The organism is Shewanella sp. MTB7 (assembly GCF_027571385.1).
GTDB lineage: Bacteria > Pseudomonadota > Gammaproteobacteria > Enterobacterales > Shewanellaceae > Shewanella.
Window position 1 is genome coordinate 2,537,119 of sequence record NZ_CP085636.1, and the last position, 57,671, is coordinate 2,594,789.

The 57,671-nt window shown below is 40.1% G+C and carries 50 protein-coding genes and 2 pseudogenes (1 of these 52 running past the window's edge); 31 read left to right on the top strand and 21 right to left on the bottom strand.

Translation table 11 applies throughout. The features are described 5' to 3' along the window. Positions 1–36 precede the first annotated feature (36 nt). Positions 37–717 (top strand): TetR/AcrR family transcriptional regulator, encoded by a 681-nt coding sequence (locus tag HWQ47_RS10735; RefSeq protein WP_269971109.1) that lies wholly within the window; start codon positions 37–39, stop codon positions 715–717. A gap of 61 nt (positions 718–778) precedes the next feature. Here HWQ47_RS10735 and cysK read toward each other — a convergent pair whose 3' ends face one another. After that, a complete protein-coding gene (gene cysK / locus HWQ47_RS10740; RefSeq protein WP_269971110.1) occupies positions 779–1,747 on the bottom strand; it encodes a cysteine synthase A in 969 nt (322 codons plus the stop codon). A 291-nt stretch (positions 1,748–2,038) separates the two neighbouring features. Here cysK and HWQ47_RS10745 point away from each other — a divergent pair, with 291 nt between their 5' ends. Together HWQ47_RS10745 and HWQ47_RS10750 are read left to right on the top strand one after the other, a co-directional pair. After that, positions 2,039–3,178, top strand: a complete 1,140-nt coding sequence (locus HWQ47_RS10745) for an RDD family protein (protein WP_269971111.1) — start codon at positions 2,039–2,041, stop codon at positions 3,176–3,178. Positions 3,179–3,325: 147 nt separating this feature from the next. After that, positions 3,326–4,571, top strand: a pseudogene (locus HWQ47_RS10750) (diguanylate cyclase). A 49-nt stretch (positions 4,572–4,620) separates the two neighbouring features. Here HWQ47_RS10750 and HWQ47_RS10755 read toward each other — a convergent pair. After that, positions 4,621–5,229, bottom strand: a complete 609-nt coding sequence (locus HWQ47_RS10755; RefSeq protein WP_269971112.1) for a DUF938 domain-containing protein — start codon at positions 5,227–5,229, stop codon at positions 4,621–4,623. Positions 5,230–5,373: 144 nt separating this feature from the next. Between HWQ47_RS10755 and HWQ47_RS28070 the strand changes: the two are divergent. Next, positions 5,374–5,491 (top strand): annotated as a pseudogene (locus HWQ47_RS28070) (OsmC family protein); the annotation flags it as partial. A 131-nt stretch (positions 5,492–5,622) separates the two neighbouring features. On the opposite strand, the gene HWQ47_RS10760 reads toward HWQ47_RS28070, so the two are convergent. From HWQ47_RS10760 to HWQ47_RS10775, 4 genes are all read right to left on the bottom strand, one after another. Next, positions 5,623–5,895 carry a hypothetical protein gene (locus HWQ47_RS10760; RefSeq protein WP_269971113.1) on the bottom strand — a complete coding sequence of 91 codons (273 nt, stop codon included), beginning with the start codon at positions 5,893–5,895 and terminating at the stop codon, positions 5,623–5,625. Between the two features lie 244 nt (positions 5,896–6,139). After that, a complete protein-coding gene (locus HWQ47_RS10765; protein WP_269971114.1) occupies positions 6,140–7,333 on the bottom strand; it encodes a YibE/F family protein in 1,194 nt (397 codons plus the stop codon). A gap of 192 nt (positions 7,334–7,525) precedes the next feature. Then, positions 7,526–9,688: a bifunctional metallophosphatase/5'-nucleotidase gene (locus HWQ47_RS10770; RefSeq protein ID WP_269971115.1), complete on the bottom strand. Its 2,163-nt coding sequence runs from the start codon at positions 9,686–9,688 to the stop codon at positions 7,526–7,528. A 314-nt stretch (positions 9,689–10,002) separates the two neighbouring features. Continuing rightward, the gene (locus HWQ47_RS10775) at positions 10,003–12,180 is read right to left on the bottom strand and encodes a M3 family metallopeptidase (protein WP_269971116.1); all 2,178 of its coding nucleotides are present in this window, start codon (positions 12,178–12,180) and stop codon (positions 10,003–10,005) included. Between the two features lie 204 nt (positions 12,181–12,384). On the opposite strand from HWQ47_RS10775, the gene HWQ47_RS10780 reads away from it, so the two are divergent. Beyond that, entirely contained in the window at positions 12,385–13,911 is a 1,527-nt protein-coding gene (locus tag HWQ47_RS10780; RefSeq protein WP_269971117.1) for a dipeptidase, read from the top strand. 99 nt (positions 13,912–14,010) lie between these two features. Here the strand turns inward: HWQ47_RS10780 and ggt are convergent, their stop codons facing one another. Continuing rightward, complete coding sequence (gene ggt, locus HWQ47_RS10785) at positions 14,011–15,726, bottom strand: gamma-glutamyltransferase (RefSeq protein WP_442802046.1); 1,716 nt, start codon at positions 15,724–15,726, stop codon at positions 14,011–14,013. A 217-nt stretch (positions 15,727–15,943) separates the two neighbouring features. Between ggt and HWQ47_RS10790 the strand changes: the two genes are divergently transcribed. Next, positions 15,944–17,152, top strand: a complete 1,209-nt coding sequence (locus HWQ47_RS10790; protein WP_269971119.1) for a GNAT family N-acetyltransferase — start codon at positions 15,944–15,946, stop codon at positions 17,150–17,152. On the opposite strand, the gene HWQ47_RS10795 is transcribed toward HWQ47_RS10790, so the two are convergent. Together HWQ47_RS10795 and hppD are read right to left on the bottom strand one after the other, a co-directional pair. Continuing rightward, the gene (locus HWQ47_RS10795; protein ID WP_269971120.1) at positions 17,149–17,766 is read right to left on the bottom strand and encodes a LysE family translocator; all 618 of its coding nucleotides are present in this window, start codon (positions 17,764–17,766) and stop codon (positions 17,149–17,151) included. The genes HWQ47_RS10790 and HWQ47_RS10795 overlap by 4 nt on opposite strands. 160 nt (positions 17,767–17,926) lie before the next feature. Further along, positions 17,927–18,967: a 4-hydroxyphenylpyruvate dioxygenase gene (gene hppD, locus HWQ47_RS10800; RefSeq protein ID WP_269971121.1), complete on the bottom strand. Its 1,041-nt coding sequence runs from the start codon at positions 18,965–18,967 to the stop codon at positions 17,927–17,929. Between the two features lie 190 nt (positions 18,968–19,157). Between hppD and HWQ47_RS10805 the strand changes: the two genes are divergently transcribed. Further along, positions 19,158–20,054, top strand: a complete 897-nt coding sequence (locus HWQ47_RS10805; RefSeq protein ID WP_269971122.1) for a LysR family transcriptional regulator — start codon at positions 19,158–19,160, stop codon at positions 20,052–20,054. A 337-nt stretch (positions 20,055–20,391) separates the two neighbouring features. Beyond that, positions 20,392–20,748, top strand: a complete 357-nt coding sequence (locus HWQ47_RS10810) for a DUF6508 domain-containing protein (protein WP_269971123.1) — start codon at positions 20,392–20,394, stop codon at positions 20,746–20,748. 48 nt (positions 20,749–20,796) lie between these two features. Here HWQ47_RS10810 and HWQ47_RS10815 read toward each other — a convergent pair whose 3' ends face one another. Beyond that, a complete protein-coding gene (locus HWQ47_RS10815; RefSeq protein ID WP_442802047.1) occupies positions 20,797–21,729 on the bottom strand; it encodes a cytochrome-c peroxidase in 933 nt (310 codons plus the stop codon). A 299-nt stretch (positions 21,730–22,028) separates the two neighbouring features. Continuing rightward, positions 22,029–22,256, bottom strand: coding sequence for a PGPGW domain-containing protein (locus HWQ47_RS10820; protein ID WP_269971125.1), 228 nt, complete (start codon positions 22,254–22,256; stop codon positions 22,029–22,031). A 220-nt stretch (positions 22,257–22,476) separates the two neighbouring features. Here HWQ47_RS10820 and HWQ47_RS10825 point away from each other — a divergent pair, with 220 nt between their 5' ends. Then, the gene (locus tag HWQ47_RS10825) at positions 22,477–23,220 is read left to right on the top strand and encodes a substrate-binding periplasmic protein (RefSeq protein ID WP_269971126.1); all 744 of its coding nucleotides are present in this window, start codon (positions 22,477–22,479) and stop codon (positions 23,218–23,220) included. Between the two features lie 139 nt (positions 23,221–23,359). Here the strand turns inward: HWQ47_RS10825 and HWQ47_RS10830 are convergent, their stop codons facing one another. Beyond that, positions 23,360–23,767, bottom strand: coding sequence for a YccF domain-containing protein (locus HWQ47_RS10830; protein ID WP_269971127.1), 408 nt, complete (start codon positions 23,765–23,767; stop codon positions 23,360–23,362). Positions 23,768–24,007: 240 nt separating this feature from the next. Here HWQ47_RS10830 and HWQ47_RS10835 point away from each other — a divergent pair, with 240 nt between their 5' ends. Then, entirely contained in the window at positions 24,008–24,925 is a 918-nt protein-coding gene (locus HWQ47_RS10835) for a 1-aminocyclopropane-1-carboxylate deaminase/D-cysteine desulfhydrase (RefSeq protein ID WP_269971128.1), read from the top strand. Between the two features lie 228 nt (positions 24,926–25,153). Here HWQ47_RS10835 and HWQ47_RS10840 read toward each other — a convergent pair whose 3' ends face one another. Further along, positions 25,154–25,327, bottom strand: coding sequence for a hypothetical protein (locus tag HWQ47_RS10840; RefSeq protein ID WP_012324572.1), 174 nt, complete (start codon positions 25,325–25,327; stop codon positions 25,154–25,156). Positions 25,328–26,177: 850 nt separating this feature from the next. Between HWQ47_RS10840 and HWQ47_RS10845 the strand changes: the two genes are divergently transcribed. After that, complete coding sequence (locus tag HWQ47_RS10845) at positions 26,178–27,116, top strand: chemotaxis protein CheV (RefSeq protein ID WP_269971129.1); 939 nt, start codon at positions 26,178–26,180, stop codon at positions 27,114–27,116. Positions 27,117–27,176: 60 nt separating this feature from the next. Here HWQ47_RS10845 and HWQ47_RS10850 read toward each other — a convergent pair whose 3' ends face one another. Further along, a complete protein-coding gene (locus HWQ47_RS10850; RefSeq protein WP_269971130.1) occupies positions 27,177–27,845 on the bottom strand; it encodes a hypothetical protein in 669 nt (222 codons plus the stop codon). A gap of 73 nt (positions 27,846–27,918) precedes the next feature. Next, a complete protein-coding gene (locus HWQ47_RS10855; RefSeq protein ID WP_269971131.1) occupies positions 27,919–28,275 on the bottom strand; it encodes a DUF2750 domain-containing protein in 357 nt (118 codons plus the stop codon). Between the two features lie 280 nt (positions 28,276–28,555). On the opposite strand from HWQ47_RS10855, the gene HWQ47_RS10860 reads away from it, so the two are divergent. The 6 genes from HWQ47_RS10860 (at position 28,556) to ushA (HWQ47_RS10885) (ending at position 35,811) form a co-directional block, all read left to right on the top strand. Beyond that, a complete protein-coding gene (locus HWQ47_RS10860; protein ID WP_269971132.1) occupies positions 28,556–29,743 on the top strand; it encodes a lytic murein transglycosylase in 1,188 nt (395 codons plus the stop codon). A gap of 122 nt (positions 29,744–29,865) precedes the next feature. After that, complete coding sequence (locus tag HWQ47_RS10865; RefSeq protein WP_269971133.1) at positions 29,866–30,348, top strand: FKBP-type peptidyl-prolyl cis-trans isomerase; 483 nt, start codon at positions 29,866–29,868, stop codon at positions 30,346–30,348. A gap of 98 nt (positions 30,349–30,446) precedes the next feature. Then, positions 30,447–30,668 carry a DUF3389 family protein gene (locus HWQ47_RS10870; RefSeq protein ID WP_269971134.1) on the top strand — a complete coding sequence of 74 codons (222 nt, stop codon included), beginning with the start codon at positions 30,447–30,449 and terminating at the stop codon, positions 30,666–30,668. A gap of 131 nt (positions 30,669–30,799) precedes the next feature. Next, a complete protein-coding gene (locus tag HWQ47_RS10875; protein ID WP_269971135.1) occupies positions 30,800–31,471 on the top strand; it encodes an alpha/beta hydrolase in 672 nt (223 codons plus the stop codon). Positions 31,472–31,823: 352 nt separating this feature from the next. Next, entirely contained in the window at positions 31,824–33,590 is a 1,767-nt protein-coding gene (gene ushA, locus HWQ47_RS10880) for a bifunctional UDP-sugar hydrolase/5'-nucleotidase UshA (protein ID WP_269971136.1), read from the top strand. A gap of 514 nt (positions 33,591–34,104) precedes the next feature. Further along, the gene (ushA, locus tag HWQ47_RS10885; protein ID WP_269971137.1) at positions 34,105–35,811 is read left to right on the top strand and encodes a bifunctional UDP-sugar hydrolase/5'-nucleotidase UshA; all 1,707 of its coding nucleotides are present in this window, start codon (positions 34,105–34,107) and stop codon (positions 35,809–35,811) included. Positions 35,812–36,013: 202 nt separating this feature from the next. Here ushA (HWQ47_RS10885) and ilvN read toward each other — a convergent pair whose 3' ends face one another. From ilvN to HWQ47_RS10900, 3 genes are all read right to left on the bottom strand, one after another. Next, positions 36,014–36,508, bottom strand: coding sequence for an acetolactate synthase small subunit (gene ilvN / locus HWQ47_RS10890; protein ID WP_269971138.1), 495 nt, complete (start codon positions 36,506–36,508; stop codon positions 36,014–36,016). Next, positions 36,508–38,229: an acetolactate synthase 3 large subunit gene (locus HWQ47_RS10895; protein WP_269971139.1), complete on the bottom strand. Its 1,722-nt coding sequence runs from the start codon at positions 38,227–38,229 to the stop codon at positions 36,508–36,510. The genes ilvN and HWQ47_RS10895 overlap by 1 nt, the downstream gene beginning before the upstream one ends. Before the next feature lie 298 nt (positions 38,230–38,527). After that, positions 38,528–39,754 carry a multidrug effflux MFS transporter gene (locus HWQ47_RS10900; RefSeq protein ID WP_269971140.1) on the bottom strand — a complete coding sequence of 409 codons (1,227 nt, stop codon included), beginning with the start codon at positions 39,752–39,754 and terminating at the stop codon, positions 38,528–38,530. Between the two features lie 280 nt (positions 39,755–40,034). On the opposite strand from HWQ47_RS10900, the gene HWQ47_RS10905 reads away from it, so the two are divergent. Then, the gene (locus HWQ47_RS10905) at positions 40,035–40,520 is read left to right on the top strand and encodes a DM13 domain-containing protein (RefSeq protein WP_269971141.1); all 486 of its coding nucleotides are present in this window, start codon (positions 40,035–40,037) and stop codon (positions 40,518–40,520) included. Positions 40,521–40,569: 49 nt separating this feature from the next. Here the strand turns inward: HWQ47_RS10905 and HWQ47_RS10910 are convergent, their stop codons facing one another. Next, the gene (locus HWQ47_RS10910; RefSeq protein WP_269971142.1) at positions 40,570–41,409 is read right to left on the bottom strand and encodes a mechanosensitive ion channel family protein; all 840 of its coding nucleotides are present in this window, start codon (positions 41,407–41,409) and stop codon (positions 40,570–40,572) included. Between the two features lie 272 nt (positions 41,410–41,681). Between HWQ47_RS10910 and HWQ47_RS10915 the strand changes: the two genes are divergently transcribed. The 7 genes from HWQ47_RS10915 to HWQ47_RS10945 all read left to right on the top strand — a co-directional run bounded on the left by HWQ47_RS10915 (position 41,682) and on the right by HWQ47_RS10945 (position 49,174). Beyond that, positions 41,682–42,719, top strand: a complete 1,038-nt coding sequence (locus HWQ47_RS10915; RefSeq protein ID WP_269971143.1) for a CHASE3 domain-containing protein — start codon at positions 41,682–41,684, stop codon at positions 42,717–42,719. A 202-nt stretch (positions 42,720–42,921) separates the two neighbouring features. Next, the gene (locus HWQ47_RS10920; RefSeq protein WP_269971144.1) at positions 42,922–43,734 is read left to right on the top strand and encodes a PAS domain-containing protein; all 813 of its coding nucleotides are present in this window, start codon (positions 42,922–42,924) and stop codon (positions 43,732–43,734) included. Further along, positions 43,734–45,923 (top strand): response regulator, encoded by a 2,190-nt coding sequence (locus tag HWQ47_RS10925; RefSeq protein ID WP_269971145.1) that lies wholly within the window; start codon positions 43,734–43,736, stop codon positions 45,921–45,923. The genes HWQ47_RS10920 and HWQ47_RS10925 overlap by 1 nt, the downstream gene beginning before the upstream one ends. Positions 45,924–45,939: 16 nt before the next feature. Next, positions 45,940–46,779, top strand: a complete 840-nt coding sequence (locus HWQ47_RS10930; protein WP_269971146.1) for a CheR family methyltransferase — start codon at positions 45,940–45,942, stop codon at positions 46,777–46,779. After that, on the top strand, positions 46,772–47,368 hold the full coding sequence (locus HWQ47_RS10935; RefSeq protein WP_269971147.1) for a chemotaxis protein CheB: 597 nt from the start codon (positions 46,772–46,774) through the stop codon (positions 47,366–47,368). The genes HWQ47_RS10930 and HWQ47_RS10935 overlap by 8 nt, the downstream gene beginning before the upstream one ends. Next, entirely contained in the window at positions 47,365–48,648 is a 1,284-nt protein-coding gene (locus HWQ47_RS10940) for a hybrid sensor histidine kinase/response regulator (RefSeq protein ID WP_269971148.1), read from the top strand. The genes HWQ47_RS10935 and HWQ47_RS10940 overlap by 4 nt, the downstream gene beginning before the upstream one ends. 178 nt (positions 48,649–48,826) lie before the next feature. Then, a complete protein-coding gene (locus HWQ47_RS10945; protein ID WP_269971149.1) occupies positions 48,827–49,174 on the top strand; it encodes a hypothetical protein in 348 nt (115 codons plus the stop codon). Positions 49,175–49,395: 221 nt separating this feature from the next. Here the strand turns inward: HWQ47_RS10945 and HWQ47_RS10950 are convergent, their stop codons facing one another. Both HWQ47_RS10950 and HWQ47_RS10955 read right to left on the bottom strand, forming a co-directional pair. Beyond that, on the bottom strand, positions 49,396–50,334 hold the full coding sequence (locus HWQ47_RS10950; RefSeq protein WP_269971150.1) for an alpha/beta fold hydrolase: 939 nt from the start codon (positions 50,332–50,334) through the stop codon (positions 49,396–49,398). Positions 50,335–50,514: 180 nt separating this feature from the next. After that, complete coding sequence (locus HWQ47_RS10955; RefSeq protein ID WP_269971151.1) at positions 50,515–51,264, bottom strand: LuxR family transcriptional regulator; 750 nt, start codon at positions 51,262–51,264, stop codon at positions 50,515–50,517. 233 nt (positions 51,265–51,497) lie between these two features. Here HWQ47_RS10955 and HWQ47_RS10960 point away from each other — a divergent pair, with 233 nt between their 5' ends. The 6 genes from HWQ47_RS10960 to luxE form a co-directional block, all read left to right on the top strand. Next, positions 51,498–52,079: an acyl-homoserine-lactone synthase gene (locus HWQ47_RS10960; protein WP_269971152.1), complete on the top strand. Its 582-nt coding sequence runs from the start codon at positions 51,498–51,500 to the stop codon at positions 52,077–52,079. Positions 52,080–52,204: 125 nt separating this feature from the next. Continuing rightward, positions 52,205–53,644 (top strand): long-chain-fatty-acyl-CoA reductase LuxC, encoded by a 1,440-nt coding sequence (gene luxC, locus HWQ47_RS10965; protein ID WP_269971153.1) that lies wholly within the window; start codon positions 52,205–52,207, stop codon positions 53,642–53,644. Between the two features lie 16 nt (positions 53,645–53,660). Then, entirely contained in the window at positions 53,661–54,587 is a 927-nt protein-coding gene (locus tag HWQ47_RS10970) for an acyl transferase (RefSeq protein WP_269971154.1), read from the top strand. Positions 54,588–54,624: 37 nt separating this feature from the next. Next, positions 54,625–55,689: a luciferase subunit alpha gene (gene luxA / locus HWQ47_RS10975; protein WP_269971155.1), complete on the top strand. Its 1,065-nt coding sequence runs from the start codon at positions 54,625–54,627 to the stop codon at positions 55,687–55,689. A gap of 39 nt (positions 55,690–55,728) precedes the next feature. Continuing rightward, positions 55,729–56,712, top strand: a complete 984-nt coding sequence (gene luxB / locus HWQ47_RS10980; protein WP_269971156.1) for a luciferase subunit beta — start codon at positions 55,729–55,731, stop codon at positions 56,710–56,712. Between the two features lie 88 nt (positions 56,713–56,800). Beyond that, on the top strand, positions 56,801–57,671 hold the 5' portion of the coding sequence (gene luxE / locus HWQ47_RS10985) for a long-chain-fatty-acid--protein ligase LuxE (protein ID WP_269971157.1). Its footprint extends 260 nt past the window's final position; the window shows 871 of its 1,131 coding nt (coding positions 1–871); the start codon lies at positions 56,801–56,803; its stop codon lies off the right edge, out of view.

Consider the following 57,671-nt stretch of genomic DNA (forward strand, 5'->3'; position numbering starts at 1 on the left):
AATAAAAATAAAATTTACACTGGCTGAAGGAGCACAATGACTCACCTATTAACCTATGTTGGACGTCAGACGAGCAGAAGTGATGGAGAGGCGCGAAGGGTTATTATTCTCGAAGCCACACTCAGGTTAATCGTTAAAGAGGGGATCCGTGGCGTTCGTCATCGAGCTGTGGCAAAAGAGGCCAATGTCCCTTTAGCCTCTACTACGTATTACTTCAAAAATATTAAAGTCTTGATTAGTGATTCATTAACCTATTTTGCTGAAAAGACACTTTGGATGAATCGGGAGCTGGAAAATAGCAGTTTTGAATTAATCAATTATTTGAGTGAGCAGGAAGGTACCAGAGATGAGGAACATTTGCTGACCTACTTAACCCAGTTTATTTGTGAGCACATTCGTGAGCAAGTTAGGCACAGTGATGACAGAATTTTAGAGATGGCTTTCCACGAGGAAGCATTGAGAAACAGTCAGCTTGCAGATGCGATCAGCACTCTAGATGACTCTTTTTTAGCGACAATTAAACAGTTTTTTGAACAGTTGGGCTCAAGCACCTCGCTCGCGGATGCGTATCAGGTATTAGGGCTTATTAAGTTGCTTGAATATCAGTATGTGATGAGAGGCAATATTATTGAAGATAAAATTCAGTTCGAGCATATTGTAAACGCTAGCGTAAGCAAGATTATCGGAATCAGCGATCTCACTTGCATGGAGAGTTAAGCGTCATGAATAAAAAAACCAGATTAACTCTGGTTTTTTTATTCAATGTTAACTGCAGTTATTATTGTACGTTTTCAGCATCACCAAACTCGCCCTGGAATAGAACTGATGATAGGTAACGTTCTGCGGCAGAGGGTAAGATAACGACGATAGTCTTATCTTTAAATTCTGGTAGTGCGGCAATGCGATTCGCGGCTACAACTGCTGCGCCTGAAGAGATCCCGACTAGAATACCCTCTTCTTTCATTAGACGTTGAGCCATCTCTATGGATTCTTCATTGGTTACGGCTTCGACACGGTCGATCATCTCCAAATCTAAGTTACCCGGAATAAAGCCTGCGCCTATACCCTGTATTTTATGAGGACCTGGTTTTAGCTCTAATCCTGAAATAGTTTGTTGGATAACAGGAGAGTCTGCTGGTTCTACAGCCACAGAAGTGATTGCTTTACCTTTTGCATTTTTGATATAGCGGCTAATACCTGTGATAGTACCACCAGTACCAACACCCGCAACAACAACATCCACTTCACCGTCAGTATCATTCCAGATCTCAGGACCTGTGGTTTTTTCGTGGATCTCTGGGTTTGCTGGGTTATCAAACTGCTGTAATAGCACATATTTTTCAGGTGCCGATTGACGTATCTCTTCTGCTTTATCAATCGCGCCTTTCATGCCTTTGGCACCTTCGGTTAATACGAGGTTAGCACCTAATGCCTTTAGGAGTTTACGACGCTCAAGGCTCATGGTATTTGGCATAGTAAGCGTCAATTTGTAACCCCGAGCTGCTGCAACATATGCCAGTGCGATACCTGTATTACCTGAAGTGGGCTCAATCAGTTCTTTGTCTTGGGTTAGCATCCCCTTCTTCTCCGCATCCCAGATCATATTGGCACCGATACGACACTTAACACTAAAGCTAGGATTTCTGGCTTCGATTTTAGCTAAGACATTACCCGGACTAACGCGCTTAAGACGAACAAGAGGGGTATTACCAATAGTATGTGAGTTATCTTCGAAAATTTTGCTCATGGGTGCTTGCTCCTAACAATTTAGTACTTGAATCATAATCGCCTTTGACAGCATTTGAAGTGATTGTTTGTTCTTCTTTATTCTATTTAGTTATTAATAGCTGAATTCTTATTAGTAAAGCTATTGGTTGATTGGCGGGTAAAAGTGTTAATCTTCTGTTTGGGTGAGCAGAATAAGCACAATCTATAGTGTTTATGTTCAGAACGAATATAGATTATTTTCGATTCAGGGGTAAGTGTTTATCTCTTAAAATGATAAATTCCAATAAAAATAATAAGAAAGTGACTTTATATGACTAGGGAAAATCAAGAAAGCGATCCAAAATCCATGGTGACACCCTTCGCTTTTGAGATTGCTCCAAAACTTTTATACACCCCACTTGCCAGCCCTTTAAAACGAGGTTTAGCCATGATTATCGATGGTCTACTCGTCGCCGTATTGGCAGAGCAAGCGGGCTGGGTATTTATACTTCTTGTGGGGTTAACCCTATTGATACAGAAAAAAAACCGTCAGTTAGGCAAACTTTTTAAGTGGGGTCTCTACTTGCTTATGCTGGTCATGATGATCTTGGTGGCTGTGGATTATGTCACCCCATCGGAAAGATCGAGCACAGAGAAAAATGCTGCTGACGGGGTTGAGCTTAGTTCACTTGAAGTGATAGGTGAGCTGATAGATTTTGGTCCCAAAATTATTAAATTTAGTCAGTGTACCCATATTAGTTGTGCTGAAAATGAGCTTTCACATCTGCTTCCTGCCATTAAAGAGTCAAATTTAAGCTTAGATGAAAAAAAGTCGATAGTGATCAATTTAATTGATGATTTTCCCTTCCCTTTAGATGAGAAGAGACGCTTGTTAGACATTGTTAATACTGAGTTTACTCAGCCTTTAACTGTGGATTTCGAGTCTAAATTGGCCGAGGGTGAGTTACTGCAGCCTCTGGGGAGTGACCACAATGTTAAGACAGCAGAGATTACGGCCAAAACTTCAGCTAATGATAAGGTGACTTCTCAGTATGTTGATGACAATCAGTTCAAATATCTCGAAGAACTTGGCGAAGAAAAACAAGAGCTGAAGGATGAATACAGCTTACTTGCTTGGGCGAAAGGGATGTTAAACGATTTGGGGTTAGGTTTTGGTTGGTCTGCCTTTTATTTTACCGTCTTTACTGCTTGGTTTGATGGTCAAACTTTGGGTAAAAAGTTATTTAGGATCAGAGTTGTTCAACTCGATGGTACAAGGTTGTCACTCTGGGACTCTTTTGGCCGTTACGGTGGCTATGGTGCAGGATTTGCGACAGGGTTGCTGGGTTTTTTACAGATCTACTGGGATGCAAATAGGCAAGCGATTCAAGATAAAATCTCGGCAACAGTGGTTATTGATTTAAATCGATTAACGCAAGAGCAGGCGAGTTCTTACGAAACAAAGCTATAGTAGTATAAGAGCGTCAGAGACATTAAGGCTTTTAAATTTATTCTTAAAATTTCAATCAAAGATTAGGGAACTAATGTCTAAACGACGAATTTTGGGAGAGGGAATGTGGGATTAATGACTCTGCAGTTGAAGTTTGAGGAGAGCAGGTTGCGAATATTAGTCGTTGAGGACAGCAGAGTTGTGTCCCGTATTTTACAACTCCTTATCGCGCAAGAACTGGGCTGCGAAGTCGATTTTGCTGAAGATATGGTCAGCGCAGAGCTGTTATTAAATCAACACAAATACTTTGTAGCCATAACGGATCTTAATTTGCCAGATGCTCAGGATGGAGAGATAGTTCAATTGGTACAGTCTCACCAAACTCCTTGCATCGTCTTAACGGGAGTTTGGATAGCCAGCAGAGAAAACGACTTCTTCAGTTTGGCATCGTTGATTATATCTTAAAGGAAAACCGTTTCAGTTATGAGTATGTCGTCAGGCTGGTAAAACGGCTTAAACGCAATGAAAATGTTAAAGTGCTGGTGGCCGATGATTCACTGGTTAGCCGTAAGTTTGTCAGAAATTTATTAGAGCAACAGTTATTTCAAATTATTGAAGCTGATGATGGTTTATCGGCATTAGCGATACTGCAAACTCAGTCGGATATCACCTTGCTTATCACAGATTATAATATGCCGGGTCTGGATGGCTTCGGTTTGATCCTCAAAGTGAGGGAGATTTTAGCCGTGAGGAGTTGGCTATTATTGGGCTTTCCAGTGATGCTGATGAGAGCCTATCTGCTCGCTTTATCAAAAATGGAGCTAACGATTTTCTGCAAAAACCCTTCGTTCATGAAGAGTTCCACTGTCGGGTACTCAATACGTTAGATTCGTTAGATATGATCCGTAAACTGTGGGAACAAGCCAATTTGGACTACCTAACTGGCGTTTATAATCGTCGTTACTTTTTTGGCCTATATGAAGAGCAACTTGAACAGATTAAACAGAAAAAAAGTAGCTTAACGGTCGCTCTGCTTGATATAGACTTTTTCAAGAAAGTGAATGATAGCTATGGTCACGACGTGGGAGATGAGGTGTTAGTGGAGTTCGCTTCTCGTTTAAATGGCTTCTTCGGCCAACATTTTAATGTATCCCGATTTGGTGGTGAAGAGTTTATCGTTGCTTTTAGAGGCTTAAACGAAGATAAGGCATTTTCCTTAATGGACAGGTTTCGTGCTCAGCTAGAGGCTGAGCCTATCTTAACGTCTCAAGGACCGCTGACGATAACGGTCAGTACCGGAATTGCAGGTTTTACTGGTGGCAATTTAGACAGCCTGATTAATAGAGCCGATAAAGCCCTTTATGATGCGAAAGCGTTGGGCAGAAATTTAGTCTGCATCGAAAGGACTCAGTAATAGCGGTTATTTGGCTATTGAAACGGCTAATAAGCTACTAATCTTGGCTTTATTCTTTTACAAAGTGCAGTAAACGGTTGTTAGCAGGCATTGCATGATCATCAATTAATTTCAGTCCCTCGTTCTCAGCAAGTTGACTAATCCATTCGATATCTCGAATGGCACTGTTTGGATTTTGTTGAGCTAACCAGATATCAAATCTAGCATTACTCTCACTGGAATAATTCCCCCCATAATTAAAGGGTCCGTAAATACAGAGTTGGCCTTGGATCTGTAAGTGCTCTCCTACTCCTTTAAAAAAGGCTTCCACCATATCTTTCGCCATTATATGCAAGGTGTTGGCTGTAAAAATAGCATCGATATTGGCTTGTTTGTTCAGTGGCCAAGTTGTCGTCACGTCCAGTGTTAAAGGCATCTGCAAATTAGCGATCTGGGATTGAGCGAGTCTCATCTCAATTCCCTGAAGATAGATAGATTGATCGCTGGTTTGCCAGATAAGATGGGGTAGGTGCTTGGCAAAATGAACTGCATGCTGGCCTGTTCCTGTGCCTATTTCAAGTAGATGGGTGGCGGTTGAAAAAATGGGATTAATGATATTCAGAATCGAGTCTTTATTATTTTCACAGGCTTGAGAAAAGGGCAGTTGGCTCGTGGTCATTGTTCGATACTCGATTAGTGTGACTGAGGTCGATACCGTTATGGCATGTTAGTTTTACACTGTATCGTGATTTATCTATTCAAAGAAGAGGGAAGAGGATTTTTGGAACTGTGTTAAATCATTATCTAGCCGTGCTTTGCTGATGAGGCCTTTGTCGAAAATCAATATAGTCGAGGTCATTTTTGGTTGTTTGATGGTAGTGCCCGCCTCCTCTTATCCCCACATAGTTCCCTTGCCCTTTTCTGTTGAGGCTGATGTGGAGCAGAGATAGTGTTGTAACGATTAAATGGTGTTTTATACTAAACGCTATTACTTGCCTCGCGAGATAATGCGAGGCAAGAGTTCATGTTATTTTTATTTATTCAGTGAAAAGGTATGACGAGTAAATATGAACTAGCTGGTTTCAGCTTTTCCTGCTTCTTTTGCTTTTTTAATGTCGAAATTGTCCAGCAAAAGTAGGGTATCTGCCAGAGCTGATTTTAGCTTTGTTGCGGGGGGAATTTTTTTCGCATGACTTAATGATTCCCTTCTGGTAACTGATTCTAATATTGCATCCAGTCTTTCGGGGGATTCGAGCTCGAGCTCAGGCAGTTTGTTAGTCGTAGAATCATTGTAAAGCTTATACTCATTCTTTAGATGCTCTTGTGCTTCCTTAATTCTATTCATTTACGCTTCTCCATTTTAAAATGCTTAGTAATTAAGCTAGTTCATAAGTCAACTTTTCGCAAGTAGTTGAATTATATTAAAATGAAAGCTAATACTGAGAATAGAAAGCTAAAAGGCTCTGGTAGTTGAATAGACGAGTCGAACTGGGGATAAAATAAAATCATGTGAGAATAAAGATCCGTTTGCAAAAACGGACCTTTATTTTTGATTAATACCGATTAGTTCTAATTGGAATTATATCAATTTATCTTTTTATTGCTGTCATGTCAGTTTTGAGAATAGCAGTATCAATCTTTGACTTTGAATGGACTGTTGCAGTATCTCGTGGGTCATTTAAGAAATACATAGCAAGCCATGCAGTGATAGGAATTGTTAGCACAATACCCACGCTACCAGCCAGTGCATGTATGATGCTTAATGCAATAACAGGCGTATTTATAAACTGAGTTAATGGCATATCCAACCCCCACACCATCATAATCGTAGTGAGCGAGCTACCTGCAAAGGCCATAATCAGTGTGTTGGTCATGGTACCCATAATGTCACGTCCAATGTTCATGCTGGCTTGCATAAGCTGTTTTGGCGTGAGTTTAGGATCGGTAATTTTAAGCTCGTTATAAGCTGATGCAATAGAGATCGCTACGTCCATCACAGCGCCTAATGCTGAGATCATGATGGCGACAAACATTAACCAGCGGATCTGTATTGGTTGAGTAGCAAGATAGATAACATCCTCACCCTTATCGAGATAAATTCCTGATAAATGTGCAAACTCACCGAAGAGTTGCGCCATTACCCCTGCAGCGATAACACCCAGAAGTGTGCCCGCCATGGCACAATAGCTTTTGCGATTATTTCCAGTCACCAACAAGAAGTTGACCACAATTTTTAAGCCCATCAAGATGATAGTAATAAGCACGGGATCCCAACCAGCAAAAATAGCGGGTATTAATATTCCTATGACTAGGGCTGCGGTAAAATAGAGCGAGACTACTGAATTTATTCCCTGTCTTTTACCAAATGACATAAGTAACAATAAAAAGGCAAAGCTCATCCAATAAATGGCCGTAGAACGTTTATGATTATAGGCCCAGTAAACGGTCCCATTGGCTGTTTCACGGATCATCATGATGAAGGTGTCGCCCTCAGAAACCAACACGTTATGTTGCCTGCTGAGTGGATTTTTAACCTCGACAACTTTTCCTGATAACTCTCCATCTAAAATTTCGGCCGTGAAGACCTGCTTGCCTGTCAAAATGGAGGGTACTCTGGGATCCGGTGCCAAGTCATTTGAGATGACGCTAATTACTCTTGCGTCTACAAATACCTGCTCAACTGAAGATTGAGGCTTTAAATGCTCGCTCAAACCAGGAGACATATAGAAAATCAGGGTCGACAATAGGGTGATAAACAGAGTAAAGCGATAGGTTTTTAGCATAAGGAAGCTACTGTTTGTTGATTGAGCACAATGATTGCAAAGGTTAACTGATATCGTTATTTCGCATGATTGATAATATACAAAGGGTGTAAATCGACATAAAAAGAAGATAGCCCGAGTCAGTTTGAACGGGTTATCTCTTTTATGTCGTGTTATAAAATAGCTTATGGCCAGAGTTAGACCGCTAAATTATCACTTACCAGCAGGAACACAGCCTTGGTAAACCATATCTGGATCTAGGTTGCCCGCATTAGGGTTGACAAAATATGTGCTGTCATCATTAGCATTCAATGAATGTAAGATACCAGGATATTTAGGGTTATCAAGGTCAATACTCACACAGATCTCTTGCTTGATCAGTCTATTCCAAAGTGCTTGACCTTCAGCGCCATCGTTACGTTCTTTAGTGATTGCGCCATCTTTCTGATACTGTTTAAACTCCCAGTTTGGATTGAAAAAATCATCTGCGATGACGCCTTTATTGATCTCAACGTACTCAGTTAACATGTCACGAATAGCGTATACAGATTCGTTTACTGAGTCATACTTAACATCTGCATCGGTGGCCCAGCCATACTTCTTAACGTTAGAGCCCCAACGGTAGCTGTTCATTGCCACTTTATATGTAGCAGCTGCATCAAATTCTTTTCCAGCAATCTCGATGATCTCGATACGGCTACCTTCGGTGGTGACCTTGTAATCTTCGTCCATCGCAAAAGCTTCACCGGTTAGATCGACAACAAACTCAATCTCGCCATCGAATTGATCGTACATGTACGCTTTACTGCCCTTCATAAAGGAGACGGTTAAGTCACCCTCTTTATAGGTGTTGAAGTAAGTGTAAGACCACTCCATATAACGTTTCAGATTTGCACCCGTCATCTCAATAGCCACTAAGGTGTTATCGTACTCATACAGATTGGTTGAATCTTTCTTAGCGTACTCTTGACCATCGAGTAGGTTAGAGCTATCGGAGAACAGAGAGGCCGCTGAAACTACAGCACCGGATTTTCTAATCTGGATCTGATTAACAAAGTCCATTAACGGCGTGTCGACAACCTTAGCAGTATGAATCGTTGTGTATAAACGGCCTATGTTATCATTGTAATCTTCATGAATAGCTTCATCAGCGCCACCACCTGGTGTGAAGTCGCCAGTGACCATTCCTAATAGCGTCTGAGCATCCTCTTTAGAGATATCATCAACATATTGGAATTGAGCACTGATATCCTCTTCCTCTTTCACATCTTTAGTGGTGATGTTGCTTAGTGTGGTGTCCACCATCTCCCACTTGCCGCTGGTGTTCTTCTTCAGCTGAATTTCAGCTTTGGCAAGGGCCCAACCCCATTTGCCCGGCTCGATGATCTTAACGCTTTCAGCGCGGTTAGCTTCGTTATATGTGCCTGAAATAGCTTTATCTTCCATAGTGTCTGAGCCACCAACGGAGATATCTGTTGATGTGATCTCATCACCTGATGATTTTGCAATGCTTTCAATGTAGGTCGCGTGTTCATGACCGGCTAAAATAACATCAAATTTGTCAGCCATCTCAGCAGCTATTTTATGCACGCCCGCACCGGCGTCTGAGTCACGGCCGATATGGAAGGCGCCCACGATAACATCTGGTGCGTACTTTTTGATAAGTTCATCAACTGCTGCACGTGTCGATGCTAACTCTTCATCAAATTTAAGACCGGCGAAGTGACTCGGCGCCGATGCTTCCCAGTTTGGTACATTGGAAGGTGTTACACCGACAATTGCAATTTTGGCACCATCGACTTCAAAGATCTGGAACGCGCGGATATAATTCGCGCTATTGTCTTCCCACTTAATGTTGCTCGAGATCACTGCGCCGTTGAAGTGGTTTAGGTTACGATCGATAAAGCTACGTTCGAAGTTAAATTCATGGTTACCTGGCACCCACACGTCGAATTCGAGGGCATTTAGGGTTGCGACAACCGGATGAGTCGGATCGTCGTTAAAGAGTTGAGCAGAGTTACCCTGAACCGTATCACCGATATCGATCAAGATCATGTTGGGATTGTTGGCTTTTTCTGCCTTTAATAATGTGGCGATACGGGTGAGGCCCGCATCAGCATCTTCGCCATCGATAGCGTAATCATAACCAAAAATGCGACCATGAAGATCCGCTGTTGCGCCGATTGTAATGGTTAGCTCATCAACCTCTTCTTGGCTTTTAACTATGATATCTGGCGTATTTGTGAGGGTTCTTCCCTCTGTGACAACGACTGAAAAACCGTTATCAACTTCAACTTCAACAATCTTGTCGTCGGAACAACCTGCAATACTGGCAAGGATCGCCAAGCACAAGACACTATATTTTGTATTTTTCATTATCAACCCCATTTATTATTGGAATAATGGCCTATCGCGTAAATCAATACCTGATCTAGCTGGCAATTATCTATCTGTTAGTTAACTATTTTTTATTAGCTTTTAACCAACAGAAACGGATTCTAATGATATGAAAAGTAATGATATTGATCTTTATCACATCCAGTTAATTGTATGATGACCGAGTGGATACACTTGTGTTTAAGCTGTTGCTTTTTTACGGTGGTTTGGTTGGGGAAAGTGAATTTGTTGTATTTATAAAAAAGCACGGTAAACACCGTGCTTTAATATAAATCATATGCCAGTTTGTTAAATTAGTCCGATAGCAACCCGCGACTGCGAAGTAGTGGGTCGATCCCCGCTTCTTTACCGCGGAACTCTTTATAAAGTTTCATCGGATCTTCACTTCCACCCTGTGATAGCACGGTGTTTCTGAATGCATCTGCAGTGGCTTTATCGAAAATACCATTCTCTTTAAAGGCTTCAAAAGCATCGGCGCCTAAAATATCAGACCAAAGGTAGCTATAGTAGCCCGCAGAATACCCACCTGAGAAGATATGTGCGAAGTAAGTACTACGATAACGAGGTGCTATCTCACCAATTAAACCCATTTTATTGAGTGAGGCCGCTTCAAATACTGTCGCATCTTTTGGCGTGAAGTCTGTCAGCGTGTGCCAGTCTAAATCAAGTTTAGTTGCCGCCATATACTCAACCGTTGCGAATCCCTGGTTAAATTTACTTGCCGCTTGAATTTTCTGAACCAGTTCCTGAGGGATCACTTCACCGGTTTTATAATGTTTAGCGAACTGAGCAAGGACTTCAGGCTGGGTCATCCAGTTTTCCATCACTTGTGATGGAAACTCTACATAGTCACGCGGTACAGATGTTCCTGCCTGTGAGCGATAATTTACATCGGATAACATACCGTGTAGCGCATGGCCAAACTCATGGAAGAGTGTGCTTGCTTCATCGAAAGTGAGCAGAGATGGCTCGTCGCCAACTGGGCGAGGGTAGTTAAGTACGTTGACGATAATAGGCATAGAATCGACACCATTCATATCATATTGCTGACGATACGAGTTCATCCAAGCACCACCACGTTTACTGTCACGCACGTAATAGTCACCCATAAAGATAGCCATTAACGAGCCATCTTTGTCATACACTTCCCATGTACGCACGTCATCATTATATTTTGGTAGATCGGTACGCTCTTTTACTGTGATGCCAAATAGACGATTAGCCGTATAGAACACGCCTTTTAAGGTGTTTTCCAGTGAAAAGTAAGGTCGAGTTTGTTGCTCATTAAAGCTGTATTTCGCGACGCGAATTTTGTCGGCATAATAATCCCAATCCCAAGCAGAAAGTTTGAAGTCGCCACCTTGCTCATCGATAAGCTCTTGCATCACTGCAACTTCAGCTTTAGCTTGACCTAATGCCGCGGGCCATACCTTGTCCAGCAAGTCATAGACGTTTTCGGGGGTTTGTGCAGTGCGTTCTTCGAGTACTAAATGGGCGTGTGTTTTGTAACCTAACAGTTGAGCACGCTCTGCACGAAGCGCCGCCATTTTGGCTAAGATTTTCTTGTTATCATTGGCGTTGTTATTGTTACCACGCTCAACATAGCCCTTGTAGATTTTTTCGCGAAGTTCACGATTATCAGCGTAGGTCAAAAATGGTGTGATAGAGGGGCGAGATGTGGTGAATACCCACTTGCCTTCATGACCACGCTTCGTTGCTGTTTGGGCGGCAGTGCTGATCACATCGCTTGGTAAACCCGCTAGATCGGCTTCATTGTCGATCACTAGTTCAAATGCATTGGTTTCGGCCAATAAGTTGTCACCAAACTCTAGGCTTAATTTACCTATCTGATCATTCAATGCTCGTAGTGTTGTTTTATCTGCTTCGTTTAGGTTGGCGCCACCGCGAGTGAAAGACTTATAAGTGTCTTCCAATAGCTTTGCTTGGGCTGTGTTGAGGTTTAACGTTTTACGTTGCTCATACACGGTTTTTACTTTCTGGAACAGTTTGTCATTCAATAAGATGTCATCGCTGGCTGCTGAAAGCATAGGTGACACCTCTTTAGAGATGACTTGAAGTTCATCATTGGTATCAGCACCAGTAAGGTTATAGAAGACACTGGCGACTTTTGAGGTTAGGTTACCTGAAAACTCCATCGCTTCGATCGTATTAGCGAAGGTGGGTGCTTGTGGGTTGTCGATGATGGTTTTGATCTCAGCATTAGTTTGTGCAATACCTGCTTTAAAAGCGGGTAGGTAATGCTCGGATTTGATCTTATCAAAATCAGGTATACCTAAATAGGTGTCATATGGCTTAAAGAACGGATTAGCAACTGTTTTTTCAACGGGCTGCTCTACAACGACTTCAGCTGCAACCTTAGTTTCTGCAGTAGATGGCGCTTCACCACATGCACTAAGAGCTAACGTGAGTGCAATGGCTGCTGCGAGTGGTTTGAGGGTTAATCCCTTCATAGTTTTATATCCCCGATTTTTTGTTGAGTTGTTTTTATTCTTTTAGGTTAATCGTTTTAAGTATCATGATTGAAGGTGTTAAATCCATTGAAATTATGTTTAGTTTGTAACAAATGTTTTGAGTGCTGTGTTTTTATACATTATTAGGCTGGTTTTATGGCAAACTAACAGAGTTTCCTGATAATTATAATAATTGGATAGCCCATGAAATACTTAACTAAATTGATGATTTTAGCCCTTGGCTGTGTGATGGCTTTTTCTGTACTGGCGCTAAGTCCACAATCCCAGTCTGTTGCGGATTACGCTGTTAAAACTTACGAACAAGCGATGGTAGATTCCCTGACCAAATTAGTCAGTTTTAAGACGGTTGCTACGGAGGGACTGACACCGGATAACGATCCAGAATTCATCGGTTTTAAGGCGGAGCTCAAACAATTGACGCTAGAGCTGGGTTTAAGCTATTCAGATCATGGCTACGTGCTCTTAATTGGCTTAGGTGAACATGATGATAAATTAGGGATTATTACTCATGGTGATGTCCAACCTGCTAACCCGCTATTGTGGGCACAAAACCCATATATTCTTGATACTCATTCACAACCTGGGCAATTAATCGGCCGCGGTACAGAGGATGATAAAGGTGCAATTGTCACTGCTATGTACGCGATGAAATCGATAAAAGATAAGCAACTTAAGTTGAGTAAACGTATTGAGTTGATGGTCTACCTCGCTGAAGAATCCGATTGGGATCCCCTTAAAGCATTTTTGAAAACCTATACTCCAGCTGAAATTAATATCACCATAGATGCAGAGTATCCGGTGGTGACTGCCGAAAAAGGTTGGAGTCAAATAGCGTTTACGGTACCGAACATCGATAAGGGAATAATTAACAAAGATCCAGTCGAAAATCGCGCTGAGTTACTGTCATTCTCCGGTGGTTATTTCTCTAGTCAGATCCCTCAACAAGCCAGAGCAACGTTATCCAATGTGTCATCCTCATTACTCTCTAAGTTAAAAGCTGATGTGCTAAAGCAGAAAAGAATGTTGTATCGCTTCGAGCGCCAAGGCAATGAATTGACAATTTATGCCGATGGTAAAGCCGCACACTCCTCTTCACCGGAAGATGGGGTGAATGCAGTGACACATTTAGCTGAGCTATTATCCAGTCATCCCTGGCCCAAATCTCAAGCTTCACTGACACTTGCATTTATTCATGAGCTTGTTGGGCTGGGCATTGAGGCAGAGAAGTTTGGGAATATCGCATATCGGGATGATTTTATGGGGCCGATGACGTTAGCGCCAACAGTGGTTGAGCAAACTGATGGGGGAACTAAAGTGACGTTGAACTTGCGTCGACCAGTGGGCAAAACACCTGAGTTACTCGATGTTCAAACCACTAGGGAACTTAAGGCGTGGCAGAACAAACATGGGGTTAGCTTACTCGGTGTGGAAACCTATTGGGGTAAGCCTATGATCATGGAGGATGCACCTCATTTGAATACGTTATTGGCTGTATTTTCACATTTTACCGGTGTTAACGATCCACAACCAGTTGCAATCGGTGGCTCAACTAACAGTAAATTGTTTCCTAATGCCTTAAGTTTTGGACCTACAATGCCAGGGAAAGAGTACACGGGACATACTGAAAATGAGTTTATGACGCAAGAGCAGTTTATGCTGAACTTGAAGATGTATACCGCTGCATTTATCGAACTTACGGTGGAGCAATAAAGCTTAATCAATACAGGTAAATTGGCTGAATAGAAAAAGCCAGTGCTTATATTCTCACTGACTTTTTTGAATAAGGTAACTGATCAGACTACGAGATAGTTAATAACCTAAGGTTTCGCTACCTGCACGTCTTGGATCAGATGCACCAAATATGCCTTGCTCTGTCACCATAATAGATTGGGTTGAGCCCATGGCATTATTGACTTTAACGTCATGGCCCTTAGCTCTTAACAGCTCTATGGTGTCGCTATTTAAACTATGTTCAACGCGTAATATATCGGGTAACCACTGATGGTGAATACGCGGCGCAGCGGTGGCTTCGGCGATATTAAGATCGTGATCGATGACATTCATGATGATCTGCATAGTGGTATTGATAATACGCGAGCCGCCAGGGCTGCCTGTGACGATAAAAGGTTTACCGTCCTTCATCACTATGGTTGGACTCATTGAGCTGAGAGGGCGCTTATTACCTTCAACTGCGTTAGCATCACCACCCACTAAGCCATAACCGTTAGGCGTACCAGGCTTAGCTGAGAAATCGTCCATCTCGTTATTGAGCAATATGCCTGTTCCTTTTGCCACCATGCCTGAGCCGTAACTGAAGTTAAGGGTGTAAGTATTAGATACAGCATTGCCCCATTTATCGACAACTGAGTAATGGGTGGTCTGGTTACTTTCATAAGGCGCTAAGTTGCCAGGCTTTACCTCACTGCTGGGCGTTGCTTTATTAACGGCTATTTGACTGGCGAGTTTTTTGGCGTAATCTTTGTTGATTAGCGCTTGTACGGGGACCTTGTAAAAGTCAGGATCACCTAAGTATTCACTACGATCAGCATAGGCTCTTCGCATGGATTCAGTCATTAAGTGCAAGGTGGCTGCAGTATTATGGCCAAGCTTATCGATAGGGAATTGCTCAAGTATGTTGAGCATCTCTATGATATGAACACCACCAGATGATGGCGGGGGCATAGAGATGACCTGATAGCCTCGATAATTTCCCTCAACAGGTTCGCGTTCAATGACCTTATAATGTTTCAGATCATCTAAGGTCATGATCCCGCCAGCTTGTTGAATTGCAGATATTAATTTGTCGGCAGTTTCACCTTCATAGAATCCTTTACTGCCTTGCTGCGCAATAAGTGTCAGAGAGTGGGCTAGCTCAGGCTGTTTAAACAGATCGTCTACCTGATAATCACTGCCATCGTTTTTATAGAAGATTTCCGCCGAACTTGGCCACTGTGCAATGCGACGTTTTAAGCCCGTCAGAGAGGTGGAGAGATCTGGAGTGACATAAATGCCATCTTTTGCCATTTTTATTGCCGCTTGAGTGAGCTGTTTCATGGTCATAGTGCCATATTTTTCCAGTGCCAACTCCATGCCCATCACTGTGCCGGGGACGCCAACGGCTAAACCGTGCTCTCGGCTCAGAGCGGCAACAGGATCACCTTGCTCATTAAGGAAAATGTCTTTGTGGGCTTTTGATGGAGCCATTTCACGATAATCGATGGCGATGGTTTTGTTTTGATCTGCAATATGAACCATCATAAAGCCGCCGCCGCCAATATTTCCTGCTCTAGGGAGGGTGACTGCCAGACTAAAACCGACCGCTACAGCGGCATCTACCGCGTTACCACCTTGTCTTAATATCTCAACGCCAGCTTGTGTGGCTAAGGCTTCTTGACTGGACACCATGCCATGTTTAGCCCATATAGGTTGGGTTGTTGCCATGTGGCTGTAGACTGATGTTTCAGCTGCTTTTACTGGTGAAACGAATGCTGTAGACAGATTTATGATAGGTATAGCTATCGACATGGCAACAAATAAGGACTTGAACGCGCGCATAGGTTTCCTTGTTATTAGTTATAATTAATTATCACTGCAATGTGACGTTAAAGAAAACAAATTGCAAGTGCTAGCGAAGTTATGACTATCTTTGAGCAAATAAAATCCTAGCTAGCTCTGATCGGAGTAACTAATTATACTGATTTGAATAGCGGTGTTCTTTAATTTTTAGTGAGTCAAAATATTCATGTCAGAGCTACGTATTGAGTTCCTCCAGCAAATCTCATTAATCCCTGCTGATGAGTGGAATGCCTTGATGCGGGGCAAGTCTATGAGTGTGAACCCCTTTATTCGCCATGAATATTTAGCTGCTCTGGAGTCGAGCCATTGCGTTTGCACTAAAACGGGTTGGACACCTATGCATCTTACGATCTTCAAAGGTGAACTGCGTGTGGTGGTTATGCCGCTTTATGCTAAGACCCACTCCTATGGTGAATATGTATTTGATTGGGCATGGGCTGAAGCCTATGAACGTAATCAAATTGAGTATTACCCTAAGCTGGTTAATGCCATTCCCTTCACGCCGGTAACAGGTTCAAGAGTTGGGGTCAGTAAAGAGTTAAATGAAGAGGAGGTTGAGCAAGTGTGGTCAGCAATCATCAACAGTTTATCAGAACTGATTAAACTCGGTGGATATTCAAGCTGGCATGCTTTGTTTCTTGACTCTGATGAGTGTGAACAATATTCAAAGAGAGGTTTACTGACTCGGCTAGGTACTCAATTTCATTGGCAAAATTATGGATATCAGAATTTCGATGATTTTTTGGCAAGAATGCATTCCCGTAAACGTAAAGCTATTCGTAAAGAGCGAAGTCGAGTCGCTCAGCTTGGCCTCAACATGCGTTTTATTGATGCCAATGAAGTGACGGAAGTGCAGTGGCAAGCCTTTAACCACTGTTATCAAATGACCTATGCCAAGCGTTCGGGTCATTACGGTTATCTTAATTTGGCTTTTTTTAAAGCGTTAGCATTAAGTATGCCTGAGCAGATTAAACTGTTGGTGGTGGAGGCTACTGGTGCAGAAAGCCATGATGGGCTCCAAGTGCAACAAGAGGTAAGAGTTATCGCTTCAGCTCTATTTTTTTGCAGCGATACGCATCTTTATGGGCGTTATTGGGGAACTCTAGAGACAGTGGAGGGATTACATTTTGAGGCTTGCTACTACCAGGGTATCGAATATTGCATTAAACATGGCTTACGAACATTCGATGCCGGAGCTCAGGGGGAACATAAGGTTTCTCGTGGATTTGAGCCGATAGACATCCACTCAAATCACGAGATTGCTCACCCTGCATTTCGTGATGCAATTGAGCATTTTATTCATCAAGAAAAGGCTCAGACAACTTGCTATATAGAAGAAATGACTAAGATTTTACCTTTTAAATCTAACCGCTAACCAAGAGCAAGCCAAACACCAACGCCAATCATTAAACTACCAGCGATCCGATTCAGCCATTTGATGTTGTCACCGCGACTTAAAAAAATCTTCAAACTTTTTCCGCCGGTAGCATAGGCGATCATACTGATAAATTCGGTGAAAAGTATAATGCTTAATAGGGCGATAAACTGTGGAGCTAACTCTCTATCGACATTAATGAAAGGCGGGAGTAGGGAGATCATAAAGGCCCAACTCTTAGGATTCGCGATGGCAGTAATAAACCCTTGTGAAATTAGAGTACCATTACTGATCCTAGAGGATTGCTCATCGAGTTTTGCCATTTTGCCTTTAGCGCGCCACATCTGAACACCTATGTAGGCTAAATAGATCCCACCAATCCATTTTAAGAGTTCAAATATTTGGGGGTAATTAAGCATAATGCTGGCTACGCCCATGACTGCGGCTATAGCAACTAAAGCAACGCCGGCAAGTTCACCTACCATCATCCATAGTGTACGACGAATACCGATGCTCATGCCTAACGTCATGGCTAAAGTCATGCACATTCCAGGTGTAATGGAAACGAAGAAGAACGTCGGTAAAAATACCGCAAGTAGAGCGAGATCTGGCATTTTAAGATTACAGTTAAGTGATAAGGGAAGGGATTTTATACCTATACTGGGTTAGTGAAAACAAAAAACCAGCCACTTGGGCTGGTTTAATACCAATTGGTATCGTGTTAATGCTAAATGTGCAAACAATTAGCTCAGGTTATGATGAAAACTAACTCTTTTATAGAACACCACGACGTTGCTGGTCACGTTCGATTGACTGGAATAGCGCGGTAAAGTTACCTTCACCAAATCCAAGGTTATTTTTACGCTGTATAATTTCGATAAAAATCGGACCAAATAGGTTTTTAGTGAAAATCTGCAGTAGATACCCATCTTCATCACCATCGATTAAAATCTGATGATGTTTGATGCGCTCTCTGTCTTCAGTTACTTGCGGTAATTTTTCAAAAATAGTTTCGTAGTACTCAGGGATAATATCTAAAGTTTGGATTGACGAACCTTCCATCGCATCGAGTGATGCGACGATATCTCGGCTTCTAAAAGCTAAGTGCTGTACACCTGGACCATCGTACTCTCTTAGGTATTCATCTATCTGATTTTTCTCGCTGCCTTTACCTTCATTGATTGGAATACAGAAGCTTCCATCTGGTGAACGCAAAGCGTATGAGACCAAAGCAGTTTGAGAACCTTTAATATCAAAGTAACGAACTTCGGTGAAGCCAAATATATCCTTATAGAAATTTGACCAGTATTCCATTGTACCTTGGTAGACATTATTGGTGAGGTGGTCGACTTCGGTGAAGCCTTTTTCTTGAGTAATAATTGGATCTTCAAGGTCAACAAAATCATTTTGATAGATGTTGTTCTCTTCACCAAAGATATCGATAAAATAGATCAAACTATCACCAATGCCGTAAATGGCAGGGTATGGATGATCTTTACTGGCTTCCTCTGCAGGTTTTGCACCACGAGCGACAGCACCTTCGAAAGCAAATTTGGCATCTTCCACACGCCAGCCCATAGAACAAATAGCTGGCCCATGACTTTTAGCAAACTCAGAAGAAAACCCACTTCGCTCACTATTAAGCAAGAAATTGATATCATTCTGTTTATAGTAGGCAATCTCTTTTGTCTTACTCTTTTTTAATTTAGAGAAGCCAAAATCGATAAATACCTGATGCATGAAATCAAGCTCAGGTGTGGCAAACTCAGTAAATTCGATGCCTAGTAATCCCAGTGGATTTTTTTCGCTTGCCATTTTCTTATCCTTATTCATTATCTTCACTCTGTTCATGACAATTTCTTTGTTGAGGCATGAACTAAGCAAAGCATTCAGTGTGATCTAAGTATCAATCTAGTAGGTGACATGAACAAAGAAAAGAATAATAATTAGCTTGTTTCAATCTAAATATCTGATGGTATTTTTAAGTTTACATCTTGGAGGTCATATGCGGATCGATGTCGATGCTTTTAAAGTTCTAGAGGTTTTAGTTCAAGAGGGGAGCTTTGCTAAGGCTGCAGAGCGTTTACATAAGGCACAGTCAGCGGTGAGTTACCAAGTAAAAAAGCTTGAGCAACACTTAGGTGTAAACCTTTTTTGTCGTGATCAGTATCGTGCTGAATTAACGCCAGAAGGCAAAGTTATTCTTGCTGAAGGTCAAAAGCTGTTGCAGTACCTTGCCAACATTGAACATTTAGCCAGCAAGTTCAGTGATGGTTGGGAGCCTAAGCTTGAACTCATCGTCGATGGTGCTTTGCCTATGGACCCCATCATGAAGGCATTAAAGCGTATGGCATCGGAACAAATCCCCACAAAAATCCAGTTGAATGTTGAGTTTTTAGGTGGTGTGCAGGCTCGATTTGAGCGAGATCATGCTGATTTGATGTTAGTGAAAGACTACCGAACTGGGCCAAACTATCGTCCACAATCACTTCCTGATATCAGCAGTATTCTTGTCGTGTGTGCAACACATCCCCTCGCGTCAGAAAAACGTATCTCTTTACTTGAATTGCAAAGGCATGTGGAGTTAACGATTGAAGACTCCTCCCCCGATATTAATTATCAAGACGAGTTGCAGTTTGGTGGTGATAAGGTTTTTTATCTTTCAGATTTTATCATGAAGAAAAATGCACTTAAGATTGGGCTTGGTTTCGGCTGGATGCCTGATTTTCTTATACATAAGGAACTTGAGAGCGGTGAGATGGTTGAAGTTGATTTTAATGGTGGCAGTCGATATAGCTTTAGTCCAAAGTTGGTATCCACGATGGAAAGACCATTAGGAAAGGCTGGTCTATTATTTACCCAGTTTATACTGGATGAGTTTGCGAAAACGCAGTTTGGCTAACTAAATTGCATTGCAATATGAAATTTAGCGTTTTATTTTGTTGAATATGTCAAAAATTTGATTTCTCATTCAAATAAAAACTCAAATTTCTCTCGACATTTTGATAATCGATTTTAGTTCCAATTTAAACTGACTATAAAGTTAAGCTCATGTATGTGATGGAAATAAAGAGTGATCTTGCTTCATCAATTATTCGTATTGTTAAGCTTAGGTTCAGATGTCCAGCTTTAAGATAACTCTATAGATGGTACGGCATATGCAGCTTCTCTTAATAATTGAAGAGAAAAGCTCTTTTATTAACAAGAATATTGCTTTATCAGTTTGAAGGAGGCATCAGATGAATCAGATACTACTCAGTCATATCTCAGAACATTATACTAAATATGTGAGTGATTTAGCTTGTGGAGAGTACGTAAACTCTGGACGTAAACTGCATGAGTTTATAGAAGAGTTATCAGAATATCGTTTGTTATTAACTAATTTTGATTGGGATGATTGGTATCACAATAGCCATTTAGTCGACAGGCCGGAATACATTGCCGATGCTAGTTTATATGAATGTCAGCTATTACTTACAGCCATGACCCGTTTAGAACAATTTAGTCCAGGAGTGATGGACAATATGCGTCGTAGAGGGGTATTACTTGCGATCTTGGAGAGGTTTAACTGTATTTCATTAAAGTTAAATGCATAGAGATGCCAACTTTTGCTAGTATCTCTATTTTAGTTTTATTTGCGTAAATTACTCAGCAAATGGAACTGGTCTTGGTGTATTCGCATTCGACGGCGGTAAAATAGGCAAGACTATTTGAGGTTGATCGCCAGTTAATGATTTAAGAAACGCGATCATCTCTATATTTTCCTGCTTTGACAACTTTTGTCCTAACTGAATTTCGGCCATAACATTAATGGCTTCTTCTAAGCTCCAAATTGCACCGTCATGGAAGTATGGGTAGGTTAACTCAATATTTCGTAATGTCGGCACTTTAAATACGTTCATATCTGCCGCATTACCAGTTACCGCAATTCGACCTTCTGCCGGGTTTTTAGTATGGAATGGTTTGATTAATCCCATCTTCATGTACATGGTTCCCCCAACAGCTGGGCCGTTGTGACAGCTCACGCAACCTTTGTTTTTAAATAGTTGATATCCGGCGGTGGCTTCATCAGAAATCGCAGATTTGTTACCCAATAAGTACTGATCAAAAGGACTGTTTGGGGTCACCAGTGTTTTTTCAAAGGCGGCTATAGCATCGGTAATGTTGTCAATTGATATCTTACTATCACCATATACATTTTCAAATCTTGCTTTGTACGCTGGCATAGAGTCGATAGTTGACACGGCAAGATCGTGAGAGAAGCCCATCTCTTTTGGATTGGCAATAGGACCGCCAGCTTGTTCTTTGAGATCTTTAGCACGACCGTCCCAAAACTGTGCTAACCCATATTCAGCATTTAATACTGTCGGTGAGTTGATTGGACCCTCTTGCCAATTATGACCAATTGAAGTTGGTAATGCATCTACACCACCAGTGGAGAGGTTATGACAAGAGTTACACGAAATAAATCCAGACATTGATAGCCGTGGTTCGAAAAAAAGCATCTTACCCAACTCAACTTTTTCTGGCTCAGTGATCATTGTAGATTTAATGATCTCAATAGGTTCTTTAGCCATAACTGGAGAGGTGCAAATTGCAGCAATAATGGCAAGTGCTAAGGGAGAAAATGGTTTCATAATAGACCTTTGATTAAGATGTTTAATTCGATTAAATTTATCGACGTAAACATAATATTCAGTTCTCACATACTTTTATAACACTTTGTTTAGATAGGGACTATCGCATATTTGGATTGATTTTTAGTGAAGTAGATCTCGGACAAGAATGTGAATTTTAGATAGGATCTTAGCTCAAGTTCAAACTTTGCTTGTAAAGTGTGAACTTGATGGTTAAGTATGCTTGCGATATAAACGAGTTAACGTTTTATGCTCCACAGCAGCATTTTTCTATCAAGCCATGCAGCTGATGTCGACAATTGTTTCTGACTTTTACGTAACCAAGTTTTAGCCCAAGGATATTCTAGGCTTAAAATGGCTAAGCCTATCGGTAACAGTAACCAAGCGGGTCCTGGTAAAATGAGCAGTGCAGCTCCTAGTAATGTGAGTCCTCCACCTAGGACTGTTATGGCAGTCTTTCGTAGCATAAGCAGCTTCCCCTTCTTCATCTTTCATTATATTCTCACTATTCTCCCCCTCTTTTGCTAGGCAAAAATTGTAACAAAGGTTGATTTATTTTCGAGCTAAATCATCTATACTTTCAACAAATCACTAATGAGTAATGAATCCGTTTTATTGCTTTAAGGGGATTATAATATCGATGGTGCTACTGGTTTAATTCGCGGTAGTAAAGGCAGAACACTCATTATGGCTCTTGGTTTTCTCGTTGGGATACTTGGAGGGATTGTTGCTACTCAGATAAAAGCTGACACCTTACATCTAGTCTCTCTTCATTGGCCCCCTTACTCCGGAAGTCAGTTAGCAGAGCAGGGCGCTATCATTGCGATAACTCGTGCAGCGGTTAATGTGATGGGTCATGAGCTTGTTGTGGATTTTTATCCCTGGAGTCGAGCTGTGAGGTTGGTTAATAGAAACAATTCTAAATATGAAGGTTACCTACCCGCATATATCTATCCAACTGAAAAATTTGTTTTTTCCGATGTATTAGGTACCAGTCCTTTAGGGTTAGTAGAGCGACAATTACATCCTATAGGCTGGTCAAAAATGGCAGATCTTAATCAATACACCCTAGGTGTTGTCAGTGACTATGTGAATACAGTAGAGCTCGATGCTATGATAAAACTAGGAACTCAAAAGGTTGAAGTGGTTAATTCTGATGAACATAATTTGACTAAAGTGGCTACTGCCAGAATTGATGCTGCAGTGATGGATGTTAATGTGCTGCAGTTCCTACTTTTACAAAAAGAGTTAAAACCTCTGAGCAATAAAGTACAAGTAAATAGAAATATATTAGAAAATAAACAACTAACTATCGCGTTAACTAATAGCCCGCAAGGGCATTTCTGGCGTGATATTGTCAACGCTGGACTTGCCAAAATTGATGAAGACTCAATGCTTTCAACTTATATAGAAAATAGAACAAATAAATAGGTTTTTAAGGTGTTTTTTTACTCAATATGGTCATTTTGAGTGTCGTATCGATGACGTCACTTTAGTTATTTAGATACCCTATTATCTATTTTGGCCCACTCGAGGGCCAGAATAGATCTAGCAGATAGAAATGTAAGCTTTACGCCCTTGTGACAACAGTTTGTCCTATTGGTGTTAAGCTCAATATGGCCAATTTAAGGTGCTGTATACCAAATGGAATACCTATAATTGTAACGAAACAGGCTAGCGCATGAGTCAGGTGACCAATGGCAAGCCAGATCCCAAAAAGTAGAAACCAGACTATATTCCCAATAGTTCCGAAAGCGCCTGTTCCAATATCTTCGTTACCAGTGAGATTTTTTCGATTCATATGGTCTTGGCCAAATGGCCAGAATGTCATCTCACCAATAACAAAGCATGCTCTCCCGAATGGAATGCCTATAATACTAATATAACAAAGTAAACCTGCGAACCACCAGGCAAGTCCCATCACGAAACCACCAAGAACAAACCAAGCGATGTTAAATATCAAACGTAAAACGGCCATTAATAACTCCATAATTAAAGATATAGACTCATAAAAAGATCATAGGTGAGTATACTTTTCATGATTAATATTTTTTATTAAGCTATTTTTGTGCCAAGTTTTCATCTTGCTGTAATTGTTGGGTTTTATTATTTGTTGGCTCTGTCTTATTAGTCAGAAATACTCGTGATTGGCTATTTTGCTCAACTGATCTAAGTGGTAAAATGCGTTAGGAAATACGATTTGACGGTTTATCTCTATATGAAGTTAAGCAATACACCTGTAGATTCAATAAACATGTTTGACAGAGAGATTTTTATTAAACGTGATGATCTTCTACATCCAGAGTTTTCTGGCAATAAGGCGCGCAAGTTTGCTTATTTTCTTGCCCATGATTTTCCTGGAGCAAATAAACTAATCGGTTACGGATCGCCTCAAGCTAACTCTCTTTACTCTATGTCGGCATTAGCTAAACTTCGGGGCTGGGATTTAGACTTTTATGTGGATCATATTGCTGCACAAATTAAGATCCAAACAGAGGGCAACTATGTTGCTGCATGTCAAAACGGGGCAAATGTGATTGACCTTAGTGAGCAGCCGGATAGAGCTGGTCGTGACAGTGCACAATATATAGAAGAAGTTGTATTAGTTAATGAGCCCAACGCATTATTTGTTCCCGAAGGAGGACGTTGTGAGTACGCTGAATTTGGTGTTGCTCAATTGGCTAAAGAGATCATTGACTGGGCAGTTCAAACTGAGCATCCCAATTTAACCGTATTTCTTCCTTCTGGCACAGGTACAACTGCACTGTTTCTTAATAAGCATTTTATCCAGTCAGGTGTAAATATCCGAGTGTTGACTTGTGCATGTGTGGGGGGAGATGATTATTTGAGCCTACAGTTTACTGATCTTTGTCAGATAGAGAAATTTCATCCGCAAATTGTCTCTTTGTCGAGAAAATACCATTTTGGCAAACTATATCGTGAATGCTATGACATGTGGAAACATGTTGGTGAGCAGGGAATTGAGTTTGAACTCTTATATGACCCTATCGGTTGGTTGACGCTTGAAGAATACCTAAGAAAGAGAGGTAAACAAGATCCAATTATGTATATACATCAAGGTGGTTTATTAGGCAATACCAGCATGTTACCAAGGTATAAACGTAAATTTGGATAATGAGTATTAAGAGTTTAGGTTTGAAAGGAAATATTTGAAGTTTTTACCAGTTGGTCAGGCTAAGTATCTGTGAAATTGATACGGCCTAGACCAAAGGTAGATGCTGCTTTAATGCTTAATAGCCGACGTAATGAAGTCAGTCCTATCTGTTCTTTTAAAGAACACTCGATACTAATGAGAGGAGAGTATCGAATTGCATAATGTTAACTTTTATAACTTGTTTTTGATTTACTTGTTGCTTGAAAGCAACCATTTCATAAACGTTAATGCTTCTGTACGCTTTGAAAATGTTTGTCTATTTTTCCCAAGACTATCGGTGAATGCGATAGAAGACTTGTTTAGAGAAATAGAATTTACCGGAAAACTAACTGTGATCTCATGACCATTTACGTTGTACGACATATGTCATACTCCTTTTTATTGTTGTACTGCTTTATTGGCAGTGTATATGTAATTATAAATATCCTTAGCATTTTTGCGAAAGACTAATTTAGGGTTCGATTTGAGCCTACTTAGCTTCTGAATCTTAATCAAGACTATTTTCTATCTATAAATGTTAGTGTTTGTAACAGTCTAGATTTGAAGTTCATTGATTTAGTCAGATTTAATCATAGTAGTAGGACCGTAATATGACCAGTTTTTAGATGCAAACCAGGTGTATTAATATTTTTGCGAGGCATTGACGAGAGGGTCAAACAAAAAGCAAACTACTTTAACTAGGGTACTCAAAATCTATTGTCAGTATACCTGTCGATTTCCAAGTGTCAATATTTATTTAATCAATTATTTTTTGTTTATATCACCAAAATTTAGCAGCCATAAACTGCTGTTTTATTAAATAAGTGATAGTATTTATAGGTGTTATGTCTGAAATTGGTTGTGCAAATGAGATGCTTTCGTCTCTTAATTGTATGGTTATTTTCAGCAGTGCTAGCAGCAGGCTAGGCAAAGGGAGTGTTCATGTCACTTCTGAAGTCGATGGTTTACGTGGAAAACAGGTGATTTAGCTGATGTATAACTTATCGAACAGGCGCCTTTATAGGGGCATTATGGCAATTGTACAAGAACATGGTTCTAGAATTATTCCTGTTGTGTTTATAGCTGCTAAAATATAACTATCTATGGGTAGGTGAGTGTCACGTATGTCATCTTATTCGAATTGTGACTTAAGTTCGACTATGGATTTACTGGCCACCATTAATAAGCATTATTGTCTGAGACTAAGTGTCTCATATTTTCCGAGATTTGTATTATGGCAAAAGTACTCGATTCAGTTGATCAACGCACTAAACTCGTCGGTGAAAACCGTTTAGAACTTCTATTATTTCGGATCAATGCAACTCAATTATTTGCAATAAATGTATTTAAAGTCAAAGAGGTTGTTAAGCTTCCTCCGCTGAGTTCTTTACCTGGTAGCCATGCTAATATCTCGGGAGTCGCTAATATTCGTGGGACCTCAATACCTGTTATAGATCTAAGAGGTGCTATCGGTTTTTCACCTATGAGTGATGATCAGGAGCGCAATTTGATTATCACGGAATATAATCGGAGTGTTCAGGGCTTTATGGTGGGTAAAGTTGAGCATATTGTGAACATGACCTGGAGTGATATTTTGCCTCCACCAAAGACTGCAGGTGTTCATAATTACCTGACCGCTATATGTCGATTAGAGATTGATGGTGTGATCAATATGGTGTCTATTATCGATGTTGAAAAAGTGTTAGCTGAGATCATTAATTATGATATTCGCCTGTCAGACGGCGTTTTGGATGAAGAGTTAGCAAAAGAGATGGTTGGGCTTAAGATCCTCATTGCAGATGATTCTTCTACCGCGAGAAGACAGATTAAAGAGACGTTAGAGCCCTTAGGTATTGAGATTCTGGAAGTCTCTGATGGCCTTCAGGCATTAAAATTACTGCAAAGTTGGTGTGATGATGGCAAGTCCATTTATGATGAGATCTTAATGTTGATAACCGATGCAGAGATGCCTGAAATGGATGGTTATAAACTCACCTCTGAGATACGAAGTGATAAACGTATGAGTGCTCTCTTTGTTGCATTAAACACATCTCTGAGTGGGAGCTTTAATGAAGCAATGGTTGAAAAAGTGGGTTGTGATCGATTCATCTCAAAGTTTCAGCCCGATCTCTTGGTCGGTGTAGTACAAGATTGTCTTAGAAAATCAAAGTAGTTATAAAATATAGTCATAATAAAGCAGCTTATGCTGCTTTATTATTTGGCTTTTAATCAGTTAAAACCAAGTTGAATCACTTAGCTCTTCTCCTTGCTCAATGGAGAGATCTTTTAATACTTCTTGTTTAACTCTTTTATTTGAAGCGATATTGATCCGGCAGAGTCTAACAGCATACCCAAATCGGGATCGACCGACTTGCGACACTACCGCTTGAAGAAAAAGTTTATCTAACCCTAAGGTTTCACTGTAATGACTTACAGCTTTTGCCAGTGAGGGGAATTTTACGCCATCGAACTCAAATATTGATTTAATCTCATCTGTGTCTATTGGAACGCCATCTATGGCTATTGGCCAACTATGAGCATTGACTCTATCTCTAGCGATGAGATACATCATCCAGCCGCTTTTTTTAAATCCTTCAAATACCTTACAGGAAAACTCAGAATCGATTAACTCCTGTTCTGTCCAGTTAATGCCTATCGCCAGATGTTTTGCATATATATGCATCAGTTCATCTTTAACTGCGCTCTGACACTCCCAGATAGAGGTCAATTTATGCTGTTCGGCCAGTTTTAAGCATTCTTTACAAACGGGCACTGCTAAGCTTGGGTGTGGAGTGTGATTATTAGCATGATACTTAAATAGAGCATTACAAGGTTCAGCACAAAACCAACAGGTATGACGAAGATCGAATGGAATATCGATAAGAGGGGGAGATAGCGTCATCACATTCTAGCCTGCTTGACGCCATTAATTTTATTTATCATTCTGAGGCTTTTGATTTAATTGAAATAAATTATTACTCTTCGACATTAACCAAAGACTTAGCAAGTCGGATAGGATCCAATTCCAAACAATCATGATCTTCTTGCCAGTTTAAGCCAATTAAAACGCCATCTTCATTAAGATCTGAGATCCAGAACTCAAGTAGCTCGGTTAAAGCGATAGCAACAGGCTTATAGTCAGCCCACTCTTCGTTACAGTGAATCTTGGCTTGAGCTTCTGTTGACCAGAGTGGCATAACATCTGCATCTTCATATTCAGAAGAGTCACAAACGACCCACCCCTCACCTGATTCATCTTGAAGCCCCCAGACGGCTTGGTGTTGTTTAACATCTTCAATAAAGCTGGCTAATATTGGATTTTCTTCAGTCATGACGGGTCTCTTAAGTATGTTATTTTTCGCAGCCATTATACGACATCATGCCTATTCGCCAAGTTAATCTTTACCCATTAACTTGGTTAACTCTCCTAGAAGATAAAAATTGAACTCATAATAAATGATAAAGTCACATTTCTCACTCTGTTTAGGAAATAAAAGGCAATAAATTGACAATTAAGGGGGTTTTCATCTTGCTTGAGCATAGTAAATATGGCTCAATTTGAGCTCGATATCTTAGGGCTGTCTCATCTACAACATTCTTGGAGTATTCATTATGATTAAATATGTCCCTTTAGCTTCCCTGCTACTTTTTTCGAGTTTGAGTGCGCCACTTGCCTTTGCTACTGATTTTCCTACTTGTGTGGTTGAACTGCAAAAACTGGCCAAAATTCAAGGTTTGTCCACCGATACCATAGAAAATACCTTAGGCAAAGTGACGTATGTCGCCCGTGTTATAGAGCTTGATAAAAAGCAGCCTGAGTTTAGCCAAACTTTTGATAACTATTTTAGTAAACGGGTCACTGATTGGCGTGTCAATGAGGGCCGGCGTTTACTGAAGGAGAATAGTGAACTTTTGTCGAAGTTAAGCGACGAATATGGGATCCCAGCCCAATATTTAATGGCTTTCTGGGGCTTGGAGACCAATTTCGGCTCCTATAAAGGCAAAATGTCGGTGTTAGATTCGTTGGCTACCTTAGCTTGCGATCCCAGAAGAAGTCAGTATTTTACCGGTGAATTGATGAAAGCGCTTAAGTTAAAAGAAAAGTATCAATTCGACGCGTCTGAGATGGTAGGTTCGTGGGCTGGTGCAATGGGTCATACCCAATTTATGCCATCGGCATATACCGCTTATGCCGTTGATGGAGACGGTGATGGTAAGGCAGATCTGTGGAATAGCACCACCGATGCATTGACTTCAGCTGCTAATTTTCTGCAGCAACTGGGTTGGCAGCGCAATGAACGTTGGGGTCGAGAGGTAAGCTTGCCCTTGCATTTTAGTTATGAGTTTTTAGGTAAGAGTCATGAACAAACATTGATAAAGTGGGCCGAGATTGGGGTGATGAAAAACGATGGGAAACCTCTATCTACACCTGACATGATGGCAACTCTTTATCTTCCGGCCGGCTATACTGGCCCTGCGTTTCTTGGATACAAGAACTTCGATGTGATCATGCGCTGGAATCGTTCAATTTTTTATGCCATTGCAGTAGGTCATTTGGCGGATCGTATTAACGGTGGTATCAGTTTAACTGTAGCACCACCTAAGCAAGATAATTTAAGTCGAAATAGGGTTAAGTTGTTACAAGTTAAGCTCAATGAGAAAGGGTTTGACGTGGGTAAACCCGACGGCGTTATGGGAACAAACTCAAAATCAGGATTACGTCAGTTTCAACGTTCAGCGGGCTTAATAGCTGATGGCTTTCCGAGTGAAGCGAGTTTTAATGCATTAGGCGTGCAGTAAAATAGCGAACTCTGCTCGAGGTCAAGCTCTTAGAACACTCAGATAAATACTAGTGGTAATTGAGGAGTTTTGGTAAGCTTCGTTTCCAAAATTTAAGTCAGTATTATGGTTGAGGAAAGATAATGAGCATTAAAAACGACATGGTAGTTCAGTTTAACTATACATTACGTGATGAACAGGGTGAAATATTGGAGACCAATGAAGGCTTAGATCCTATCGCCTATCTGCACGGTCACGACAATATGATGCCAGGTGTTGAAGATGCCATTGCCGATAAAACCATAGGTGAGAAGTTTTCTGTCACTCTAGCACCTGAAACCACCTACGGTATTCGTGATGAAGAAGCCATTCAACGGGTATCAGTGAAGCACCTTCAAGGTGAGAAAGTGTGGAAAGCGGGGATGCACGCACTATTAAATACGGATCAAGGTCAACGTCAAGTGACTGTGGTTAAAGTCGGTAAGTTTATGGCGACTGTCGATGTTAATCACCCACTAGCAGGTCGAGAGTTGACTTTTGATCTTGAGGTTGTTGATGCAAGAGATGCAACAGAAGAAGAGATAGCCCATGGACATGCTCATGGTGGTGCTGGTCATCACCACTAATCGCTTTTTCCAAGTTGCTTGGGTATAAGATTAGGCAAATAAAAAACCAGCATCTTTTGCTGGTTTTTTAATTCACGTTTATTTTTCAGGAACAGACTATGGTCATCAACTTTTCACAGGGGAAGATTATTCTGACACCGTTTGAGGTGCAGATTAAATTATCAGCATCGGGTAGTGGTATGTATGCAATGGCTGAAGATCTTACGTTTATAGATGATGCGTTAATCATCAGTGCAGATGCAGGCTCAATAAAATGGAGTCTACGTCTAGACACCCTTGAGCAACTCATGATGATCCGTGCAGAGCTAGGTGTCGGTTAAATCTGCTCACTTAACAGGATAGTGGTCAACTCAATCGTAGAGTGACTTAAGGCTCAGGTTTAGCGAGTACGATAGGGCTGCTATGATGCTGGTCTATAACAAATTCAAGTGATAATAATCTAAGGGAACATATGCCAGTCGTAAAATTAGAGCGGATAACTATCGAACCACAATTTAAGGCTACAGCCTGTGTGATCTGGCTTCATGGTTTAGGAGACTCTGGTGCAGGTTTTGCTCCTGTTGTGCCAGCACTCGGTTTACCAGTAGACAATAGTATACGCTTTATCTTCCCCCATGCCCCAGAGCAAGCTGTTACTATCAATCAAGGTTATGTCATGCGTGCATGGTATGACATCAAGAGTATGGATTTGCACAACAGAGCTGATATGCAAGGAGTACTAATGTCTGAAGAATCAGTGAAGGCTTTGATTCAGGAACAGATAGACTCAGGTATTCCGGCAAACAAAGTAGTACTTGCAGGTTTTAGTCAAGGCGGTGTGATGAGTCTATTTACCGGACTTAGATATCCACAGCAATTAGCCGGCATTATGGCGTTATCATGTTACCTTCCAACTGCGGATAAGCTTCCCGAAGAGTTGAGTGAAGTGAACAGAACAACCGCCATCTTGCAACATCATGGCGAGCAAGACGATGTAGTGCCAGTCAGTTCAGGAAAGATGGCGAACTCACTGCTCAAGGCTGCCGGATACAACGCACAATGGAAAACTTATCAGATGCCCCATAGTGTGTTACCAGAACAACTGCGTGATATTGGACAATGGTTACGCACAGTGCTTGCGTAGACTGCTATTTTATAAATGATACTGTCGGCACGCTGCTGTCGACTCCCCCTAGTTGTTCGCAATGCAGAATAATCCACATGAGCACCATAATTTTATAAATTATTGAAAATAATGATAAGTTTATATACCTAATAGAGCTGCTTTCTTTTATTTCTCAATCCAACCATGTATTTACTCCTACCTGTTTTTATATGTGCAAAGTGATATTTATAAGTTGATGTTTTAACAGATATTTTACCTCGATTATTCAACTTGGTTAACAGTTTTCCCCTTGCATTTTGGTATGATGCTCATCAGCGAGATCAGAGAATCCGTAATTTTAATTATTAATAATAACTAAAGGGTTGATGTAATGATGAATAAGCTAGTAAAAGGTTTAGTCGCAACGGCAGTTTTAGCTGCATTAGCGGGATGTAATAGCAGTGATGATGACAACACTCCTCAAACAGCTTGTGAAGCTGCCGGTGATGCTTGTACTCAATTTACCGTGCTCCACACCAATGATAACCATGGCCGTTTCTGGCAGAACAAGAACGGCGAATATGGTATGGCGGCTCGTAAGACTGTTATTGATCAAATTCGCACTGAAGTTGAGCGTAATGGCGGAGAAACGATTCTCTTATCTGGTGGTGATATCAACACTGGTGTGCCTGAATCCGATATGCAAGATGCAGTTCCTGACTTTATCGGGATGAGCATGTTGGGCTATGATGCTATGGCTGTAGGTAACCACGAATTTGATAACCCGTTAACCACTCTAGATATGCAAGCCACTATCGCTCAATTCCCTATGTTAGCTGCAAATATCTATAAAAAAGACTCGGATGGTAATGTCACTTCAGAACGTTACTTTGAACCTTACCGTGTTTTCGACATTAATGGTCTTAAGGTTGCCATTATTGGCTTTACAACTGTTGATACACCAAAAGTTGTGAGCCCAGATAACGTCGCTAGTCTACACTTTACTGATCCACAATCTGAGATCTCCATAGTATTAGCTGAAATTGAAGCCAATGAAAAAGTCGACATGGTGTTTGCTTTGACTCATATGGGTCACTACGCAAATGGTGAGCACGGTACTGAAGCCGCTGGTGATGTTAAGCTTGCTGAGTCAGTTGCTAAAGGCCAACTACAAGCCATTATCGGTGGTCATTCACAGAACCCTGTCTGTATGGAAGGCGATGGTTATGCTGACTTTAAACCGGGTGATGAGTGTAAGCCAGATCAGAAAAATGGTACTTATATCATGCAAGCTCACGAGTGGGGGAAGTATGTGGGTCGTGCCGATTTCGAATTTATGAATGGTGAGTTAACACTTGCCAGCTACAAATTGATCCCAATTAACCTTAAAGTAGAAAATGAGAATGAAGAGCTTGTTTTTGTCACCGAAGAGATTGAACAAGATCAATTGGTGATTGATGCACTTGAACATTACCAGACACTAGGTCAAGAGTTATTAGATGTTGTTATCTCAAGCACAGATGGCAAGCTAGAAGGTGACCGTAATGTCGTTCGTGCAGAGCAGACAAATTTAGGTCAATTGCTAACCCGCGCTTATGGCGATTGGGTGACGACTAACTTTGAACCAACAGTCGATTTTGGTGTGATGAACTCGGGCGGTGTCCGTGACTCTATCGTCGCTGGCCCAGTGTCATATCGTGACGTATTGACTGTACAACCATTTAGCAATGATGTGGCCTTTGTCACTATGTCAGGTACTGAAGTACAGCAATACCTTGCTGATGTTGCGCTAAAGACGGGCGGTGGCATGGCGCAGCTTTATCCAATGGAGATGAACGTGACATGTGATGCAGTTGAAATTGACCCAGAAGCAACAGCTGCTGATATCGTTGAGATCACCTCTTTAGGCAAACGAGCTTTCAAACTTGAAGATAGCTACACCTTCTCATTGATCAACTTCAGTGCAAAAGGCGGTGATGATTATCCTAAGCTGACAGGCCACGCAAACTATGTCGATACTCAACGTAGCGACGCATCGGTGCTGCGTGAATACTTTGAGAATAACCCAGAAATCAAGGTTGCTGATTATAACCCAGTTAATGGCGGACACCCAATTTTCTACCGTGGCGGCGCGATCGTTAAGAGTTGTGCTAAATAATCAAGTTATTTAATATAGAAAGCACTTAGTGTTTAGATAGAAGCGGCCTTTACCGGCTGCTTTTTAATTTCTACAGATCTCAAACATGTATTTTCCTATTTATAAATACTCAAATCTGTTTGATGTGATTTATTCCCCATTTTTATAAGATTTTTATTAAAAAATAACCATAGTTGCGACTGTCAACTGTTCTCCTTGAAGGTTAAATGCTGTAATTAAAGCTGCTAACGCTAATTAACTGAATCAATGTAGGACTATTATCATTCTATCTAATATTCCACATTCATCAGTAAAGTGGTTATCAATTATCTCTTGAGCCTGTTTTATATACAGAACAATTAACAACAAAAAAGCCTCTACTTAGTCGTGTTTGTATTGCAAAAGATCATATTGGTGACACATTTGTAATGAATTCTTTGTTATTATGTTCTCCAGCGAGATCATAGAATCCGTTTTATAAAAAATGATGGTAATTAATAAAACGATTTAATTAAAAATCTAGGGGTTGATAATAATGAGAAATTTGTTAATTAAAGGACTTGTCGCAACTGCGGTACTAGCAACATTAACTGGATGTAACAGTGATGATAATGACGCACCAGTTAAACCAACGACCTGTGCTGAAGCCGGGGATGCATGTACCACTTTTACACTGCTTCATACGAATGATAACCATGGTCGTTTCTGGGAAAATAAGTATGGTGAATATGGTATGGCTGCACGTAAGACGCTGATCGACCAGATCCGCGCTGAAGTGGGATCAAATGGTAGCGAAACGATTCTGTTATCCGGTGGTGATATCAACACTGGTGTTCCCGAGTCAGACTTACAAGATGCGCGTCCTGATTTTGTTGGTATGAACTTGATTGGTTATGATGCAATGGCTGTCGGTAACCACGAATTTGATAACCCATTAGCCACCGTTGAGATGCAGCGTGAACTGGCTAATTTCCCCATGTTGGCTGCAAATATCTATGACAAAACATCAGGTGAAAGATATTTCGACGCCTATAAAGTATTTGATGTAAACGGTCTACGTATAGCTGTCGTTGGGTTAACCACTGAAGATACGAAGAAAATCGGTAACCCTGAATTTATCAGTGGCCTAGAGTTTACCGATCCAACCACAGAGATCCAAAAAGTCATTAAAGAGATTAAAGATGCTGATGCAGCGGATATTATCTTCGCTACAACCCACATGGGACATTATGCTGATGCGCAAAATGGTAGCAATGCCCCAGGTGATGTGGCTATGGCTCGCGGAGTAACAGCTGGCGATCTGCAAGCTATTATTGGTGGTCACTCGCAAAATCCAGTGTGTATGGAGCCTGGTACCAACAGTTACGCTGATTTTAATCCAGGGGATGATTGTACTCCCGATACACAAAATGGCACTTACATCATGCAAGCCCATGAGTGGGGCAAGTATGTAGGTCAAGCGGATTTTGAATACTTTAATGATGAACTGCACCTTGCAAGCTACAAGCTGATCCCGGTTAATTTGAAGCAGAAAAATGAAGCTGGCGATCGTGTACTTATCGGTGAAGAGATCCAGCCAGATGGTACCGTTTTAGAAATTCTTAAGCAGTACCAAGAAAAAGGTCAAGAGCAGTTAAGTGAAGTGATTGCAACGACTGCTGAATTGTTAGAGGGAGACCGTGCCAAAGTTCGTTTTATGCAAACTAACTTAGGTCACTTAATCTCAACTGCTCACACATCTAAGGTTAATGCTGATGTTGGTGTGATGAACTCAGGTGGTGTACGCGCTTCAATAGAGGCGGGTGATATCACCTATAAAGATGTATTAACAGTACAGCCTTTTGGTAACTCGATAACTAAGAGCACAGTAACAGGCGCTGAATTATCTGAGTATTTAGGGGCTGTAGCCTCGTTACAGATTGATTCAGGTGCTTATGCTCAGCTAACGGGTGTGACCATGACTGTCGATTGTCAGGCTAAAACCGTTGATATCAGTGATGTTAATGGCAAAGGTTTTGATGCTGCCGGAACATACAGCTTCACCGTTCCTAGTTTTAACGCGGCAGGTGGTGATGGCTACCCAGTTCTGACTCCTGTTATGACAGGTTTTGTAGATGCTGCTGTAATGTATGATTTTTTAAAGGCTAAAGGCTCTATCGCTGCAGGTGAGTTCGCGCCTACTGGTGATGTTGTTTATGAAAATTCTACCAGCACAGATGGTTGTCAAATTCTAAGTCAGTAAGTATTTAAGAAAAACCATATGAACAAAAAGGTAGCCTTAGGGTTCAATGCCGGTAAGTTAAGCTTACTGGCATTGGCCTAAGGCTCCCTTTTTGCACATGGATGTGCTTATCTCTGATCGCAAGGTACCTGAAATGCTCCAAGCATTTGTCGGTATTCCCTACATCCATGTAGGTCAAAGCGATAGAAGGGTTTGTCCTTCTTTAAGCCCGCATAGACTTTTCACCACGGCTGAGTCCAACCACGCCAGAGCGTGAAACTTCAACGACCTTAGTTATTTCACCTACAGCGCTAATAAAGGCATCTAGCTTAGCGCTGGGTCCCGTTAGCTGTACTGTGTAAAGTTCTGCCGTAATATCGACAATTTGAGCGCGGAAGATATCAGCGGTACGTTTAATCTCTTCACGAATACTGCCTTTCGCTTTCACTTTAACCAAGGCCAATTCACGTTCGACATGTTCAGACTCGGTGATATTCGCCACTTTTAAAATATCGATTAGCTTATTTAGCTGTTTCTCTATTTGCTCCAAAACATGCTCATCTGCAAACAGAGTGATATTAAGGCGTGACAACGTCGAATCATCTGTTGGTGCAACGGTTAACGTTTCAATGTTATAGCCGCGCTGAGAAAACAAGCCAACGACACGAGAGAGGGCGCCCGGTTGATTTTCAAGTAATACCGATATAATACGACGCATTAGCTTTTCTCCTTTTTGCTCAGCCACATTTCGTTCATCGCGCCGCCGCGAATAAGCATAGGGTAAACGTGTTCAGTCTGATCGACATTGATATCGACAAATACCAATTTATCTTTCATAGATAGCGCTCTTTCGAGTTCAGATTCAAGCTTAGCGGGATCGCTAATGGTGATCCCCACATGACCATAAGCTTCGGCAATTTTGGCAAAATTAGGTACTGAATCCATATAGGAGTGTGAATGACGACCTGAATAGATCATATCTTGCCACTGTTTAACCATACCTAAAAAGCGATTGTTTAGGTTGATGATTTTCACTGGGATATCATATTGCAATGCAGTTGATAACTCTTGAATGTTCATTTGAATCGAACCATCACCGGTAACACAAAGCACGGTTTCATCGGGCATGGCAAGTTTGACGCCCATAGCTGCTGGAAGACCAAAACCCATGGTGCCCAGACCGCCAGAGTTTATCCAACGACGTGGTTTATCGAAAGGATAATAAAGTGCGGCAAACATTTGGTGTTGACCCACATCAGATGCCACATAGGCATCACCATTGGTGAGTCTATGTAAGGCTTCAATCACCTCCTGTGGCTTAATTTTATCCGTTGTCTTGTCGTAGGCTAAGCTTTTTTTAGCGCGCCATTGATTGATCTCACTCCACCAGAAATCGACTGCAGCAACATCTTGAGTTTCTTCAGCCGTGGAGTCTAATAGGGATAACATTTCATCAAGGATACTATCCGCTGAGCCCACTATGGGGATATCCACATGAATCGTTTTAGAAATTGAAGAGGGGTCGATATCTATGTGTAAAATTTTGGCGTTAGGGCAATATTTTTCAACATTATTGGTGGTTCTATCATCAAACCGTACCCCTATACCAAAAATAAGATCACAATTGTGCATCGCCATATTAGCTTCATAACAGCCGTGCATACCTAACATGCCTAAGCTATTTTTGTGGCTACCAGGAAATGCACCTAAGCCCATTAATGTGCTGACAACAGGAATGTTAAGTTTTTCTGAAAGCGCTAAAATCTGCTTGTCGCATTCGGAGATAACAGCACCACCACCCACGTATAGTACCGGCTTCTTCGCGGCTAAAAGTGCACGTAAACCTCGGCGAATTTGCCCTTTGTGACCAGAAGTTGTTGGGTTGTAAGATCGCAGACTGATCTCTTTGGGGTACTCGTAATCAAACAATATCTCAGGATTCATACAATCTTTAGGCACATCAACCACCACAGGACCTGGTCTGCCACTGGCTGCGATAAAGAAAGCTTTTTTTATTATCTCAGGAATGTCTCTGGCATCGGTGACTAAGAAGCTGTGCTTAACAACAGGTCTTGATATACCTATCATATCGCACTCTTGGAATGCGTCATTACCGATTAAATTACTCGGAACCTGGCCCGAAACGATAACCAGTGGGATAGAGTCCATATAGGCGGTGGCAATACCAGTAATAGTATTCGTAGCGCCGGGACCTGAAGTGACTAATACCACACCGACTTCACCTGTGGCACGGGCATAACCATCGGCCATGTGTACAGCGGCTTGTTCGTGACGAACTAAGATGTGTTCAATTTTGGACTTTTCGTGCAGGGCGTCATAGATATCTAACACGGATCCGCCTGGATAGCCGAATATATGTTTTACGCCTTCGTCGATAAGTGAACGAACTATCATACTGGCGCCTGATAACTTCTCCATTTGTAAACCCTCATAGGTTACCGCTACGGTATGCAGTATCTCGATACAGCGACGGTAATCGCTTAAATATAGTGAGTTTGGATGGTGATCCTTACTCTCGAAATGTCAAACGACTTCACTATGGAAGTTATTTATCACCCTGTAAGGTGTGACATCTGTCTCAAATGAACAGAATTTCATCATATAAAAAAGAACACATATTTCAAGCTTTTTGTGTAAAAAAAGTCATTAAATGAAAAAAAATACGGTTCTAGGCATGATTTGATTAATTTTGAGCGTAATATTTCGATTAACTTCATTACGTTTGCGCATTAACACCATTTGCTGCAAAAAACTGACAGAGCCCAACCAACACAACAGCACTTAACATTAAGGCTGAAAAGGGGACCGCTGTGCCCGTATAAAACAGTGCGAGCAAAGGCCCTGCCATTGCGCCACAACCAAAACGTAACGTACCGATCACGGCCGTTGCCGTACCGGTCTCTTTTTGGAACTTCATTAACACGATAGCATCAGCATTGACCGACATGATCCCTAAAAATCCCATAAAAGGGATGAGCATTGCTACGGTATAATGAAAACTGAATTCAAAAAAATTAACCAGCAATAGTGCTGAACCTGCGACTATAGCGAGTAACGTTGCTACTTTCAGCATCAATCTTGAGCCGTAACGCACGACGATGCGGCTATTAATTATATTAGCCAACATGAGTGCTCCCACGTTGATACTAAACAAGATTACAAACAAAGATTTATCTAGACCAAACACCTCCATATAAACGAAAGGAGAAGCGGTTAAATAACAGAAAAAAGCAAAAGATGTCAGTACGCCACTGGCGATATGCAATTTGGTACCTGGCTTGGTAAATACCACTGCATAGGCTCCAAAAAATGATTTTTGGCTGCGACTATTCCGGTCACTGTCGCTAGGCATCTTTAACTTCCAGATAACCAAAGTTAATAGCAAACAAGCATAAGTGGCCAAGATGAAGAAGATTAAATGCCACTCGCCAAATTCTAGAATAAGGCTACCTAAACTTGGGGCGATTAATGGCGCTAACATCATGATTAAACTTACGTAAGACATACCTTTAGCTGTGTTATCGCCATAAACTTCTTTGATGTAACTTGGTACAACGACAGTGGCTGCCGCGCCAATAAAAGCTTGTGCAAACCTTAGTGTTAAAAACAGTTCAATACTGGTGACGAAGGCCAAGGCCAAGCTGATAAGCATAAAGCCGGTTAACCCGAGTATCACCATTGGGCGTCGACCAATTCTGTCAGCCAAAGGGCCAAAGCACAGCATCCCTAGCGCATAACCAGCAAGGTACAGACTCAAAGATTGTTGAACGGTGGTGATGTCGGAATGAAAACTGCCAGCTAGGGTTGCCATCGCGGGTAGATACATGTCGATGGCCAAAGGCGTAATGGCGACAATTGCGGCCAACATTGGAATTAAAATGGTAAGGTTGATGATGGCTACAGGTGTAGTGGTAGACGGTGATTGCTGTGGTTCTGTTTGCACTGATACCTCTTGATATTAATTTTGTTAAAAAAGGGGATATGAGCGGTTTAACATGTCGAGTTTGGGATCACTAAGCTGAGTCAGTGAAAGAATATTGTACGACGTATTGTCTGAGTAAGCCATGTTGATATTGATGCTTTACTTAATAAAGTTGGCGCATTTTGTAACTAAACTTTATTCAAGAGTATAAGTTTTCGAAATGCAAATGAAGTTGCTATAGAATTGGCTTAGGGGTTTATTTGTGATGCGATAGCATTCTTTGACATTATTGAGTAAAAATATGAGAAAACGTATTTTTTTGGCTTTATTCGTTTCCCACCTGTTGGTCGCTGGTGGTGGATTTATGATGGGAATATACCTGTTACCTATTATAACTGCGCCCTCAGCGCCTAAGTTCTCTTCGTTGGAGCCGACGATTCAAAGCCGTGAGTTTAAAGGTCAATTTTCACGAGAGAGAGTTGATAGTGATCTGCTTCATTGGGGTGAAGGGGAAGTGTCTATCAATGCAGATAACATAGCTTTTTTGGGTAAACTTGCTCCAGGTCCTGACTATAGGCTATATCTGTCACCGGTGTTTGTTGAGACGGAAGCGGATTTTAATCGTTTTAAATCCTCAATGGTGCAAGTGGGAGAGGTTAAAACCTTCGAGAACTTTATGATACCTATACCTGTGGGTGTCGAACCATCCCAATACACTAGCCTTATTGTGTGGTGTGAAACATTCGGTCAATTCATCACATCAGGCGGTTATGCAAAAGTCGAGTGATGAAATGATACGTAATAGTTTTTATGCATCACTCTAGTCATCTTATTTATTAGCCGTTTCCAAAGGCTTGGTGGTAGGCAATCATAAAGTCTTGACGGATTGATTGCTCTAAATGGGATGCGCGCTCGGTGGGGCAAAAAATCATGATATGCACTTTTTGCTCTCCGGCCGGGCCGCTACTTATGTGAATATGTGGCTCCGAGCCCGGTAAGTCGACACCAGCATGCCTCTCTATGACGCTATTGTAGCGTATTGCCACTTCATTAAAGTCTTCACAGTGTTGTTCTATTTGAGTTAGCAGAGCTGGAAATAAGGGGTATAAGTTAACAAATTCAACCACAGTAATCGTCATGTTGTGGTAAACATAGCGCTTCATAAAATTCAGATTTTTTACCGGATAAGTAAAAAAGATGCTGTTTGGAAAAGTGGCGGTTTTGCCGGTGAAGTGATATTGACCATGGTGCAGATCTATCTCTTGAATGACGGTCGCCATCAAGTTGTGTTCGATAACTTCACCACATAAGGCACCGACCTCTATCCAGTCACCAATAACAAAGGAGCGTGAACTGGCCCGTTGAATTGAGCCTGTGAAGCAAAGAATAATCTCCTTAGAGGCAACAACGATGGCGATGGCGATGGCGGTTACCGACAAGGCAAATTTATTTATCTCCGTCTGCCAAAGCATAAACAGGACAACCATAAGTAATATGAAAGTGCCGTTCTTGGTTCGCGACATCCATTTACGCTGAGATTCGGTTAAAAAGGCCACATCGCCGCGGACCTTATAGATGATAAAGCGTTTGATTGCCGAAATTAAAATAATGATTAATAAGGTTAATAAAAGTTTATGGTTTGCCAAAAAGTCGATAACCAGAGTTAAATTGTCCACTAAACCCTCTTCAATACTTAAGTGTGCTCTGTTGCAATAAGTGATTTATAACATGTGTTAGTGCCAGAAACATAAGCAGATTTCATTTAACAGCAATAAATCAATCTTGTTCCAAGATTTTACCTCAGTAACTCCACAGAATGAAACAGATTAACTATGCTTTTAGTTATTGCTAAATGTCGCTGAGCTTCTGATTAAACCTATCCGATTTTGAGAAGTTATTGTCAATTATGAGAATTTGGCTGTTTAAGCATTAATCTGGGAGCCTGGATATGTTATCTGAACTTAAGTTTAAAACTCAGCTGTTAATGAGTTATGCGGTTATCTTATCTTTTATGTTTGTTATCGCGGTGGTGGTTTTCTTTAGCGTTAAATCCCTAGAGGATGATCTGAATTGGGTTAATCACACTCACTCCGTATTAGATAAAGCAGCAAAAGTTGAAGCCTCAGCTGTCGATATGGAAACCGGAATGAGGGGTTATCTTCTAGCGGGTAAGGATGAGTTTTTATCCCCCTATGAGCAGGGCGACAAAAGATTTAACGAACTGATGGTCGTACTCTCCTCCGATGTCAGCGATAACCCAGCACAAGTCAGTTTACTTAAAGATATATCCGTCACGATTGACGAGTGGCACAGTAAAGTGACCAAGCCTGTGATCGCGTTAAGAACCGAAATTGGCAATTCCAAGTCTATGAATGACATGGCAAAAATTGTAAAACAGGCCCGTGGCAAGCAGTTTTTCGATAAATTTCGTTCTCAGATTGACCTGTTTATTGCACGTGAAAATGAGTTAATGCTCAAACGCGAGAATAAGTTAACAGACAGTAGCGATTTAGATGAACTTAGGGAGTTAAATGCTTGGGTTCTTCATATCTACCGAGTTATTGTTATGGCACAAAATTTGCTAGCCTCTGCGGTCGATATGGAGACGGGGATGCGTGGTTTCTTGCTATCAGGACAAGAGAACTTTCTCGACCCCTATAGAGAGGGAAGCCTTCGTTTTAATCAGTTAAGTAATGAGCTGTCCATGCTGGTTGCCGACAATCCCCAGCAAGTTGCACTGTTAGCACAGAGTCAAATCACCATAGATGCTTGGGCCAATGAGGTGGTGAAGTTTCAGTTAGCGCTGCGTCGTGAGATTGGCGATGCAAAAACCATGGAGGATATGGCCAATCTTGTGGGCGAGGCGAGGCGAGGGGAAAGATCTATTTCGATAAATTCCGTCAGCAGATACAAACATTTAAAGACAAAGAGCTTGTGTTGTTGGCACAAAGGCAAGAATCTTTGGCGAATACTGAGTCCCTGTTAACTAATACGACTATTTTCGGCACTCTGTTAGCTATTTTTGTCGGGCTAGGGGTCGCGTTTAGGCTAACAAAACATATTGTGAATCAATTGGGGGGGAACTGACCTATATCGCCGAGATTGCCAGAAAAGTATCCAATGGCGATCTGAGTGTTGAGCTTAAGCAAAGTGGAGCTGCCCAAGGTATTTTTGCTGAGATTAAACAGATGCTGGTGACGCTAAAAGATAAGGCAAATTTGGCTCAGCGAATAGCTGTTGGAGAGTTAGACCTGGTGGCAAAGCTTGCCTCAGACAAAGATGAGTTAGGCATGGCATTAAAAGTGATGCTGCAGAATTTAAATAATGTTGCCGATCAGGCCGATGCCATAGCCTGTGGTGATTTTACTAAGGATGTGATGGTAAACAGTGAGAAGGACAGGCTGGGGATTGCCTTGCACGAGATGAAAACTCAGATAAAGCAACGTAATGCTTCTTTGTCACGCAGTTTAGGTCTGAACCAAGGGATAGTGAACATTGCTGTCGATGCCATTATCTCGATAAGAGAGGATGGCACTATCTTATCGGTTAATGACGCTACCGAGAGGATGTTTAAGCATTCAGCTGAGTCTCTTATAGGGCAAAATATTAAAATCTTGATGCCTGCCCCATTTCATCAGGAACATGATACCTATCTTAATAACTACAAAACCACAGGCATTAAGAAAATCATCGGCATGGGGCGTGAGATGCAAGCCCTGCGGAGTGATGGCAGCACTTTTCCTATCTATCTCTCAATCGGAGTGGTGAAACAAGGTGACGAAACCCTGTATACCGGATTTATTCGTGACATCACTCAACAGAAGAGTTTTGAGCAAGACATAATTAAACGTGAAGCAATAAATCGAGGCATGGTCGATACTTGTCTCGATGCTATCCTGTCTATCTCATCACATGGTGAAATACTTGCCTGTAATAGCGTCGCCGAAACTTTGTTTCAATATCGAAGCGAAGAGATTATGGGTAAAAAATCAATACTTTGATGCCAAGCCCTTTCTGCGAAGAGCATGATGATTACCTCAACAATTATCTGACTACAGGCATCAAAAAAGTCATAGGGAAAGGCAGAGAGGTCATTGGATTAAGAAAAGATGGCAGTACTTTCCCCATGTATCTGGCCGTTGGTGAGGTCAAGCAGGAAGATGGCGTCATTTTTACTGGCTTTGTGCGTGATATTACCAAGGAGAAGCAGTTTGAAAGCGATCTGCAACAGAGTAATGTAGATCTGATTAAACAAAATGAGTTAAAAAGCCAAGTGTCTCGCATTAATGACTTGACTCAAGGAGCATCAAATCTGATGGCGATGGCGGATGAGATCATCTCAGCATTAGCCGAGATGATGAAAGCGGGCCATGGCGTTATCTATATTTATGAACAAGGTGATGATGAACTCAGTTTATCAGGCAGTTATGCATTTAAGAAGAGAAAAGCGGTTTTACCCACAATAGGTATTGGTGAGGGTTTAGTTGGTCAATGTGCCAAAGAGCGGAAAACCATATTACTAACCCAAGTGCCTAGTGATTATATTCAGATTAATTCTGGCTTAGGGCAAAGTACGCCCCTCAATGTCATGGTCGTTCCGGTGTTGTTTGAAGAGGAGTTGATCGGGGTGATAGAGTTGGCCTCCTTTAAAGGCTTTAATGATGAACAGGTCGAAGTTATAGAGCTTATCTCAACCAATCTGGGGATCGTGATTAATAATCTCAGAAATCAAGAGCGGACTCAGACACTGCTGCTTGAGACACAGAGGCAATCAGAGGAGTTACAGTCCCAGCAGGAGGAACTTAAGAGTTCAAATGAGAGTCTATTAGAACAAACACAACTGCTGAAAACTTCCGAAGAGGAGCTCAAACAGCAAAGTGAAGAGCTCAAGGTTTCCAATGAGGAGTTAGAGGAGAAGCAAGTCTTCCTCAGAAGGCAAAAAAATGAGATCGAAGCGGCTAAAGAGGACCTCACGACTAAGGCTGATGAGTTGGCCCTAGCAAGTAAATATAAGTCTGAATTTTTAGCTAACATGAGTCACGAGCTCAGAACCCCTCTCAACAGCCTATTGCTATTGGCTAAAGGGTTGGCCGATAACAAGAGCCAGCACCTGGATGAAACCGAGGTTGAAGATGCTAAGATCATCTTTGATGGCGGTAATAATCTGCTCTGTCTGATTGCTGGGGATGGCCGTATGGGGATTTATCTGGCACAAGAGTACCAACCTAGCGGCATCATTCTTGACATTATGCTGCCAGATATCGATGGGCACCAAGTTCTCGAGCAGCTAAAGTTCAGTCTCAAAACTCGTCATATTCCCGTCGAGATTATCTCAGCCCACAGTGAAGACAAGAATTTGGCTCTAGTTCAAGGTGCAATAGGGCTACAGACTAAACCTGTCACTCAGGAAACATTATTGACAGTGTTTGATGATATAAAAGCGTTCTGCTCCTCAGAATTACGTCATCTACTAGTGATTGAAGATGATGTCGGCAATCAAGCGTCAATTGTTAGATTACTTAAGGGCTGTGATATCGATATTAAATGTGTCGAAGAGCTGTTATCGGGTCATTATGATTGCGTCATACTGGACTTAGGTTTACCCGATATTAGTGGCTTTGAGGTGCTCAAAAAAATTGAAGCCAGTGAATTGAAACGAGTACCCCCAGTGATCATCTATACGGGTAAGGAGATCACCGATGAAGAGCAAAGTGAGCTCGATGATGTCTCGCTTTTTCTCCACGATATAGAATCAAGATTCAGCAGTGATAGTCAGAAAAAAATTCACATGCTTCACGATGAAGATGCCATGTTTCAGGGGCGTAAAGTGTTAATTGTCGATGATGATATGAGAAACACCTATGCCCTGTCAAAAAAATTGATTGAGTACGGGTTTGAGGTCGATATGGCTCACAATGGCAAGGAAGCTGTAGAACAGTTATTAGTGGAGAAAAACTTTGAACTGGTGTTAATGGACACCATGATGCCTGAGATGGATGGCTATGAGGCTACAAAACAGGTAAGAGCTATGAAACATTATAAACAGCTCCCTATCATTGCATTAACAGCAAAGACGATGCTAGAGGATAGAGAAAAATCATTACAATCAGGCGCCTCAGAATACCTAACTAAACCGATCGATTTTGAGAAGTTACTATCGATTATGCGGATCTGGTTATTCAAGCATTAGCTTAGGGAGGGGATATATGTTGATTATGAAACCGGAAGATATGCAGGAATTTGAAATTAATCAGTTGCTGGAAGCTATTAACTTTCGTTATGGTTATGATTTTCGAGATTATTCTAGAGCCTCACTTGAGAGAAGGGTTTTACACCGGGTACAACAATCAGATCTAGGTTCAGTCTCTGAGATGGTGCCAAAAGTGATGCATGATATTGAGTTTTTCGAGCTGTTTCTGCGTGATATGTCAGTCACTGTGACTGAAATGTTTCGAGATCCTAAGGTATTTAAGAGGTTACGCCAGGAGGTCTTTACTCAACTCAGAACCTATTCGAGAGTCAATATTTGGCATGCTGGTTGTGCTACGGGTGAAGAGGTGTACTCTATGGCGATTATGCTTAAGGAAGAGGGATTACTCGAACGAAGCAGGATATATGCCACTGATTATAATAATCACTCCCTAGATATTGCCGAGAAGGGAATATATCCAGCGGATAAAATGAAAACCTACACAGAGAATTATCTGGCCGCTGGCGGCAAGGCATCTTTTGCTGATTATTACCAAGCAAAATTTGGTTCGGTAAAAATGGCCGAGTCATTGAAAAATCATATCACTTTTGCTAACCATAATTTAATGAAAGATCAACCTTTTGCTGAGATGCAGCTGATTGTATGTCGAAATGTGCTTATCTATTTTAATCCTAGATTGCAGGATAGAGTGCTTAACCTCTTTAAAGATAGCCTGATCTCAAGAGGATTTTTGTTATTGGGTGATAAAGAGAGCATTGACTATAGTCACGTTAATTCATCTTTCGAAGCTGTAAGTAAAAAAGAAAAAATTTTCAGGCGGTTGATGCATGTATGAAGCAATAGTTGTGGGAGTGTCTGCTGGTGGCTTGCATGCACTTAGTCAGTTTTTACCCTGCTTGCCTCCACATTATCCATTGGCAGTGATAGTCGTTCAACATCGTCATAGAGATTCAGATGATTTCTTGGTCAATCACTTAAATAATTTGTCTGCTGTTGAGGTAAAAGAGGCTGAGCCAGGAGAACTTATTCAGCCAGGTTACGCTTATATTGCTCCCGCTGGTTATCACCTCTTGGTCGAGCGGGATAAAACATTAAGTCTGAGTATAGACCTCCCTGTTAATTACTCCATTCCTTCCATCGATGTCTTATTTCAATCTGCCGCCACTTGCTACAAAAATCATCTAATAGGGCTTATACTTACCGGAGCAAACTCAGATGGAAGCTTAGGTCTGCAAACGATAAAACAATTTGGTGGATACGCCATCGTTCAAGACCCTCAAACTGCCGAGGTCGATGTAATGCTGAAAGCTGCGATAGATTTGGTTGAAGTTGATAATATCCTTTCCATTGTCGATTTGGGGAATTTCTTTGCACAATGTCAATTTGAGTCTCAGTCAGTAGGCGATAAGGAGGGGGAGGCATGAGTGACTTTTTTCCAAAAATCCTTGTTGTTGATGATGAGCCCAATAACCTGCGAGTCTATGAGCGTATTTTAGCTCCGCTTAAATTAGATATCATTAAAGCTCATTCGGGTCAGCAAGCCTTAGCGATTGCTCATAAGCATGATTTTTTTCTGATTTTAATGGATGTTCAGATGCCAGGTATGGATGGATTTGAAACAGCCTCACTCATCTTAGATCATCCCAAGACATCTCATATACCTGTGATATTTATTACCGCATTTGCCCGTGATGAAACTTTCGAGTTCAAAGGCTATATGAATGGCGCGGTGGATTATTTAGTCAAACCAATTAATGATGAGATTTTGAAAAGTAAATTGGGTGTGTTCTTAGAGCTTTATAAAGAGCGAATTAAATTAGACAAAGCTTTTAAAATAAAGGAAAAAGCTGAAGAGGAGTTAAAAGTACATAAGGAGAATCTCGAAGAGACAGTTAAAGCGAGAACCAAAGAGTTACAAGAGTCTATTGAACATTTATTAGCCACTCAGGACAAGTTGGTTAAAGTTGAAAAAATGGCCTCTTTAGGACGTTTGGTTACAGGTGTTGCTCACGAACTAAACACTCCAATTGGGATTTGTGTGACCGCAGCATCCTTTATTGAGGAGGAGACAATTCGGATCCATAAAAGTCTGATTGATCAAACATTAGATTCATGTGATCTTTCCGCTTTCTGTGAGTCATCGATTCAAGGGTCTGAAATGTTACTTTCAAACCTAAGTCGAGCGACTAACTTGATTAAGAAGTTTAAGTTAATCGCGGTTGATGTATCGACGGAAGAGTTATCTACGTTAAATTTGATGTCACATATTGATGAAATCATCATTCAAACCTTACCAAGTTTAGATCTCACTCATCATCAGATCACCATTGAAGGAGATAAAGAACTGACGGTGGTGACTTATCCAGAGACATTGAAACAGGTATTAAAGGAATTAATGCTTAACTCCATCACTCATGCATTTGAAAGTGAGGTTGATGGCCGTATTGCGATTGATATTAAAAGAGTGGAGGATAAAGTTCGCCTCTGTTTCCGTGACAATGGCCGAGGTATAGAAGCTGAAACCTTGGGCATGGTATTTGAACCTTTTTTTACCACAAGTAGGGGGACTGGAGCGAGTGGTTTAGGCTTGTATATCGTGTTTAACTTAGCTACTCATGTACTTAAGGGTGAAGTGTCCTGCAGCAGCCAAGTTGGCGAAGGAACTGAAGTTATCATCACTTTTCCCCTTGAACATAGATATTAGCGGGTCTTAAAGTGGCTTAAATTACTATGTTAATTATAAATTGGTTGAATGAATTGTGATAAACAACACAAAAACAAATTGTTAATGGCTAACTTAGCGCAGCGTCACACATACTAAAAATACTATGTAATATCATTTAGATAAAGCTATATTGATAGAATAAATAGGATTTATCGAAATGAAAAAAATATTACTAGTTGGTCTAATTACCAGTTTATTTCTGGCTCCAGCATCTGCTAAAAATCTTGACACAGACACAGCGCTTGGCATGGCAAGTTTAATGTTCTGTACAACAGTTTACAGTGAAAATGAAATGCAAATGGAGGGCACTATCGTGAGTCAGTCGATGAAGGCACATCAAAATGCTGGTATTGATGCAATGATAATGTCAAAAGAGACCAGTGAGCAACTAGATGAGCACATGGCTAAGTTTCAATCAGCGAGTACTGAGCAACAAATTAAATTATGTGACCAAGCTATTCAATTTGCGCGCGAAAGTGACTTTGTAAAAGTGAACGCGTCATAAATCAAATTTCCCATCGTTAATGATCTATATCTATGCCTCCTACTAAACTTTAATGATAGTAAGTAGGAGGTTGTTAGACTTAAGACTCTCAAATTACTCCACATAACGGGTGTGCAACGTCATAAAAAGTTTTATGTTACTTTTCTGATGTTTACCTGCGTTTAGCGATGATAAATAGATTTTGAATGCTAAGACTTTTTCGCCCTAGACTTGTTTCGAGTTTAATTTTTAAGTTGTTCAACAAAGTGATTAAATAAAACAGCACTCTTTTTTGGGGATTCAATCATAGGGAGGTGACCTGTGTTTTTAAGTAATATTACTTGAACATTATTGAGTAATGGACAAATCTTATCCAGGGCACTTTTGTCTAAAATTCTGTCTTTCTCACCCCATATAATCAGTACCGGAACTTGAATTCTATTTAAGTAAGGGAGAAGATCATTATGGTGAAAATCATTAAATATCTTGTGATGTAATCGTTTTTTATGTGCCTGAAGTGCCAAGTGTGTTTGCTTTAGAAATTTTGGGATATGAGTTGACTTATAGAAAGTGTAGTTAAAGTATTCAATCGGATTTGTGCAATCAATCAATGGATTGGGACGGTTCGAAGCCAAATCACGAAACATATCGCTCTTAATTGGGCTATCGATACCTGCATTATCAAATAAAGTGACCGATAGAACTTCCTTGGGAAATAGGGCTGCATAGGTTGCAGCAATCTGTCCTCCCATAGAACTGCCAAGTATATGAAAAGGGGCTAGTTGGATTTTGGTAACAAACAAATGGACACGTTTAACCTGCGCTTCGACACTGTAGTCGGCATCAAACGGTGAATCACTCTCTCCATGCCCAAGTAAATCCAATGCAATGATTCGATATTTTTTATTTAAAAATAACGACATTTGCAGCCAGTTATCCTTGTTTGCGGTAAAGCCATGGAGCATAAGGAGTATTGGTTTATCGTTTATTTTGTTGCTTATCATTACGTTATCTAGATAAACATAATGCTCACCAAGTAGAGTGATATGTTTACGGTTGAATCCAGAGAAATAACGGATGATGTAAGTTATTAATCGATATAGGTATGAGGGGATAAAATAGACAAAGATTAAGGCAATTAGCAGTATTAGCATGAATGTAGATATAAAAAACCAAAACATGAAGTTCTCCTATTAAAAGTGACACGTTTTCCTACGCTAAACTAAAGAGTGTGAAACTATCACTATTGTTACAGTAGCATAGTATTTACTGTGAGCTTGATAATGTAGAAGATATGGCTTGCTTTAAGAGCGCTATCCTGATGATGAATTAAGCTCTTTAGATATGATCATTGCCGCAGACTATGATGAGGAAAATGGATTAATTATTCCTGTTAAGATCGATTTTGAGACACTTTGACAGCGATTGTTAGTACCAAGTTTGGCTTGTAAATTAGTAAGATGAAAAGAAATCGTTCTTTCTGAACGATCCAGTATTTTAGATATTTCCCAGGTGGTTTTACCTTCACAAATCCAAGCTAAACACTCTTTTTCCCTTTGTGTTAAATACGTACAAACTTTATCAATATTCTTATTAACTCTTTGATAACTATCTAATAATTCTGGAATGATTAATGGGACGCAAATATAAGCATTTGAACATATAGTGTTTAATGATTTTGCATGTTTTGAATTAGCAAAACTGATTAATCCAAAACCTTGGTTCTTGGTATGTATAGGAAAGCTAAACCCTGAAAATAAACCGACACTTTTTGCCTGCTCTATTACATTTTGTTCTTTTTTTATATTATTGTGTTGTTTTAGCATACTCCAAATTATGGGTGAATAATTCGATATACAATAATCAAGAACAGGATCATGCTTAATTAGGTTTTCATTATTATAGTATTCCTTCCAATGTTTAGGGTAGTTATCTAAAATAAATAAGTCTGTTTTAATCATAGATGTTGGGTTTACTATAACAAATAGAAAATATTCACAACGAAGAAATAAAGTTAACTCAGATAGACATAAGTTAATGTCATTATTACTTTCAGATTGACGAAGTTTATTGTTAATTTCAAATACCATGCCAATGTCAAAATTATTCATTTAAAATCCATTTCATGTATATACTTAGATTGTGTGTCTTTTGTCATGCTAGCACATTACACTCTGTTCCGCATTGCTAACAACTGCTTATATTATATTATTAAACTAAAGTCGTAGTGGGAAGTAAACCTTGTAAAGATCTGTATTGATAAGAACAGTGTCGTAACCCTGTAAGATAATACAGGGTTACGAATTACTCATGATTGCTATAGTGATTTCCAAAGGGAGGTGGTATGACTATCATTATAAAAAAATCAGAGTTCCTTACTATTCCAGATAGAGAATATATTGGTTTGTTGCGCTTGCGTTATCAAGTATTTATTTTAAGATTGCAGTGGGAATTAACTTCAGGGCTAGGTATTGAATCAGACCAATATGATAATGCGGATGCTAAATATATATACGCTTGCGATAATACTGATAAAGTTAACGGTTGTTGGCGCTTACTACCTACTACCGGAGACTACATGTTAAGAACGGTATTCTCAGAATTACTTGGTGATCAAGATGTTCCTAATGACCCTACTATTGTTGAGTTAAGTCGATTTGCGGTTGAAAAACAGAGTTCAACAATGAATGGGGTAAGTAGTGAAATAACAATGAAACTTTTCGAAGCTATATACACTTATGCGATAAGTAATGGGATAAAAGAATATGTTTCAGTGACATCCACAGCTATTGAAAGGTTTTTGAAACGAATTAAAATCCCTTGCCATCGTATTGGTGATCAACAGGTTCATTTACTAGGTTCAACCAAATCAGTTGTGTTATCTATGCCTGTTAATGATATTTTTAAAAAAGCAGTGATATATTAATAATGTGAAGCTAAAGGTTATATATTTATAGTCGTGTAGTCTTAGAATTGACGATGTGGAGTTAAATAGGTGGTTGGTGTAAATGAATCTAGGTGTTAACTATTATGTAAATAAAGAGGTTGTCAATGACAAAATGTATTCCGATAATAATTGGTGGTGTAATTCAAGACGTTGTAGGTGGAAAAACTAAAGAGCTAACATTAAGTAATGAACAGAAGGTTTTCATTCCTGTTCTTGATAGTAATCATATTAATTTATTAATAGGAAGCAAAATAAAAATCAATCTAACATTAAATCAAATAATTAATTTTCTATATACTGTTGGACAGCGTTGGAAGAGTGAAGAGTATGCTCGTCGCCGAACATATATTAGAAATTTAAAACAGTGCCTTGGGTATTCAAGTGAAATGGCAAAATTAGAAGCAAATTGGATTGCAATGTTGCTTTGCTCCAAAAGTGCTTTATATGACATTGTAAAATATGACTTAGGCTCGCTGCACATTATTGATGAATGGATTGCTCAAGGAGAGTGCTATGTTAAAGCATTTCCCAAGGGGAAGTCTGTGCACTTATTGGCTGGTAATGTACCTCTGTCAGGAGTGACTTCTATTCTTAGGGCTATTTTAACTAAAAACGAGTGCATTGTTAAAACATCTTCAGCAGATCCATTTACCGCTACGGCATTGATATCAAGCTTTATTGACACTGATGCTGACCACCCTATAACTCGCTCTATGTCGGTGATGTATTGGTCGCATGATGAAGATATTTCTCTGCCAAAAATAATAATGAAACATGCTGACGTTGTGGTGGCTTGGGGGGGAGATGAAGCTATTAAATGGGCTGTTAAGTATACACCAGCTAATATTAACATTCTAAAGTTTGGTCCGAAGAAAAGCATCAGTATTGTGGATAACCCAGAAGATATGATTATAGCGGCAACGGGTGTAGCTCATGATATTTGCTTTTATGATCAGCAAGCATGTTTTTCTACCCAGAATGTATATTACATAGGAGATAAAATAAGTTTATTTATTGATGAACTTGAAAAACAGTTAACTCTTTATGAGAATATTTTACCAAAAGGTTTTCAAAGTTTTGATGAGAGAGCTGTTTTTAGTTTAACAGAAAAAGAATGTTTATTTGCAGGGTATAAAGTGAAAAAGGGGATAAACCAAAGTTGGTTAATTGTTGAATCACCTTTAAATGCACTCGGTAGTCAACCTTTATCACGTTCTGTCTATGTTCATCATGTCTCAGAATTATCTGACATACTTCCTTTTATTAATGGGAGTACTACGCAAACAGTCTCGATAACTCCATGGGAATCCTCATTTAAATATAGAGATCAACTCGCTGAACGTGGTGTTCAGCGTATCGTTGAATCAGGTATGAATAATATATTTAGAGTCGGTGGTTCCCATGATGGTATGCGCCCTCTTCAGCATTTAGTTAATTATATATCTCAAGAGAGGCCATCTGATTATACAACAAAAGATGTTGCTGTAGGAATAGAACAGACACGTTATTTACAAGAAGATAAGTTTTTAGTTTTTGTCCCATAATTTAAAAGGAAATCATATGGAATGCTCAAGTCTTTGCTTCGCGATAGATCATGTTATTCATCTTGATAATGATAAAGAAATCAGAGTTTGGGAGACGTTACCAAAAGATAATACTGAGTTAAGGAATAATACAATTCTTATCGCTTCAGGTTTTGCTCGAAGAATGGATCATTTTGCAGGTTTAGCTGAATATCTATCAAGCAATGGTTTTCATGTTATTCGTTATGACTCACTTCATCATGTTGGCTTGAGTAGCGGAAATATTAATGAGTTTTCAATGTCGATTGGTAAAGATAGTTTGCTTATCGTAATCGAATGGCTTAAGGGGCGTAATATTAATAAGTTAGGTTTGATTGCTGCAAGCCTATCTGCTCGTATTGCATATGAAATAGCAAGTGAAGTAGATTTATCTTTTTTAGTGACAGCTGTTGGGGTTGTAAATTTGAGAGATACATTAGAAAGATCACTCAAGTATGATTACTTACAATTAAATATTGAAGACTTACCTGAAGATCTAGATTTTGAAGGTCATAATTTGGGCTCTAAAATTTTTGTGACTGATTGTTTTAAACATAATTGGGACACGTTAGAGTCAACAAAAAGTAAAATGAAAGATTTAAACATTCCATTTATTGCATTTACTGCTAATAACGATGATTGGGTTAAACAATCTGAAGTGTTGGAGGTGATGGGTTGTATTACGTCTAAAAAATGCAAACTTTACTCCTTAATTGGCAGTTCCCACGATTTAGGTGAAAATCTTGTAGTACTAAGAAATTTTTATCAATCAGTGACTAAGGCTGCAATATCTTTGGATAATGGATCAGTAGATCTAAATGTTGAAATTATCGAACCAGGGTTTGAAGTGTTAACGAGTGTCACAGTACAAGAGCGAAGATTAAAAAATAAAATTGAAAATGAATTTCTAGAGTTGATGAATTAATAGCCATATCCCGTGATATCAAATAAAGGAAAATATTATGAAGTTCGGAAATATTTGTTTTTCATATCAGCCACCTGGTGAGACTCATAAACAGGTAATGGATCGTTTTATTCGACTTGGTGTTGCTTCGGAAGAGCTTGGTTTCGATACATACTGGACTCTTGAGCACCATTTTACAGAGTTTGGTCTTACAGGTAACCTTTTTGTTGCTGCAGCAAATCTACTTGGCCGAACTAGCACATTGCAAGTAGGAACTATGGGCGTAGTACTGCCTACGGCTCATCCAGTTCGTCAATTAGAGGATGTGTTGTTATTGGATCAAATGTCTAAAGGTCGCTTTAACTTTGGCGTTGTCCGAGGTTTGTATCATAAAGATTTTCGAGTATTTGGCGTCAACATGGAAAATTCACGTGGGATAACTCAAAACTTCCATAAAATGATCATAGATGGCGTAAAGACAGGAAGAGTAAGCTCTGATGGAGAGCATATTGAATTTCCTGAAGTTGAGGTTTATCCAACAGCTTATTCGAAGGAGATTGCAACGTGTATGACTGCTGAATCAGCCAGTACAACGGAGTGGTTAGCTGAACGTGGATTGCCAATGGTGCTTAGTTGGATAATTGGAACCAACGAGAAAAAGGCACAAATGGATCTTTATAATGAGATTGCGACAGAGCATGGTCATGATATTACTAAGATTGACCATTGTATGACATTTATATGTTCTGTTGATAAAGATAGTAATAAGGCCCGTGAAATATGCCGTGCTTTCCTAGCTAATTGGTATAACTCTTATGTTAATGCCACCAATATATTCAATGATAGCAACCAAACTCGTGGTTATGACTATCATAAAGGTCAATGGCGAGATTTTGTATTAAAAGGTCACACAAATAGTAGAAAGCGTGTTGATTACAGTTATGAAATTAACCCTGTAGGTACACCTGAAGAGTGTATTACCATTATACAACGTGATATTGATGCCACAGGAATCACTAATATTACCTGTGGTTTTGAAGCAAATGGTAGTGAAGATGAAATTGTGGATTCTATGGGGCGCTTTATGACTCAGGTGGCTCCTTTTTTGAGAAAACCTAGCTAATCATTAATATATTTAGTTAAATATAGTAAGGAACACACTATGAAATTTGGATTGTTTTTCCTCAATTTTCAGCTCGATGGTATGACGTCAGAAGAAACCTTAGATAATATGGTTAATACAGTCTCTCTTGTAGATTCTGAAGAATATCATTTCGATACAGTTTTCATCTATGAACATCACTTTTCTAAGAACGGCATTATAGGTTCTCCTATTACAGCTGCAGGTTTTTTACTTGGGATGACTAATAAACTGCATATTGGTTCTCTTAATCAAGTGATTACAACTCATCACCCAGTGCGTGTAGCTGAGGAGTCAAGTTTATTAGATCAGATGTCTGAAGGTCGTTTTATTCTTGGTATCAGTAATAGTGAAAATGACTTTGAGATGGATTTTTTCAAGCGTCAACGTTCATCTCGACAGCAACAATTTGAAGCCTGTTATGACATCATTAATGATGCGTTGACGACTGGCTATTGCCATCCTCAAAATGATTTTTATGATTTTCCAAAAGTGTCAATCAATCCACATTGCTTTAGTGAAGGAGGTCCTAAACAATATGTTACTGCAACAAGTAAAAGTGTCGTTGAGTGGGCAGCAAAGAAAGCACTACCTTTGACTTTTAAATGGGATGATAGTCTTGTAGATAAAGAAAGTTATGCAGTGCTGTATAATAAAGTTGCTATGGAGCATGGCATTGATACTTCAAGTGTGGAACATCAACTTACGGTTATTGTTAATTTGAATTCTGACGGTAATGTAGCTCGTGAGGAGGCTAAGGAGTATTTAAAGAATTACATTTTAGAAACATATCCAGATATTGATCATGTTACTAAATTAAATTCAATTATTAGTGAGAATGCTATTGGTACTGATGATGATTATTATGCACCTATTAAATTAGCCGTTGATAAGACTGGTGTTAAAAATATTTTGTTATCATTTGAATCTATGAAAGAACATTGTGATATTAAAGGTGTGATTAATATGGTAAATGAAAAAATTGCTAGTAATATTAAGGCGTAGTATTTGTTAGTTTTTAAATAGTGGTAAGAATGTATTTGTCTGCCGCTATTTAAAGCTTTATTAATGATTTCGATAATTCAGGTTGTATATGAATACTCAATACATGGTTGAAAAACATCAAGTTATAGTAAGCTCAGAAATCGATGATCTTATATTCATGAGTAATCCAAATGAATGGTCATTTGAAGAGCAAAAAGAGATTCAAGATAAACTTATCCTTCAAGCATTTAACTATCATTATAATAGGAATGAAGATTATAGGAACTATTGCATTACACAGCATGTTAATGAAAATATCACTTCAATTGATGATATTCCTGTATTCCCAACATCTGTTTTTAAATATATAAAATTACATACAGCTAGAGAGCGTGAGATTGAGAATTGGTATACAAGTAGCGGTACAAACGGTATGAAAAGTCATATTGCTCGCGATCGGCTAAGTATTGAACGATTACTTGGTTCAGTTAATTTTGGAATGAAGTATGTTGGTAATTGGTTTGAGCATAAAATGGAGTTGGTGAATCTTGGTCCTGATCGTTTTAACACTAATAATGTATGGTTTAAGTATGTGATGAGTTTGGTTGAGCTTCTTTATCCAACTGAATTTACAGTAGATGATGATATTATCAATTTTGAAAAAACAATGCATCACTTGTTTCGTATTAATAGCACGACAAAAGATATCTGTTTAATCGGTCCTCCTTACTTTATTTATCTTTTATGTCAGTATATTAAAAAAAATAATATTATTTTTAATGCTGGGGGACGATTATATATTATCACTGGTGGTGGTTGGAAATTAAATCAAAATGAGTCTTTAAATCGTGATGATTTCAATCAAATGTTGATGGAAACATTTCATCTTCACGATATAAATCAAATTAGAGATACCTTTAATCAAGTTGAGTTAAATACATGTTTTTTTGAAGACGAATATCAACGAAAGCATGTTCCTC

Bases quoted from the DNA above. Each gene is read 5' to 3' on its own strand.
- HWQ47_RS10870 (WP_269971134.1), top strand. From the start codon at position 30,447: ATGGTCATCAACTTTTCACAGGGGAAGATTATTCTGACACCGTTTGAG.
- ggt (WP_442802046.1), bottom strand. From the start codon at position 15,726: ATGTCGATAGCTATACCTATCATAAATCTGTCTACAGCATTCGTTTCA.
- luxA (WP_269971155.1), top strand. From the start codon at position 54,625: ATGAAGTTCGGAAATATTTGTTTTTCATATCAGCCACCTGGTGAGACT.
- HWQ47_RS10955 (WP_269971151.1), bottom strand. From the start codon at position 51,264: ATGAATAATTTTGACATTGGCATGGTATTTGAAATTAACAATAAACTT.
- HWQ47_RS10760 (WP_269971113.1), bottom strand. From the start codon at position 5,895: ATGAATAGAATTAAGGAAGCACAAGAGCATCTAAAGAATGAGTATAAG.
- HWQ47_RS10860 (WP_269971132.1), top strand. From the start codon at position 28,556: ATGATTAAATATGTCCCTTTAGCTTCCCTGCTACTTTTTTCGAGTTTG.
- HWQ47_RS10755 (WP_269971112.1), bottom strand. From the start codon at position 5,229: ATGACCACGAGCCAACTGCCCTTTTCTCAAGCCTGTGAAAATAATAAA.
- HWQ47_RS10950 (WP_269971150.1), bottom strand. From the start codon at position 50,334: ATGTTTTGGTTTTTTATATCTACATTCATGCTAATACTGCTAATTGCC.
- HWQ47_RS10945 (WP_269971149.1), top strand. From the start codon at position 48,827: ATGAAAAAAATATTACTAGTTGGTCTAATTACCAGTTTATTTCTGGCT.
- HWQ47_RS10815 (WP_442802047.1), bottom strand. From the start codon at position 21,729: ATGGCTAAAGAACCTATTGAGATCATTAAATCTACAATGATCACTGAG.
- ushA (WP_269971136.1), top strand. From the start codon at position 31,824: ATGATGAATAAGCTAGTAAAAGGTTTAGTCGCAACGGCAGTTTTAGCT.
- HWQ47_RS10830 (WP_269971127.1), bottom strand. From the start codon at position 23,767: ATGGCCGTTTTACGTTTGATATTTAACATCGCTTGGTTTGTTCTTGGT.
- HWQ47_RS10805 (WP_269971122.1), top strand. From the start codon at position 19,158: ATGCGGATCGATGTCGATGCTTTTAAAGTTCTAGAGGTTTTAGTTCAA.
- HWQ47_RS10930 (WP_269971146.1), top strand. From the start codon at position 45,940: ATGTTGATTATGAAACCGGAAGATATGCAGGAATTTGAAATTAATCAG.
- luxB (WP_269971156.1), top strand. From the start codon at position 55,729: ATGAAATTTGGATTGTTTTTCCTCAATTTTCAGCTCGATGGTATGACG.
- HWQ47_RS10775 (WP_269971116.1), bottom strand. From the start codon at position 12,180: ATGAAGGGATTAACCCTCAAACCACTCGCAGCAGCCATTGCACTCACG.
- HWQ47_RS10855 (WP_269971131.1), bottom strand. From the start codon at position 28,275: ATGACTGAAGAAAATCCAATATTAGCCAGCTTTATTGAAGATGTTAAA.
- HWQ47_RS10895 (WP_269971139.1), bottom strand. From the start codon at position 38,229: ATGGAGAAGTTATCAGGCGCCAGTATGATAGTTCGTTCACTTATCGAC.
- HWQ47_RS10810 (WP_269971123.1), top strand. From the start codon at position 20,392: ATGAATCAGATACTACTCAGTCATATCTCAGAACATTATACTAAATAT.
- HWQ47_RS10820 (WP_269971125.1), bottom strand. From the start codon at position 22,256: ATGCTACGAAAGACTGCCATAACAGTCCTAGGTGGAGGACTCACATTA.
- HWQ47_RS10825 (WP_269971126.1), top strand. From the start codon at position 22,477: ATGGCTCTTGGTTTTCTCGTTGGGATACTTGGAGGGATTGTTGCTACT.
- HWQ47_RS10745 (WP_269971111.1), top strand. From the start codon at position 2,039: ATGACTAGGGAAAATCAAGAAAGCGATCCAAAATCCATGGTGACACCC.
- HWQ47_RS10925 (WP_269971145.1), top strand. From the start codon at position 43,734: ATGCCAAGCCCTTTCTGCGAAGAGCATGATGATTACCTCAACAATTAT.
- ilvN (WP_269971138.1), bottom strand. From the start codon at position 36,508: ATGCGTCGTATTATATCGGTATTACTTGAAAATCAACCGGGCGCCCTC.
- cysK (WP_269971110.1), bottom strand. From the start codon at position 1,747: ATGAGCAAAATTTTCGAAGATAACTCACATACTATTGGTAATACCCCT.
- HWQ47_RS10790 (WP_269971119.1), top strand. From the start codon at position 15,944: ATGTCAGAGCTACGTATTGAGTTCCTCCAGCAAATCTCATTAATCCCT.
- luxC (WP_269971153.1), top strand. From the start codon at position 52,205: ATGACAAAATGTATTCCGATAATAATTGGTGGTGTAATTCAAGACGTT.
- HWQ47_RS10765 (WP_269971114.1), bottom strand. From the start codon at position 7,333: ATGCTAAAAACCTATCGCTTTACTCTGTTTATCACCCTATTGTCGACC.
- HWQ47_RS10865 (WP_269971133.1), top strand. From the start codon at position 29,866: ATGAGCATTAAAAACGACATGGTAGTTCAGTTTAACTATACATTACGT.
- HWQ47_RS10850 (WP_269971130.1), bottom strand. From the start codon at position 27,845: ATGACGCTATCTCCCCCTCTTATCGATATTCCATTCGATCTTCGTCAT.
- HWQ47_RS10735 (WP_269971109.1), top strand. From the start codon at position 37: ATGACTCACCTATTAACCTATGTTGGACGTCAGACGAGCAGAAGTGAT.
- HWQ47_RS10795 (WP_269971120.1), bottom strand. From the start codon at position 17,766: ATGCCAGATCTCGCTCTACTTGCGGTATTTTTACCGACGTTCTTCTTC.
- hppD (WP_269971121.1), bottom strand. From the start codon at position 18,967: ATGGCAAGCGAAAAAAATCCACTGGGATTACTAGGCATCGAATTTACT.
- HWQ47_RS10875 (WP_269971135.1), top strand. From the start codon at position 30,800: ATGCCAGTCGTAAAATTAGAGCGGATAACTATCGAACCACAATTTAAG.
- HWQ47_RS10915 (WP_269971143.1), top strand. From the start codon at position 41,682: ATGTTATCTGAACTTAAGTTTAAAACTCAGCTGTTAATGAGTTATGCG.
- HWQ47_RS10780 (WP_269971117.1), top strand. From the start codon at position 12,385: ATGAAATACTTAACTAAATTGATGATTTTAGCCCTTGGCTGTGTGATG.
- HWQ47_RS10940 (WP_269971148.1), top strand. From the start codon at position 47,365: ATGAGTGACTTTTTTCCAAAAATCCTTGTTGTTGATGATGAGCCCAAT.
- HWQ47_RS10840 (WP_012324572.1), bottom strand. From the start codon at position 25,327: ATGTCGTACAACGTAAATGGTCATGAGATCACAGTTAGTTTTCCGGTA.
- HWQ47_RS10935 (WP_269971147.1), top strand. From the start codon at position 46,772: ATGTATGAAGCAATAGTTGTGGGAGTGTCTGCTGGTGGCTTGCATGCA.
- HWQ47_RS10835 (WP_269971128.1), top strand. From the start codon at position 24,008: ATGAAGTTAAGCAATACACCTGTAGATTCAATAAACATGTTTGACAGA.
- HWQ47_RS10960 (WP_269971152.1), top strand. From the start codon at position 51,498: ATGACTATCATTATAAAAAAATCAGAGTTCCTTACTATTCCAGATAGA.
- HWQ47_RS10970 (WP_269971154.1), top strand. From the start codon at position 53,661: ATGGAATGCTCAAGTCTTTGCTTCGCGATAGATCATGTTATTCATCTT.
- ushA (WP_269971137.1), top strand. From the start codon at position 34,105: ATGAGAAATTTGTTAATTAAAGGACTTGTCGCAACTGCGGTACTAGCA.
- HWQ47_RS10905 (WP_269971141.1), top strand. From the start codon at position 40,035: ATGAGAAAACGTATTTTTTTGGCTTTATTCGTTTCCCACCTGTTGGTC.
- HWQ47_RS10845 (WP_269971129.1), top strand. From the start codon at position 26,178: ATGGCAAAAGTACTCGATTCAGTTGATCAACGCACTAAACTCGTCGGT.
- HWQ47_RS10770 (WP_269971115.1), bottom strand. From the start codon at position 9,688: ATGAAAAATACAAAATATAGTGTCTTGTGCTTGGCGATCCTTGCCAGT.
- HWQ47_RS10920 (WP_269971144.1), top strand. From the start codon at position 42,922: ATGCTGGTGACGCTAAAAGATAAGGCAAATTTGGCTCAGCGAATAGCT.